Genomic DNA, 57671 nt, shown 5'->3' on the forward strand with positions numbered 1-57671 from the left:
ACCCCCAAGCAGCTTTCTTGCTCCAGACCAACCGGCTCCCGCAACCCGGCTCACACCCCACACGACTCCCCCGGATGCGCCGCCTTTCGCCCGACGCACCCCGCCCCCGCGCTCACAGCCTCGCCCAGACCCAAGAGAGCCAGATCAAAGAACAGCGATCCGCCCGGACGCGCGATGCCGCAGGCCACGACAGCGACCGGGGCGCGAGCGCGGTCACGAGCGACCGGCCGCACCCGGCCGAACGAAGACACGCACAGCCGTGCGTCGACTGCGCCGACCACCCACCACCGGGACGGTGCCGACTCCACGACCCGCACCGTGCGGGCCCGCTCAGGAGACGCACCATGCAGCATCGCCCCCGACAGCTCCCCCCGACCTCACGCGTCCGCGGCGACGGACAGCTCACCGACCACTCCTGGGTGCGGGTCTACCCGCACCGCCTCACCGAGCTCGCACGCACCGGCGTCCTGTCGCCCGCAGCGCTCGAGCTCCTCCTGCACCTCATGACCAGGATCAAGCCGAACTCGGCCACCGTCAGCCCCTGGATCAGCGCCACGACCGCCGCCGAGCTCGGACGGCACCCCGACACCGTCAGCGCCGCCACCACCGAGCTCCGCACCACCCACGTCCTGACGAAGGACTCCCGGCACGGGACCACGAGCCTCCGGCTCGACCCGACCCTGGTCTACCGGGGCGACAGCAGCGAGCACAGGGACACGCTCCGGGCCGCGCACATCGCGCCGCCGCCCAACCGATGGGTCAAGATGTTCACCCCCAGCCTGCGCCAACTCATCGCCGACGACCTCGCCGGGAGCCGCATCCGGGTACTCCTGCGCCTCATCGCGCTCATCGACACCGGCAGCACCACCCCGCCACTCGGGTCCCCGAGCGCCGCCGCCGCGTACATCGACATGAGCCGGGCCGCCTGGTCCGGCGCCCTGCACTCCCTCGAGCAGGCCGGGTACATCCACCGCAAGGCCGACAGCAACACCGGACCAGTCACCGTGAACCCCGCCTTGGCATTCCGCGGCAGGCCAGCCGAACGCAAAGACGCTCGAAACGCGTGGAACCGTTCAGTCCCTGACGGAGGACGAAGGGCCTAAGCCCACCCGCCAAACCTGTCGATCAGGAAGAACGAGGCGACACGACCGCGCTCGCCGCAGCACCACAGCAGGGGCCACCACGCATGAGCCAGACCTCGACCACCGATCGCGACGCTGCGATCGTCTCCGACTACCGCAGCGGCAAGACCTACCGGCAGATCGCCGACGCGCTCGGGATCTCCCACCAACGGGTCGCCCAGATCGTGAAGCAGTCCGGGCAGGTCGCAGCCACGGACTCGAGCCAGGCGCGCAGAGCGGAGCGCGACGCCCGAGCGCGCACCCGTACCGAAGAGTTCGTCGCCCAGTACGGCGACGCCGTCCGGGCACTCGCAGCAGCCGGCGAACCGCGCGCTGAGGTCGAGGCTCGCATCCACGCGCTGCTGCCCCACGAGCCGGCCGCGTTCGTCAAGGCCGCCGTCGCCGCGTGCGGTCACGTCTTCGACGTGCGAGTTCAGGAGTTCGCGTTCTCGCGCTCCGTCATCGCATCGGCCGTCTGGTACGCCATCGCCGTCGACCGTGGTCTTGATGAAGACCCGGTTGCCGCACTCACCGAGCTCGACCTCGACGAGACAGCGGAACTCGCGGCCGCCCTGAGCCTGCTCGGCATCCCCGCGACGAAGGTCGCGAGCATCCTGACCCTCGCGTCCAACGCACGCACGCAGGCCGAGACCCCGACGGACGTCTCCATGACCAAAGCTCGGTACGACGACCTGCGAACCGTCGTCCTGACCGATCTCGGACTGACGTCCGGCCAGGGCGCAACACCGTGGCCGCCGACGAGCCAGACGGTCACGAAGCGGCTCGGCGAGGGCAGGTGGTCGACAGCCATGACCTCCATTGGGGTCCAGCACGGCGACCGCGGCCGCCCGCCCGGCCTAATCCTCTTCGAGGAGAACGACTACACGGACGCATTGGCCGACTTCCTCGCCGAGACGACGACGACCAACGTCCCTGCGACGTACGCCGGCTACGAGGCCTTCGTCGAGCGGGAGGCACGCGCGGGACGCAGACGACCCTCCGGGCCGTCCGTCCGCCTCTTCTACGGGAGCTGGAACAGCGCGAAGCGCGCCACCGGCGCGACCGGCCCGGCGCGCCGACCCCGCGCCGCAGGCCTCGGCACCGCCAGCGCCGCGATCCACCTGCACCGCGCGCAGCTCGAGCTCGACTCGTTCCTCATCGACCTCCAAGCCGTACGCCCCCGCGACGCCGGCGACCTGCTCGAGAGGTACATCCAGTCGAAGTGCATCCGGGAGTTCGAGGTGAGCCGCCGCCAGTGGCTCCGGGCGATGATCGGGCTCGACACCCAGGCTGTCGCACGTCGGGTCGACGAGGGCAAGGGCGACATCCCCAAGGACGTCTTCCACGAACTCCGCCAAACCGGAGACGCCGGCGCCATCACCGACATGTACATCGACCGCATCAGCTCACCGCCCAACGGCGATGTCAGGAGCACCGACGGCTGGCTTGTCGTGGACTCCCAGGCCGAGCTCGACGCGCTCAGCGACGAGCTCGTCCTGCGGTTCGAGCTCCTGCGCGCCGCCCGGAACATCTTCGTCCACGAGTCCGAGGAGTCTCTCGGCAAGCTCGCCGCCGCGATCGACCGACTCGCAGAGGTCGACGATCGATTCACAGTCCGGCGCACGCTGACCCGCACGCTGCTCATCGACTGGCTGGCCGCCGAACGAGGACGACGCATCCGAATCCTCGCTCAGACCGTCCCCGCCGTCTGGCAGAGCAAGCTCAACGCCGAGACGATGCAGCTGACCTCGACCACCCCGGAGCCGACGACGCCCGAGACGACCACGAACCGATAGCCCGGCCCCACCGGGAGCGACGCAGGCGGCCGAAGTGACCCAACCGCGCACACCGGAAACCTACCCCTGCTGCCCGAAGAGCAGGCACCCGCCTGTACCGTCACGTCGTGCACAACCCCGAGCAACAGCCCGCCTGGCAGCGCGACTTCGGCTCCCGCCTCCAGCGGCTACGCACCCAGTCGGGCCTCACGCAGGAACAGCTCGCAGCCGCCTCCGGCCTCGACCGCACGTACATCGCCGGGGTCGAACGAGGAAGACGCAACCCGACACTCGTGACGATCCGGCGCCTCGCACGCACCCTCGACATCAGCCCCGCAGACTTCTTCGACGGCACCTGACCACCCAACACGCGCCAGCCGCGCGCGACGCCCGGCGCCGCGCGCACACGCACGCACGCTCACACCATCGGAAGACCTGATCGCGACACCCCAGCGCCCGCCAGGACCCGCGCGCTCACCACTGCCGCGATCGGCGTCTTCGCCGGCCTGCTGCCGACCCAACAACACAGGTAACGACCACAGCAACAAAGCAAGAACCAGCTCGCACCATACCCGCACAGCCTCCTCACCCCACGCCACCGGTTCCACACCGAGCAGACGATCCCCAATCCCAGCGCACGCGGCATCCCTGAGGCGACATCGCGACCACCTCCGCGCCCCCGACCCCACGCCGACGCGTGCGTTGATGGCCATGTGCTTGAGGTGGTGTTTGATCACGGGGGTGCTCCGTCTGCTCAGTCGGGTCTGCTTGTCGCCGATCTCGATCCTCGACGTGCTGGGTGGAGCAAGCCCTTCGGCACCGATGAAGCGTCGATGAAGCGGACGGCGCTACTGCGGACACAGCAGCGCCACCGGGGCAAGGGGTGTCCCGGTGGCGCTGCGTCTTGGATGCTCACATGTCGGCGAGCATCTCCTTCATCTCGGCGATCTCCTCGGTCTGGTCGCCGATGATCGTCCCGGCCAGGGCCAGCGCGTCCTCGTTGAGGCCGTTCTCCTGCTCCTGCTGGGACATGGTGATCGCGCCCTGGTGGTGCTCGATCATCATCTCCAGGAACATCCGGTCGAAGTCCGCGCCGGCGTCTTCGAGCTGCTGCATCTGCTCGTCGTCCGCCATGCCGGCGTGTCCGCTGGAGTGGTCCATCCCGCCCATGTCGTCCTCGCTGCTGGGCGGCTCTTCTCCCCAGGTCTCCAGCCAGGAGGTCATGAGGTCGATCTCGGGCTGCTGGGCGAACTGGATGTCGCTGGACAGCTTCTGAACCTCATGCCCGAGGACGGCATCCATCCACGCCCGTACGGCGCCGCGGCCCGGTCCGCGAGTCCGCCGGACCCGATGCCGGCGCAGCAGCACGCGAACGCGGTGCGCGATCACCCGGCTCAGCACCCGCCCAGACCCCGTCCCTCCCTCACGAGCTGCTGCCGGGTGCCGCCCTCGTGATCACGCCCGCGCCGCCGGGTCGGTCAGGCCGTCACGGCTCCACGGAAGCGGAGGACATTATCCAGCCAGTCGTACACCGTGGCGAAGGCGAACCGCTGGGCGCCGCTGTGGCAGTGAGCCGCAGCCCCGTCTGCCTCGGTGAACTCGACCAGAGTGCTGGCCGCGTTGAGGTGCTCGTGCAGCAGCTCGGGCTGTCCGGCGAAGAACAGGTCGTCCTGCGCGTCGGCCACCAGGACGGGGCACTGGATCTGCTCGGCGATCCCGCCGCCGAGGGAGTAGTCGAAGTAAGTCGCCATGAACTTCCGAGGCGAGTCCACGTTCATGGTGTACATGCCGTGCAGGCACCCCCACCGCGCGGTCGGGTTGGCCGCCATGATCTTCTCGAGCGCGGCGTCCAGCTCCGGCGCCTCCTCGGCCCGCAGTGCGGCTTCCGCCTGCTCGCGGTCCATCGGCAGGAAGTTCATCGCCGCTCCGCCGAGGTCGAACACGCCGTCGAGTGCGATGACGCCGGCGAGGCGGTGCTCGAAGGCCGCAGCGCGCGGGGCGAGGATTCCGCCCATGCTCACACCGAGCAGCGCCGTTCGTTCCTGATCGACCTCGGGGTGGGTGGCGAACAGCCAGTCCAGGACAGGCGTCACGACCGTTTCCCAGTCGGCACGGAACGTCAGCCCGTCGCGGCGACGCGAGCTGGGCTGCCCGGGGCCGTCGAAGCTCAGCACGTGGTAGCCCCGCTCGACGGCCGCCGCCGCCCCGAAGAAGTGCATCTCCTCCACCGAGCCGTCGAAGCCGTTGTGCATGACCACGGTGGGACGCTCTCCCGGCCCACCGCGGTAGAAGTAGCCGTGCAGGGTGGTTCCCTCGAACGGCACTTCGACCTCCCGCACGGCACCGTCGGTGAGCTCCACGTAGGCACGGAATGCGGCGAGGGAGTCGTCGTAGGACTCCTGGATCCGCGGGTCGTCCGGGTTGCCGTGCAGGAAGAACTCGGCGCAGCGGAAGTAGTTGCTGGCGCGCAGGTAGTGGTCCCGCGCGGAGACCGCGTGCCCACCCTCGCGCGCTGTGTCGGCGTGCTGCAGGACGCGCCGCGCCGTCGAGGTCCACTCCCGGTACCAGCTCTCGTAGTCGCCGGCGGTGATGCGAGCCGCGGTGGTGGCGACCTCGCCGAGGTCCGAGCCGCCGTAGACGGCGTGGCCGAGGGCACGCTGCGTCTCGTACCAGAACTGCGGGTCGTCGTGAAAGAAAAGAGGGTCCATGGCCGTGCTCCTATCGCAGCGATGATGCGTTAAGACGACCCTAGGTCGCACCTGCTCCGAACGCAAGTTAGTTGCGTTAAACTCGTCGGGTGATCGACAAGCAGCAGCGTCCCGGTGGGCGGAGCGCCCGCACCCGCGAGGCCGTGCTCGCCGCGGCAGCCCAGTTGATGCACGAGTCCGGCGAGGAGGCGATCACCATCCCGGCCGTGGCCGAGCGCTCTGGTGTCCATCCCACGACGATCTACCGTCGCTGGGGCTCGGCGGCGGTCGTCCTGCTGGACCTGCAGACAGCTCGCCTGAGCAGGTCGGCGGCGATGCCCGATACCGGAACGCTGCGAGCCGACCTGCTCGCCTACGGCACGACCGCCGCGACCGACATCGCCGCCCCCGGTGGTCTGGCTCTCGTGCGTGCGGCTCTGGAACCGGGCGCCCGCGACACCCCGGCGGTGCGAACGCGGCGCGCCGAGGTCCTGGCGCAGCGCGCCGCGGAGATACAGGAGATGCTCGACCGCGCCGTCGAGCGAGGCGAACCCGCACTCGACTACCGCGACGTCATCGACGGCCTGCTCGCCCCGATCTACCTGCGTCAGATCCTGCAGGTCGACGGCATCGACGACGCGCACCTCGTGCACCTCGTCGACCGGGTGCTGGCGACCGCAGCGGTCCGGCCCGTCGAACCGTGACGCGTTGACTCGCTGATGGCCATCACGGTGGCGCCTCCGACCGTTACAGCGGTCGGCGAGCGAAGGAGTCGGCATCGGCTCCGCCGGCTCTCGCCGACGGCCCGTGCCTCGCGATCGTCGTCGCGGCCACCGATCCGAGGAATGCCAGCTTCTCTCCGGCGTCGGTGCCCGGGCTGGGTTGGTAGACGACCAGCATCATCCCGTCCGCGCCCGTCACGGCGAGCTTGTCCCGGTCCAGGCGCAGCGCACCGACCATCGGGTGGTCGAGAACAACGGCGCCGCTGCCGCGGTCCGCGACGTCGTGCCGCGCCCACAGCCGACGGAACAACGGGCTCGCGACGGAGAGCTCCCCCACCAGCGCGATGACGCGCGGATCGTCGACGTCGGTACCCACGGATCGACGGAACCCGGCGATCAGCGCCCCCGCGGCCCGCTCCGCATGCGTGAACAGCGCCCGCTCCGAAGGGTCGAGGAACACGTCCCGCAACCGGTTGCGCCCCACGTCGAGGCACGCCGAGACCGCGGTGGCGAGCGGGTTCGCCGCGAGCACGTCCAGGTAGCGACCCTCGACGAAGGCGGGCACGGGCAACGTCTGCACCAGTCGCAGCAGGCTCGGCGGCGGCGTCTCCCGTCGGACGCGCGCCCGACCGGAGCCGGGGCGCGCGGGGTCGACCGCGTCGGCGAGAACCACGAGGTGCGCGACATCGAGCTGCAGGACGCGGGCGATCGCCTCGAGCACCTGCCGCGACGGGCGCCTGTCGCGTCCCTGCTCGAGGCGGACGTAGTACTCGGCGCTGATGCCGGCGAGCATCGCCACCTCCTCGCGACGCAGCCCCGCGACCTTCCGCCGGGCGGAGGTCGGGATGCCGGCACGTTCAGGGGTCACGAGCTCGCGCCGGGCGCGCAGGTACTCCCCCAGCAGGTTGCGCGCCTCGACCATGTCGCCACCGTAGCTTCTGGCGCGCTCCGGACCCTGCCTCTGGCAGTACCAGTGTCAGCGGGGGCTCCCGCGTCCACCCGACGACCGTGCACGATCGGCACCATGACTGACATCGACCCCACTGCGCCCGTCCTCGTCACCGGCGGCTCCGGCTTCATCGCGGGCCACTGCATTCTCCAGCTGCTCGCCCAGGGCAGGCCGGTCCGGACGACCCTCCGTTCGCTGGCGCGCGAGGCCGAGGTCCGGACGGTCCTCGCCGAGGCAGGGGTACGAGAGCTGGGCCGGCTCGAGGTCGTCGCCGCGGACCTCGACGCCGACGCGGGCTGGGACGAGGCCGTGCGCGGCACCGCGGGCGTCCTGCACGTGGCCTCCCCCGTCACGCCGGGGCACGTCGAGGAGGAGGACGAGCTGATCGTCCCAGCGCGCGAGGGTGCGCTCCGCGTCCTGCGGGCCGCGCGGGACGCGCGAGTGCCCCGGGTCGTCCTCACCTCGGCCTTCCACGCCGTCGGCTTCGGCCACGGCCGGGTCGACCACGTGTTCACCGAGGACGACTGGTCGCCGCTCGACGGCCCCGGTATGGACGCGTACGGGCGCAGCAAGGTGCTCGCCGAGCGCGCCGCGTGGGATGACGTGCGGGTCCACGGCGGACCGGAGCTCGTCACGATCCTGCCGGTCGCCGTGCTCGGGCCCGTCATGGGGGACGCGGTGTCCGGCACCAACCGGTTGCTCCAGCGCATCCTCACGGGCGCGCTGCCCGGGTTCCCCGATCTCGCGATCCCCTTCGTCGACGTCCGCGACGTCGCTGCCGCCCACATCGCGGCCCTCGACCGCCCCGAGGCTGCGGGCCTGCGCGTCCTGGTCGCCTCGCAGGACGTCGCCACACCGTTGCGAGAGGTCGGGGCGGTCCTGCGCGAGGCGCTCGGCGACGCCGCCCACGCGGTGCCGACCCGGAACATCCCGTCGATCCTCATCCGCGCAGGTGCCGCGGTGCGACCCGAGATGCGCGAGATCGCCCCGGAGCTCGGCTACGTCAAGCGCCTGTCGACCGCACGCGCGCGCGACGTGCTCGGACTCACCCCCCGCCCGTGGACCGAGGCGGTCGTCGCCGGGGCCCGCAGCATGATCGACAAGGGGCTCGTCGAAGCCTGAGCGACCACCAGGACCCAACCGCTCGCCCATCTGGTCCGAACCGGCCGCCACCGTCCGGACCTTCCGCCACACCTGCTCGGCCGCTGCGGACACCTCCGATGCCGCCGCGACCTGCCGGTTGGTCGCGGACGTCTTGGTCCTAGCACCGGGTGAGTCGCGACGCCTGCCTTCAGGAGGATCGGTGGCGGCCGATGAGCCGGACGTGAGCTCACCGCCTTGTCATACCGACCCAAGCCCACGTCAGGCCGGCCGACCCCCCGCGGTCGTACGCCTGGTCGCGCGCACGCCCGCGTGGTTGCTCGTGGGAGGTACCGCGGCCGCCGCTGGTCGGCTCCTCCTGGTGTTCTGCGGCGGCTTCGTCGTGGTGGCGGCGCTGTACGTCGGGATCGACCGGAACGAACAGCTCATGCTCGTCGCCGCCTCGGCGTTCATGTTCCTGCTCCTCGTCGTGAGCCTGCGGGTGCCGTGGCACCGGTTCCCGTGGGGCACGATCGCCTTCCCCGTCTCCGTGCTGCTTGCACTCGCGGTGCTGGCTCACGTCACGGCGGAGGTCACGTTTGCCTTCGTCAGCCTGATCCCGCTGACTTTCGTCTACGTAGGGCTCTTCCACCCGGGGCGGGCCGCGCTCGTCGTCCTCCCCGTCGCGTGGTGGTCGTACATCGCGATGGTCCCGATCTTCGACAGCATGGCTGCGATCCGCCTGACCGGGTACGGCATCGTGTGGTGGGCCACCGCCCAGGTCCTCGCGGTCACGATGGCGCTCCAGCGGGACCTCCGGCGCCGGCTCGCCGACGACGCGCGGACCGACGTCCTCACCTCGCTCGGCAACCGCCGCGACCTCGAGGAGCGCCTGTCGCAGGCCCGTCCGGGCGACTGCCTGGTGATCGCGGACCTCGACCACTTCAAGCGGCTCAACGACACCCGGGGCCACGCCGCCGGCGACGCCGTCCTGGAGAAGTTCGGCGGCTACCTCGCCCAGCACATCCGCCGGCGCGACTACGCCGCGCGGTACGGCGGTGAGGAGTTCGTCCTGATCCTGCCGCGCACGGAACCGGTCCAGGCGGCCACCATGCTCCGTGCCCTGCGCACGGAGTGGGCCGAGCAGGCCACCGGGGTCACCTTCTCCGCCGGGATCGCCGTCGTCACGCAGGGCACCCCTCCTGGGAGCGCGCTCGCCGCCGCCGACATCGCCCTCTACCGCGCGAAGGACGCCGGTCGGGACCAGATCCGTATCGCCGGCACACCGATCGGGGGGACCCACCTGTCGGCAGCGGCCGGCACGCGGTCGGACGACACCTGAGCAGGGCGGGGTTCGCGCCGATCCAGCACTGGCATGACCGAGATCACGCATCGGTCCGACATACCCATGGGGGGTATTAATGTAGCGGTCGAGGGGTACCCGTACGGGGTAGCCGAGAACGACCGGAAGGACCTGCCATGGCCCGCGACGCCGCCCGCGCCGCCTCGAACAGCCTGCGTGCGTCACGATCGCTCACCTGGGCACTCCTGGTCATCGCGACCGCCCAGCTGATGATGGTGCTCGACGACACCGTCGCCAACGTGGCGCTGCCGAGCGTGCAGGCCGACCTGGAGGTCTCCGAGGCCGCGCTCCCGTGGGTGATCAACGCGTACGTGCTCGCCTTCGGTGGCCTGCTGCTCCTGGGAGGGCGTGCGGGCGACGTGTTCGGCCGCCGGCGGGTCCTGCGTACCGGCCTCGTCGTGTTCACCGTGGCGTCGGTCGTGGGTGGCCTCGCACCGGGGATCGAGCTGCTGGTCATCGCCCGGGCGGTCCAGGGCGTGGGAGCCGCCCTCGTGGCGCCGAACGCTCTGGCGCTCATCGCGACGACCTTCCCGGAAGGCAAGCCGCGCAACAAGGCGGTCGCGGTCTACGGTGCGATGTCCGCCCTCGGCATCATCGGGGGCGTCCTGCTCGGCGGCGTCCTGACGAGCGCGCTGTCCTGGCGGTGGGTGCTGCTCGTCAACCTGCCGATCGGCGTGGCCGTCCTGGCCGGCACGCGAGTCCTGCGCGACGCCCCCCGCGGCACCAGCCGTGTCGACGTGCTCAGCGCCGTCGGGGCCACGGGGAGCTTCGCCGCGCTCGCCTACGGCTTCACCCGCGCCGGGGCGAGCGGGTGGACCGACCCCGTCACCCTTGTCGCCTTCGGCGTCGCGGTCCTGCTGCTCGTCGCCTTCATCGCGCGGCAGTCGATCAGCAGCAGCCCGCTCCTGCCGTTGCGTCTGCTCACGGACCGCAACAGGGCCGGTGCGTACGTCGGGGTGCTCATCATCGGCGCCGGCCTCATGGGGACGTTCTACCTCGCGACGTTGTTCATGCAGCAGGTCCTGCAGTTCGGCCCCTTCCAGGCCGGCGTGGCGGCCCTCCCGTTCGGGTTCGGCATCGTGATCGCCTCGGCAGTCGCGGCCAAGCTCGCAGGGAAGCTCCCCCCGCGCGCGGTGTCCGTGCCCGGGTTCGTCCTGGCCGCAGGGGGTGCGTTCTGGCTGTCCTCGCTGGAGTCAGGTTCCTCGTACCTCGACCACCTGATGATTCCGCTGTTCCTGTGCTCTGCCGGGCTCGGCCTGGCCTTCGTGCCCATGACGCTCACCGTGGTGCACGGCGTCGTCGAGCGGGAGACCGGCGTCGCCTCAGCCGTCATGAACACCGCCCAGCAGATCGGGGCGGCTCTCGGCCTCGCCGTCCTCACCGTCGTCGCCACCACCGCATCGGCGGCGGGGTCCGCCGACCGCGCCACGGCGGACGCCCTCAGCGACGGATACGCCGCGGCCTACCTCGCGGCGGCCGTCATGTTCCTCGCCGGCGCCATCATCACGGCCTTGACAGTCACCACCAGGAACCACCAGGGCACGCGCGCTCCCTCGGCGTGACGCCTGGCGAGGTGGAGCCGCCCCGCGCCTCGCAGAACCAACGCGTCCCGGGCCACCGTCCGGTCACCAGACCCGGGCGCACGCCTCCAGCCGGCGCCGCACGAGGTCGACGTGCGGGTTGGCGTCGGCACCGGGCCGCTCGACGAGGAACAGGGTGTTCAGCGGCGGCTCGGGCGGGGTGAGCAGGGGGACCAGCCGCCCTTCGGCCAGATGGTCCGCGCACAGCGACGCGGGCAGCACGCTGCACCCCGCCCCCGCCACGACCGCGGCCTGGACCGCGTGCAGGTTCGGCACGGTGAGCGCGGCGGGTGCGTCCAGCACGCGTCCGAGCACCTGCCGCCAGTACCGGCGCACGATCGGGAGGTCGTCGGCGTAGGTCACCAGCGGCACCGCCCTCAGGTCGTCAGGACCGGGCGGGGCAGGCAGGCGTGCCGCCCAGGCCGGAGCCGCGACGAGCACGTACTCCTCGTCCGTGAGCGGGGACGACCGCAGCGCGCGCCCTCGCGGGCGGCGCGTGGTGATCACGAGGTCGTGGGCTCCCGACCGCAGGCCCTCGACGAGCGGTTCGCTGAGGCCCTGCGAGACCCGGAGCTCCACACCGTCGGCCACCAGGTCGGCGAGGGCGGGCAGCACGCGCGCGCACAGCAGCTCGGAGGGGCCCGCGATCCGCACGGGTCGTCCCGCACCGCTCAGCCCGCCCCCGCCGATCGCCACCAGCGCGTCGAGGGGTGCGGCGAGCCGGGCCGCCAGGTCGTGCGCGGGCGGGGTGGGTTCCACCCCGCGGGGCAGGCGCTCGAACAGCGTCGCGCCTGTCTGCTGCTCCAGCGCCCGCACCTGCGTCGTGACGGTGGGCTGCGCCAGGCCGAGCCGCGCCGCGGCAGCCGTGAAGCTGCCCGCGCGGTACACCGCGAGGAACGTGCGCAGGAGATTCAGGTCGGTGCTCGCCGCGCCCGGCCTCTCGTGCGAGGTCATGCGTGCATGGTAGGAGCCGCCCGCCCGCTGCGGGTCGCGCTCAGGTCGCCGACGACGCCGAGCTGGCGGCGACGAGACCGTCGAGCCATGCCTGGTGCCCGTTGAGCATCGGGTTCGGGCGCTCCGCGGCCAGGGCGGCGGCCGGGGCGCCGATCTGGGTCTCCTGGGTCAGGATGCGCACGCGCCCGCCGGGCAGGTCCTCGACGAGCCAGGCGTGGAGCACGTCCAGGCGGTCCTGCGGCTCCCCGTCCTGCCGAGCGGTCCAGGACAGGCGGCCTGCGGTCCCCGCGGCGGGCGGGACCAGCTCGACGACGCGCGCCTCGAGGGGCGGGAACCCGAACGTGCCGAAGCGGAATTCCAGGCCGTCGGTCAGCACCGGCCCACCACCGGAAGGGAACGAGATGCCGTCCACGTTGTCGTAGTAGGACCGCCACCTCGCCGTGTCCGTCAGGAACGGCCACACGTCGGCCGCGGCGAGCCCTCGGACGACGACCTCGTTCGACACGAAGTTGTCCCCGGTACCCGGCAGGTAGCGGTCGGGCCAGGTGATGGCACTCTGCGTGGTCATGGTGGTCTGCCTCTCGTCGACGCCCGGCGTCCCCGGGCCGCCAGCCAGGCTAGGCGTCCTCGTCATCGGGCCACCAATAGCTGCGGGCATCGAACGCATAGCGTATGTGATGGCTCACCCGACGGTCAGCCGGCCGTCCCCGGCTCCTGCACCGGCGAGGCGGGCGCGTGCCGGTCCAGGAACGCGTACACCTCCCGCGCGTCCACGCCGGGGAACGTCCCCGCGGGCAGGGCCGAGAACACCTGCTGGTGGATGCGGGCGCTGGGCCAGGACGCGTGGCGCCACCGCGCGACCGCGGAGGCCGGGGGGCGCCGGCAGCACGACTCGTCGGGGCAGGTCGAGCGGTGGCGCACCGCGGTGTCCCGCCCGCGGAACCAGGTCGCGGACGAGAACGGCACACCGACCGCGAGCGCGATCTGCCCGGTGGCACCCGACCCTGTCTGCGTGGAGCACCAGAAGGTGCCCGCCGGCGTGTCGGTGTACTGGTAGGACTCCGAGGGCCGGTCGCGACGGGTCAGCGCGCGCCGGACGCCCCACGCCCGGCACACGGGCTGCCCCTCGATCGCGCCCGTCACGTCGACAGGCAGGGGCAGGCCGTCGTTGGCGTACGCCCGGTAGATGGCGCCGTCCCCGCCGATCCGCACGAAGTGCACCGGGATGCCGAGGTGGTGGGTCGCCAGGCTGGTGAACCGCTGCCCTGCCGCCTCGTGCGTCACCCCGAAGGCGTCGCGGAGGTCCTCGATGGCGAGGTCCTTCGCGCGCTTGCGCTCGTGCAGGTGCGCGACGACCGCGGTCTCGGGCAGCAGGCAGCACGACGCGAAATAGGTGATCTCCATCCGCTGGCGCAGGAACTCCTCGTAGGACGCCGGGCGCTCGTGCGCCAGCACCCGGTGCGCGATCGCCTGCAGCACGAGCGAGCGCAGGCCGTGCCCTCCCGGCGTCGAGGCGAGCGGGACGTAGATCCGGCCGTGGGTGAGGTCGGTCACGGTCCGGGTGGAGGCGGGCAGGTCCTCGACGTGGATGATCGTGAACCCGAGGCGTTCCGCCATGCGGGACACGGCGTGGTGCGTGAGCGCCCCCCCGGTGTAGCCGGCCCGACGCACGAGGTCCTCGGCCAGCCGCTCGATGTCGGGGAGGTAGTTGTCGCGCGCCTGCCGCTCCAGGCGGATCTGCGTGTTGGCGCGACGGGCCTCCTCCGGCGTCGCCACCGCCTCGAGGTCCCGCCGTCGCAGCTCCTCGTGCAGGCCGACGAGCTGCTCGAGCACCGGCAGCGGCAGCGACCGGCCCGGCCGGACCACGGGCAGGGCGAGCCGTTCGAACCCGGGGACGCGCTGGGCCCGGTCGAGCGCGATCTCGAGCGCGGCGCGCCGCGAGGGCGGCGTTGGGTCGAGCAGGTCGGCGAGCGGCACGTCGAGCACCTCGGCGATGCCCCGGAGCAGCGCGAGCCTCGGCTCCCGCCGCCCGTTCTCGACGAGCGACAGGAGGCTGCCGGTGACCCCGACGCGACGACCGAGGGCGTCGAGCGTCAGGCCGCGTGCCGTGCGGAGGTGCCGGACCCGACGCCCGAGCGTCAGGGCGTCGGGGCCGGCCGGGCGCGGGTCGGCGGGGCGCCGGCGGACGTCGTCAGCCACGGACCTGACCAACCGTCAAGACGGCGCGTCCTTGACAGGTCGGGAGGGCGGCGGCCGCGCGGCGCTCGACAGCACGATGGGGCGTGCGGGACCCCGACCCCCCGCGCAGAGGAGACCGGACATGAGCACCTTCACCGACGCGGCCGGCCCGCGGGGCGTCCGAACCCGGCGCCCGACGCCCGCCGACGTCGCCGCGGCGGCCGCGCGCGGGGACGTGCGCGCCTGGGTCGAGGCGGTGGCCGCTCTCACCGAGCCGGACGCCGTGGTGTGGTGCGACGGCTCCGCGTCCGAGCGCGCCCGGCTGCTCGACGCGATGGTGGGTGCCGGCACGCTCGTCCCCCTGGACCCCGGGCGCCGTCCCGGGTCTTACCTGGCGCGGTCCGACCCCGACGACGTCGCCCGGGTCGAGTCGCGCACGTTCGTGTGCCCGAGCCGGCGGGCCGACGCCGGTCCGACCAACAACTGGCGCGATCCGGCGGAGATGCGCACGGAGCTGGGCGAGGCGTTCGCCGGCAGCATGCGGGGCCGGACCCTGTACGTCGTGCCGTTCTCCATGGGCCCGGTCGGCAGCCGGCTGTCCCGGGTCGGGGTGCAGGTGACCGACTCCCCGTACGTCGTGGTGAGCATGGCGATGATGACCCGCGTGGGCACGGCCGTGCTCGACCGCGTCGCCGCCGGGGAGCCGTTCGTGCCCGCGGTGCACTCGGTCGGCGCGCCGCTGGTCGCCGGGGAGGACGACGTCCCGTGGCCGTGCAACGCGACCAAGTACATCGTGCACTTCCCCGAGTCCCGCGAGATCTGGTCCTACGGCTCCGGGTACGGCGGCAACGCGCTGCTGGGCAAGAAGTGCTTCGCGCTGCGCATCGCGTCCGTCATCGGCCGCGACGAGGGATGGCTGGCCGAGCACATGCTGCTGCTGCGGCTGACGTCCCCGCAGGGCCGCCGGTACCACGTGGCCGCGGCCTTCCCGTCGGCGTGCGGAAAGACCAACCTCGCCATGCTGCACCCCACGCTGCGCGGCTGGCGGGTGGAGACCCTGGGGGACGACATCGCGTGGCTGCAGCCCGGCCCGGACGGGGCGCTGCGGGCGATCAACCCGGAGGCCGGGCTGTTCGGCGTGGCACCGGGTACGGGTCCCACGACGAACCCCGCCGCGGTGGAGATGCTCGCGCGCGACGTGATCTTCGCGAACGTGGCGCTCACCGACGAGGGCGACGTCTGGTGGGAGGGCCTCACCCCCGAGCCGCCCGCCCACCTCGTGGACTGGACCGGCGCGGACTGGACGCCGGCCGACGGTGCCGCCGGCCGCCCCGCCGCGCACCCCAACTCCCGGTTCACGGTGTCCGCCACCCGGTGCCCCACCCTGGCCGCGGACTGGGACGACCCCGAGGGCGTCGCCGTCGACGCGATCGTCCTCGGCGGACGTCGCGCGACGACCGTCCCGCTGGTGCTGCAGGCCGAGAGCTGGGAGCACGGCGTGCTCATGGGGGCGACCGTCGCGTCGGAGCGCACCGCGGCCGCCGAGGGCCAGGTCGGCGAGCTGCGGCGCGACCCGTTCGCGATGCTGCCGTTCTGCGGCTACGACATGGCGGACCACTGGGCCCACTGGCTGCGGGTCGGCGCCGCGCTGGACCCGGCGCGCCGGCCGCTGGTGTTCCAGGTGAACTGGTTCCGCACCGGTGCCGACGGCCGGTTCCTGTGGCCGGGGTTCGGCGAGAACGCGCGCGTGCTGGCGTGGGTCGCGGACCAGGTCGACAGGGCGCGGCTCGTCCGCACGGATGTCGGCGCCGTCCCGAGCCCGATCGGGCTGCTCCCGGCGCCCGGCGCCCTGGACACCGCGGGGCTCGCGATGGACGAGCGTGCGCTCGCCGAGCTGCTCGCCTTCGACCCCGGGGCGTGGCTCCGGGAGACCGAGCGGACCGAGGAGTTCTTCGGGCAGTTCGGGGACCGGGTGCCGGGGAGCCTGCGCGCGCAGGTCTCCCGGATGCGGGCGGCCCTCGCGGCCTCGGCGGGGTCCGGCGGCCACGGCGGTCAGTAGCCCGCGCGGGGCGGGGCGGCGCTCCCGGCGAACCGGCCGGCGAGCGCCTCCGCCCCGCGCGCCAGCAGGGCGACGTCCGCGCCCACCAGGACGAACGACGCGCCGGCCGCGAGGTACGAGTCCGCCACCGCGGGGTCGAACGCGTTGACGCCGGCGGGTACCCCGGCCGCGTGCACCGACTGCAGGATCCGCAGCACCGCGGCGGTCACGTCGGGGTGCGTCTGCCGTCCGAGCAGGCCCATGGACGCCGCGAGGTCGGACGGACCGACGAAGACGGCGTCCACGCCGTCGACGGCCGCGATGTCGCCCGCCCTCGCCACCGCGTCGGCCGTCTCGACCTGCACCACCAGCGACACGTGCTCGTCCGCGCGCCCGAGGTAGCCGTCGACCGCGTTCCAGCGCGCCGCCCGCGCGAGCGCGGAGCCGACGCCACGACCGCCCCGGGGTGGGTAGCGGACCGCCGCGACAGCCGCCCGGGCCTCCTCGGCGGAGCCCACCATCGGCACCATCACGTTCTGCGCGCCGAGGTCGAGCACCTGCTTGAGCACCACCGGGTCGTTGACCGGGACGCGCACCACCGGCGTGACGGGGTAGGCGGCGACCGCCTGCAGCTGGGCGAGGACCGATGGCAGGTCGTTGGGGCCGTGCTCCATGTCGACGAGCAGCCAGTCCAGCCCCCCGCCGGCGCAGATCTCGGCGACCAGGGGACTGCCGGAGCTGATCCACATGCCGGCCAGCGGGCGCCCGGCTCCGGCCAGCGCCTCGCGGAACGTCGGACTCAGACGAACCGGCACGAGATCACCCCGAGGGGCCCGTAGTCGCACAGCACGCTGTCGCCGCGCGAGACCCAGACGGGGCGGGTGAACGAACCGGCGAGCACGGTCTCTCCCGCCTCGATCCGCGCGCCGTGCTGGTGCAGCTTCTGGGCCAGCCACGCGACGCCCGTCGCCGGATGGTTGAGCACGCCGGCCGCGACCCCCGTCTCCTCGATGGTCTCGTTGCGGTACAGCAGGGCGGAGACCCAGCGCAGGTCCACGTCGCCGGGTGCCGTCGGGGTGCCGCCCAGCACCACGCCGCCGTAGGCGGCGTTGTCCGCGATGGTGTCGACGATCGTGCGGCCCTCCAGCTCGATCCTCGAGTCGAGGATCTCCAGCGCGGGCGTCACGTGGTCGGTGGCGCGCAGCACGTCGAACACGGTGCAGCGCGGACCCTCGAGCGGGGCGCGCAGGACGAAGGCGAGCTCGACCTCGATCCGGACGTTCGAGTAGGCGTCGAACGGGATGAGCGCCCCGCTGTCCCACACCGTGTCGTCGAACATCACCCCGTAGTCCGGCTCGGTGATCCCGGTCGCCGCCTGCATCGCCCGCGACGTCAGCCCGATCTTGCGTCCGACGACGCGCCGGCCGGCGGCGATGTTTTTGTCCCGCCACACGTTCTGGATCGCGTAGGAGTCCTCGACCGTGGCCTCGGGATAGCGCGCGGTGATGCGCGGGATCACACCGCGGGCGCGCTCCGCCGCCGCGAGCTCCTCGGCGATCGCGGTGATCGTGTCGGCGGTCAGCATGCAGGCTCCTCGAGGGGGGACGGGGGGGTCGTCGCCCTCAGAGGGACGACGGGCCGGCGGGCTCGCCGGGGTGTTCGTGCTCGAGGTACGCGGCGAGCGTGCCGGTGCGGTGGCGGCGCACGGCCTGCTCGATGTCCTCCGGCGGCGCACCGTCCTCGATCAGCCGGAGGAGCTGCTCGTGCTCCTGCACCGACTCCTGGGCGCGAGCCGGGACGAACGCGAAGATCGAGTCGCGCATCGGGGCGAGGCGCGCCCACTCGGCGTCCACGATCTCGAGCAGGCGGGGATTCGCGCACCGGGAGTACAGGATGTGGTGGAACTCCTGGTTGAGTGCGGAGAACGCCCGTGGGTCGAACCGGTCCAGCGACCCGGTCATCACCTCGTTGACGGCCCGGGCGCGCCGCAGGTCGTCCGCGGTGAGGTGTCGGGCGGCCAGCGCGGTCGCGGCGCTCTCTACGACCGTGATCGCCTGCATGGCGTGCCGGTACTGCGTGTCGTCGACCATGGAGACCCGCGCGCCGACGTTCCGCTCGAAGGTGACCAGGCCCTCGGCCTCCAGCTGGCGCACGGCCTCCCGCACGGGCACCACGCTCATGTCGAGCCCGTTCGCGATGGTGCCGAGCACGAGGCGGTAGCCGGGCGTGAACTCCTGCTTCGCGATCCGCTCCTTGATCCAGTGGTACGCCCGCTGGGACTTGCTGACGCCGGTGGGGGTCACTGCTGGAGACGCCATTCCTCGTACCTCGCTCTCGTCTTCTCGTCCGGCGGGAACAGCCCCTCCAGGGGATGTCCCGCCGCGACCTGCTCCGCCACCCAGGCGTCCTGCTGCTCCTGCGCCAGGGCGGCGTCCACGACCTCCTCCGCGAGCGCCGGCGGCAGCACCAGCACGCCGTCGGCGTCGCCGACCACCACGTCGCCGGGCTGCACAGTGGTGCCGCCGCAGGCCACGGTGACGTCGGCCTCCCAGGGGACGTGTCGCCGCCCGAGCACGGCGGGGTGGGTGCCGGCTGCGAACACCGGGATACCGACCGCGGCCACGCCGTCCGCGTCGCGGACGCCGCCGTCGGTGACGATCGCCGCGGCGCCCCGGGCGCGCGCTCGGATCGCCAGCACGTCGCCGAGCGTGGCCGCACCGGTCTCGCCGCGGGCGTCGACGACCAGCACCTCCCCCTCGGCGAGCGTGTCGAACACGCGCTTCTGGGCGTTGTACCCGCCGCCGTGCCGCTCGAAGAGGTCCTCCCGGTTCGGCACCAGCCGCAGCGTCCGGGCGGTGCCGGCGAACCGGGCGCCGGGCCGCAGCGGCCGCACGCCGTCGACGGTCACGTCGTCCAGCCCTCGCCGGCGCAGCTGGGCGGACAGCGCCGCGACGGGGGTGCGCAGCAGCTTGGCGCGCAGCGCGGGGGTGAGCCCGGCGGGCGGCAGGCCCGCCGCCTCCCGCGACCCCCACGCCTCGGCGCGCTGGACGTTGTCCGGCGCCGGCAGAGAGCCGAGCGCGGCGTCGAACGGCGTCACGCCCTGGGTGACGGTGGTCACCAGGCGCCCCGACGACGGCGACCCGGGCGCGGTCGGGGCGTCGACCTCCACCTCGACGACGTCTCCCGGGACCACGACGCTGGAACCCGCGGGCGTCCCGGTGAGGACGACGTCGCCAGTCTCCAGCGTGAAGTGCTGGGAGAGGTCGGCCACCACCTGGGCGAGCGGGAACAGCAGCCCCGCCGTGGTGTCCTCCTGCGCCAGCCGGCCGTTGACCCAGGCGCGCAGCCGGATCGCGCCCGGGTCGACCGTGCGCGCGTCGATCAGCGCCGGGCCCAGCGGGGTGAACCCGTCGCCGCCCTTCGAGCGCAGGTTCGACCCGCGGTCGTTCGCCCGCAGGTCGTACAGGCCGAGGTCGTCCGCGGCGGTCACCCACGCGACGTGGCCCCAGGCGTCCTCGGGCCTGACACGCCGCGCCGGTGCACCGATGACGAGGGCCACCTCGCCCTCGAAGGCGAGGAGCTCCGTGCCGTCGGGGCGCTCGACGACCCCCCCGGACGCGGCGATCGAGCTCGACGGCTTCAGGAAGTACGACGGGGCGGCAGGGCGCCGACCGCGCTGGTCCGCGCGCGACGCGTAGCTGAGGTGGACGGCGACGACCTTGCCTGGGCGCCCGGGCAGCGCGGCGAACCGCTCGTCCCCCTCCCGCTGACGGGCGGCGCGCCCGGGGCCGCTCGTCTGCGTCGGCATCTCGTCCTCCTCCATGATGAGGAGGATCGTATACAATCCCGAAGTCCCGCGCAACCGCGGCTCAGTGCACCCCCAGGTAGTCCTCCAGCGTGGCCGGGGACGCGTGCAGGAGCGGCTCCCGCACCGGCTCGCCCGGGAACGGGCTCGCCTCGAAGAACCACCGCCGCGAGGCCGGCAGCCCCCACAGCTGCGCGCGCCGCGCATCGCTGACGTCCCAGCGGATCGGCTCGTCCTCCAGGTCGATGAACTGGTAGTGCGTCGTGAACAGCTCCACGCGGTGCTGGTCGGGGTCCCGCAGGTACAGGAACAGCGCGTTGCTGATCCCGTGCCGCCCGGGGCCGCGGTCGATCTCGTCGCCGACGCCCAGGGCGCCCGCGACGTCCGCGGCGTGCAGCAGGGCGGAGGCGTCGGGCACCGTGTAGGCGAAGTGGTGCAGCCTCGGGCCCCGCCCGTTGGTGAAGACCAGGTCGTGCGTGTTGCCCTTCACCTCCATCCAGGACCCCCACAGCTCGTCCGTGCCGTCCTTCGCCGTGTACTCGGACATCCGCATCCCCAGGCCCGTCCAGAAGTCCGTCGCGGCCTGCACGTCGTGCGTCACCACCTGGAAGTGGTCGAGCCGCTGCGGGGCGCCGGCGACGAACTCGTCGAACCGCTGCATCTTGCGCGGGACCAGGTCCATCGACGCGGTCAGCTCCAGGTGCGTGCCCACCGGGTCCCGGAACTGGAGCGTCGCGCCCTGGTGGGGCCGCTCCACGCGCCGGTGCTCGATGCCGCGCGCGGCGAAGCAGCGCTCCGCCGCCGCGATGTCGTCCTCGGTGCGCACCCGCAGCCCCACGCGCAGCGCCCGCGGCTCGTCCGCGCGCTCCAGCACCAGGCTGTGGTGCGCCGACTCCTCCAGGCCGCGCAGGTAGACGGCGTCCTCGGACTCCTCGGTGACGACGAGCCCGATCACGTCCCGGTAGAAGTCCCGGCTCCGCCCGAGGTCGGTGACCGCGAGCGAGACGTGGCTCGCGCGGGTGAGCGCGAACGGGGGCACGAGCGGGGTGGTGGGAAGCATCGTCGGTTCCTCCGGGTGGGTGCGGGTGCGGTCAGCGTGGCACCGACCGGGCGCCAGGAGAACTACCGGCTGGTTCTGCCTGTCATGCGTCATGGCTATACCCACCGACGCCCGATACCCTCGCGGCTATGGATCTCCGCCTGCTGCGCTACTTCACCGCGGTGGTCGAGGCCGGGTCGATGACGAGCGCGGCCGCGCGCCTGCACGTCTCCCAGCCGTCGTTGAGCGTGGCCGTCTCGCGGCTGGAGTCGGAGGTGGGGGTCGCCCTGCTCGTCCGCACGCCGCGCGGGGTGCGGCCGACGAGCGCCGGCCGGTTCCTGCTCGGGGCATCGGCCCGGGTGCTGCACGACGTCGACGACATCGCGGCGTCGCTCGCGCGGTTCGGCGCGGGGACGGCCGGCACGCTCACCCTCGCCGCGGTCCCGGTGCTGGTGTGGCACCGCGTGCCGCGGTTGCTGCGCGCCCTCGCCCGCGACGCCCCCGACCTCGAGGTCCAGCTCGTCGACCCGCCGCCGTGGACGGCGATCGACATGCTGCTGGAGCGCAGCGCGGACGTCGCGGCCGTCGTCGTGGCCCACCCCGGCCGGTTCGCGCGGCAGCACCGCGGGGTGCTCGACGTCGCGGACTGGGGAGAGGTCCCGCTGGTCGCCGCGCTCCCGCCCGAGGAGCACGAGGCGCCCGACCCGCTGCCGCTGCACGCCCTCGCGGGCCGGACGGTGCTGCTCCCCCGGCGCACCGCCGCGGTCCCGAGCCTGCCCGAACGCGTGGAGGAGGCGCTCGCCCGGCACGACGTCGCGCCCGCCGCGGTGCGGACGGTCGGGACGATCCAGGTGGCCCTGCCCCTGGTGGAGGCCGGCGTGGGCGCGGCGGTCCTGCCCGACCCCGACCACGCGAGCCTGCACCGGTTCGACGTGACCCTCCGCCGGCTGGACCCCGCCCCACCGCCGCTGCGGGCCCTCGTCCTGTCGCGGGCGGGCGCCGCGGCGTCCGACGCCCGGGTCGCCCGGCTCCTCCGGCACGCCCGGCGACCTGCGCCCCGGGGATCAGATACGATCTGATCCGCAGCCGGGCGACGACGCCTGGCGCGAGCCGCGCCGCCGCCCCGCCGGCGCCACTCGAGGAGGCGCCGTGGCCCCGAGCAAGGCCGAGCAGTGCTACCAGATCCTGCGCGAGCGGATCATGGACGGGACCTTCGCCCCCGGCCACCGGCTCGTGATCGACCAGCTCTGGCGCGAGTACCAGATCAGCTCCGTCCCGTGGCGGGAGTCGCTGCGGCGGCTCGAGGCCGAGGGGTGGGTGCACATCGTGCCGAACGTCGGCGCCGTCGTGAACACCTTCGACACCGGCGCGTGGGAGCGCACGCTCCGGCTCCTCGCCCGGCTGGAGGGGTACGCGACCGCGCTGTCCGCCCCCCACCTGACCGGCGGCGAGCTGGCCCGCGCCCGCTCGCTGAACCGCGACATGGCGGACGCCCTGGCCGCGTTCGACCCCGCCCGGTTCGGCGTCCTCAACCGGCAGTTCCACCAGCTCCTGTACTCCCGGTGCGACGACCGGCGCGTGCTCGACCTGGTGGAGGCCGAGTGGACCCGCCTGGAGCTGATCCGCAGGTCCGCCTTCTGGTACGCGCCCGGGCGGGCCCTGGCGTCCCTGGCCGAGCACGACGGGCTGGTCGACCTGGTCGAAGGGGGCGCGACACCGGAGGTCATCGAGACCGCCGCGCGCCGGCACGAGACGAACACGGCGGACGCGGTCGCCCGGCACGAGGCCCAGCTCGAGCTCGAGGAGGAGCCCGCGGCGCGGGAGGCGTGACGTCAGCCGGGCGGCCGGCGCCGGGCCCGGTGCTGGGCGACGTACGCCCGGCCGTAGTCGTTGCCGTTCGGCAGGCGCAGCGTCGTGTGCACGTGGAACCGCGCGGGCAGGCGGTTGCTGAGCCACACGCCGGCGTGGTGGTCCAGCTCCGCGAGGACCACCGGGCTGTGCACCCTCAGGTAGAACGGCTGGCTGCCGTCGGTCGCGCCGTACCAGGCGAACCAGGTCTCGCTCCGGTGCGCGTCGACCTCCTGGAGCGTCATCGCCCGCTGGGGGGCGACCAGCAGGGCGTGGAAGTCCTCGACCACCCGCAGCAGCGTCGCCCACTGCGCGTCGGTCAGGTCGGCCCCGCCGATGCCCTCGTACGGGACGACGCGGTTGTCACGGAACGCCCCGGCGACGTGCCGCTCGTCCGCCGGGTGCAGCCGGCCCGGCGGCATGGCCGGGTCGAGCACGGAGCGGTACACCACGGCCCGGTCGCGCTGCGCCGCGGTCAGGGACGACGCGAGGTCGAGCGCGGTCCGCTCGCGCGCGTCGAACAGCGCGGGCCGAGCGCCGTCGGCCAGCGCCGGCTCAGCGCCCAGGAAGACGGGGGCGACGACGTGCCGGCCGGCGACGGTCACGAAGCACACGGCGACGTGGTGGCCGAACAGCTGCCAGCCCCACGGCTCGTCCGGCGAGGGGCTGCCGAACAGGGAGAACCAGTAGGAGCGCTCGTTCATGAGCGCCGGCAGGTCCACGAGCTCGCCGAGGAACCCGTTCAGCGCCATGGTCTCGGCCACCCGGGCCCAGCCCTCCGGGCTCAGCGAGGCCCGGACCACGTCGAGCACCGCGTCCGCGGACTCAGGCGCCAGGTCCTCGAGCCGCAGCCCGACCCGGTGGATCACGAACTCCGGGTTGCTCCACGCCCGCCACTGCGGTGCGTCGAGCGGGTACTGCACCCGCGCCCGTTCGTCGTCGGTCAGCGTCGCCAGCGCGCGGGCCGCGGCCGCGAGCAGCGCCGCGTCCGGCGGCAGGTCGCCCGCGGTGCCCTCGGGCAGGCGGTGGACGTCGTCGCGCACGGCGCCGTGGTCGGTCACGCCGACGAAAGGCTCGTCGTACAGCGCCTGCCAGTCCGCCAGCAGCTCCTGCACGAATGCCGGCTCGCGCTTGCGGGCGGAGAAATCGTCGTAGCCGAGACCGCGCCACTGCGCGAGCACGGGGTCGTCGTGGTCGTAGAGGTGCTCCCGGTAGCTCTCGCCGGTCAGCACCACGTCCTCGTCACGCCCGGACACGCGGGCCGCGGAGAAGAACGCGTCGATCTGGTGGTCGTCCCGCTCGGGCATGGTTCCTCCTGGGTGTCCCAGCGCTGGGTGCCGCCGATCGTATACGAAACGGCCGCGGGTCGACAGGGGGAACCCCGGGTTCACCTGGCCGTTGCGCGACGTGGCCCAGATCACATACGATCCGTCAGGTCGTATACGATCCGAACGGACGCCGGCTCGACGGAGAGGCGCAGTCCATGCGAGACCCCCAGCACACCGATCCGGCGATCCCCTCGCCGCACGCCGGGCCGCGCACCGCGGCCGGCCGCCCGGACGGGCACCCGGCGCGCGCCTGACCCGCCCGGAGAGACGCGACCGTCCCCCACCGCAGTACCCGGCGCAAGGAGGCGCCCTCCCATGGTGAAGTCGACTCGCCGCACGCGGACCGCCGTCCCCGTGCTGGCCCTGGCACTGGCCCTGACCGCGTGCTCCGCCTCCGGCGACGGAGGCGGCGGCACCGCAGCGCCCGACGGGGGCGGTACCGCCGGCTCGGTCCTGCGCGTGAACTGGGGCGGGTTCCCCGAGAGCTGGGCGCCGGGCGCCGAGATGGAGGCGGGCTACCTGCGCGTCCCCTACGAGAACCTGGTGGCGCTCGGGGAGGGCAGCGAGATCCTCCCCGTCCTCGCCACCGCGTGGGAGCAGACCGGCGACGCGCTCACGCTCACGCTCCGTGAGGGCGTGACGTTCCACGACGGAACCCCGTTCGACGCGGAGGCCGTCAAGGTCAACCTCGAGGCGATCAAGGACACCCCCGGGCCCTACGCCGGGCCGTTCCAGGTGGTGGAGTCGATCGACGTCCTCGACCCGCAGACCGTGCGGGTCAACCTGAGCCGGCCGGCCCCGTCGCTCCTCACCACGCTCGCCACCCGCGCCGCGCCCATGGCGAGCCCCGCCGCGATCGCCGACGGCTCCGTCGCGCAGTCCCCGGTGGGTACCGGCCCGTGGGCGTACGACGCGGAGGCGTCCACGCCGGGCACCCGGATGAAGTTCACGGGGTTCGAGGAGTACTGGGGCGACGAGGTCGGCTTCGAGTCCGTGGAGCTGTACGCGATCGGCGAGGACAACGCCGCGACGGGCGCCCTGACGAACGGCGAGATCGACCTCACGGACACCGAGGTCTCGCAGCTCGCCACGCTCGAGGGGTCCGGCGACGTCGACACGCTCACCTACCCCGCCATCCGCAACAACCCGATCTTCTTCGACCGGGGGCCCGGCGGGGTGTTCGAGGACGTCGACGTGCGCCGCGCGGCCTGCTACGCCCTCGACACCGAGACGCTCGCGGAGCTCGAGCCCGACTGGGAGGTCCGCACCCAGCACTTCGCCGAGGGAGAGGTCGGGTACAACCCGGACATCGAGGGCTACCCGCACGACCTCGAGCAGGCCCAGGAGCTCTACGACGCGGCCGGCAACCCGCCCGTGCAGGCCGAGATGCTGGCGACCGTCTTCAACGAGAACCAGATGCAGGTCTACGCCGAGCAGCTCGGGGAGATCGGCATGGAGATCACCGTGCAGAGCGCGCCGCCGCCCCAGTACTTCACGGAGTGGAACAGCGGCCGCTACCCGCTGGGGCTCGGCGGCAACGACGAGCTCACGCCGTACGACTGGTACTCGGCCTGGTTCGCCGCCGACGCCCCCGGCAACCCGTCGGGCGTCGAGAGCCCCGAGCTGAAGGCCGCCGCCGACGCCGCCGTCGCCGCCGGGAGCGACGAGGAGGCCGCCGACCTGTGGGCCGAGGTCACCCGGATCATCTCGGACGAGGCGCTCACGTGCGCCCACGTCGCGGGCGAGGAGATCCTCGCCTGGAACACCGGCACCGTCACGGGGGTCGCGGCCCCGAGCCAGCCGTGGGAGACCAACCTGGTCGACTACCGCGCGCTGCGGCCCGCCGGCTCCTGACACCGCCCGCCCCGACCCCCGACCCGGACCAGACAGGAGCCGCCCGATGGGCAAGCTCGTCGCGTACCGCGTGCTGTTCGCCGTCCCCCAGCTCGCGATCGTGTCACTCGTGGTGTTCTCGCTGACCTACCTCGTGCCCGGCAGCCCGGCCGCGGCGATCCTCGGGACCGCCGCCACGCCGGACGCCATCGCGCAGGTCGAGGCCCAGCTGGGCCTCGACCGGCCGCCGCTGGAGCGGCTGGCGTCGTGGTTCGGCGGCGTGCTGACGGGCGACCTGGGGACGTCGTTCCGGTCCGGGGTTCCGGTGGCAGAGCTGCTCGGGCAGCGGTTCCCGGCGACGCTCTCCCTGGTCCTCGGGGGCATGGTCGTCGCGCTCGTCGTCGGGGTGGGTGCCGGTGTGCTGACCGGCACCCGTCCCGGCACGACGACCGACCGGGTCATCACCGGCGGTACCGTGCTGGGGCTGGCGATCCCCGAGTTCTGGCTCGGCCTGGTGCTGACGCTCGTGTTCGCCGTGCAGCTCGGCTGGGTCCCGGTGGTGGCGTGGACGCCGATCACCGAGGACCCGGTCGCGTGGCTGCGGGGGCTGCTCCTGCCGTCCGTGGCGCTCGGGCTGACCGGCGCCGCGATCATCGCCCGCCAGACCCGGGCGGCCGTCGTGAGCGCGCTGGCCGCGCCGTACGTCGACACGCTCACGGCGGCGGGGGTGCCCCGCCGCCGGGTCGTGCTGGTCTACGGGGTCAAGAACGCGCTCGTCCCGGTGCTCGCGTCGGCCGGCATCACGTTCGCCATCCTGATCGGGGCGAGCTTCGTCGTGGAGAAGGTCTTCACCTCCCCCGGCCTCGGCAGCCTCATGCTCACCAGCGTCATCGGCAAGGACTTCCCCGTGGTCCAGGGCGTCGTGCTCCTGACCGCCGTCCTGGTGGTCGTGGTGAACTTCGTCCTCGACGTCGGGTACGGCGTGATCAACCCGCAGGCGAGGCCCCAGTGAGCGCCGCCGTCACCGTCGGCCGCCCCGCGTCCGCGTCCCCGCTCCGCCGCCAGGCCGCGAGCCTGGCGCAGGCGTGGCGCCGCCTCCGGCACCAGCCGGCCACCGTCGCCGCGCTCGTCGCCCTGGTCCTGATCGCCGTGGCCGCAGCGGCGGCCCCGCTGCTCGCGCCGTTCGCGCCGGACGAGACCGACTTCACGGCCGCGCTGTCCGGGCCGACGGCGGAGCACCCGCTGGGCACCGACGACCTCGGCCGCGACACGCTGAGCCGCGTGATCTACAGCGCCCGAACGGCCCTGCTGGTCGCCGGGGGGTCGGTCCTCGTCGCGATGCTGATCGGCGTCCCCCTCGGGCTGCTGCTCGGGTACAAGGGGGGCTGGTACGACCGGCTCGGGTCCCGCGGCCTCGACGTCGCCGACGCGCTGCCTGGCCTGCTCGTGGGGTTCGTCGTGATCGCGGTCCTCGGGCGCGGGATGCTCGTGCTGATCGTGGCCATCGGCCTGATCTTCTGCATGAACTTCGCGCGCATGACGCGGGCCGTGACGCTCACGGAGCGCAAGAAGCCGTACGTCGAGGCAGCGCGCGTCTCGGGGTTGCCGCACCGCCAGGTCGTGTTCCGCCAGGTGCTGCCGAACCTCGCCGGACCGCTCGTCGTGCAGGGCGCCGTGTTCCTCGGGTCCGCGATCAAGGTCGAGTCCGCCCTGTCGTTCCTCGGTCTCGGGCTGGACGAGAGCCAGCCGTCCTGGGGCGGGATGCTGGGGCTGGCCGCCGAGCACCAGGCCGACCACCCGTTCATGGCGCTGCCGCCCGGCATCGCCATCGTGGTCACCGTGCTCGCGTTCAACGTGCTCGGCGACGGTCTGAACGACGCCCTGTCCGGACGCCGGCCCACCCGGCGCCGCCGCGCGGCCCGGTCGGCCGCGCGGCCGCAGCGCGCCGGCGGCATCCCGCCCGCCTCCGCCGCGGTCGCCGAGCAGCACCCCCGCGCGGAGCGGCCCGTGGCCGCGGCGCAGACCGTCCGGCCGGAGCCCGCCGCCCTCGAGCTCCGCGACGTGACGGTCGTCGCCGACCGCCCCACGGGCGAGACCGTCCCCCTGGTCGCCGACGTGGCGCTCACCGTCGCCCGCGGCGAGGTCCTGGGCCTGCTCGGCGAGTCGGGCTCCGGCAAGTCCATGCTCGCGAAGGCCGCGCTCGGCCTGCTGCCGGCGGGCGTCCGGCTCGGCTCGGGCTCCGTGCTGCTGCACGGCCGGGACATCGCCGGCTGCTCCGACCGCGAGCTCCGCGAGGTGCGCGGCCGGTCGCTGGGCGTGGTGTTCCAGAACCCGCAGGCCAACCTCTCCCCCGTGCACACCGTGGGCCGGCAGCTCGCGGAGCCGCTGCGCGCCCACCTCGGCATGTCGCGGGTCCAGGCGCGCGAGCGCGCGGCGGAGCTGCTGGACCTGGTGGGCGTCGACGACCCCCGCCGCCGGCTCGGCCAGTACCCGTACCAGTTCTCGGGCGGGATGGCGCAGCGGGTCGCGATCGCGATCGCGCTCGCCGGCGAGCCGGACGTGCTGATCGCCGACGAGGCGACCTCCGCGCTGGACGTCACGACGCAGAGCCAGGTGCTCGACCTGCTGCTCGACCTGCGCGAGCGGCTGGACATGGCGGTCGTGATGATCACGCACGACCTCGGTGTGGTCGCGGAGACCTGCGACCGGGTCGCCGTCATGTACGCGGGGCAGATCGTCGAGACGGGCGCCGTGCGGTCCTTGTTCGACCGCCCGCGGCACCCGTACACCGCGGCGCTGCTCGCGGCGCACCCGTCGGCGGACCGCGACGTCGACCGGCTCCCGACGATCCCGGGACGCGTCCCGCTCGCGGGCGAGTGGCCCCCCGGCTGCCACTTCGCCGGGCGCTGCCCCTTCGTGCGCCCCGAGTGCACCGCCGGGCCCGTCCCCCTGACCGACCACGTGCGGTGCGTGCGCGCCGCGGAGATCGCCCTCGAGGTGTCGGAGGTGGCCCACGCATGAACACGACTCAGGCCCTGCTGGAGGTCCGGGACCTCACGGTGGACTACGACTTGGGGGGTGCGGCCGCCTGGCGGCGCCGGACGACGACGGTCCTGCAGGGCGTCGGCTTCACCATCGCACCCGGCGAGACGTACGGGCTCGTGGGAGAGTCCGGTTCGGGCAAGAGCACGACGGGCCGGGCGGTGCTGCGGCTCGCGGACGTCACGGGTGGCTCGATCCGCTTCGACGGCACGGACCTCGCGACCTTCGGCCGCGAGACCCCGCTCTCGTACCGGCGCGACGTCCAGGCCGTGTTCCAGGACCCGGCTGCGTCGCTCAACCCGCGCCACCGGGTCGGCCGCGCCGTGACGGACGCGCTGCGCCGGCACGGGGTCCGCGGGCAGCGCGTGCGCGAGGAGCGCGCCGCGGAGGCGTTCGAGCAGGTCGGGCTGCAGCGCGCGCACCTCGACCGCTACCCCGCGGAGATGTCCGGTGGACAGCTCCAGCGCGTCGCGATCGCCCGCGCGCTCGTCCTCCGGCCCCGGCTGGTGGTCTGCGACGAGGCGGTGAGCGCGCTCGACCTGTCCACGCAGAGCCAGATCATCAACCTCCTGGCCGACCTGCAGGCGCAGACCGGCGTGAGCTACCTCTTCATCGCGCACGACCTCGGCGTCGTCCGGCACATCTCGGACCGGATCGGCGTGCTGCGCCGGGGTGTCCTGGTCGAGGAGGGCACCACGCACGAGATCTTCACCGCGCCCCGGCACCCGTACACCCGCGCGCTGCTGGCGGCGAGCCCCGCGTCGCAGCCGGCGGGCCGGGAGGAGCGGCGCGCGCGGCGGCTGGCCGTCCGCGCGGCCGCTGCCTGACCGGCGGTGACGGGGCTGGCCCCCGGCACGGCGAGGCCCGCGCACCGGGGGTGCGCGGGCCGTCGTCCGTGCCGGTCAGATCGGCAGGCCGAACAGGCGCTTCGCGTTGCCGGCGAGGACCAGCTCGCGCTGCTCGTCGCTGATCTCCAGCTCCTTCTTGACGAACTCGACCCCCTGGCTCATCCAGCCGTAGAACACCGGGAACGACGAGCCGAACAGGTAGTGGTCCGCCCCGCTGACCTTGATCGCGCACTCCACCTGGTCCTTGCCCCAGGAGTGCGGGTGGGTCAGGTCGAAGAAGATGTTCTGCTCGAGGTACGACGCGATCTTCTCGCCGCCCGTCGGGTCGAGCCGGGTCAGCGACTCGGTCTTGTTCGACGCGTGCGGCGTGAGCAGGGCCGCGTTGGCGAACCAGTTGCCGCCGAGCATCGTGTGGATGAACCGCAGCCCGGGCATCCGGTCGAACATGCCGCTGAACAGCTCCCGCCCGACGGCGGTCGCCTGGTCCACCACCCGGCCGTACTCGCGACGCAGGTTGGTGTAGTCGATCACCGAGCGCCACTCCACGGGCAGCGGCGTGTGGTGCACGACGACGGGGACGTCGAGCTTCTCGATCACCTGGAGATACGGCTCGAAGACCGGGTCGTCGAGATACAGCTGCCCGTAGTGGCAGGCGAGCTGGACGCCGACGGCGCCGAGCTCCTTGACGCACCGCTCGAGCTCGTAGACGTTCTCCTTGCCGCCCCACGGCGGCACGCACGCCGTCGCGAACAGGCGGCCACCCGAGCGGCGCACGATGTCCGCGGCGTTGTCGTTGACCTCGCGGCAGATCTCGAGCGGCAGCCACTCCTGCCACACCGGCACCCGCATGACGCCGTAGTCGACGCCGGCGTCGTCCATCGCGGCGAGCTTGGCCTCGACCGAGTAGTCGCCGTCGACGTAGTTGAGGTTCTGGTAGCCGGCCGGCTTCTCGAGGACGAGCTGCTGCTTGCCGCCCTCGGTGGTCGCGACCCGCGCGATCTCCCCGAACCCGCGCGGTGCGCTGTCGAGGAAGCCGTTGAGGATCTTCTCGTTGGTGAAGAGGTCCTCGGGCAGGTGGTGGATGTTGATGTCGACGACGGTCATGCCGCCTCCTTGTCGGTCGGGGCGCCCGGGACGGGCCACGGTGCCCCGCCCCGGGCGTCTGCGCGTCGTTGCGTCCGAGCCCGGATCGTATGCGAAACCATACGTGTGGTCGCCGCGCCCCACAAGGCGCCCGCGCGCGGCCGGCGCGACCCCACGAGCGTTGACCTGGCTCGACGAGAGCATCGCGGGACGCGCCTCTCGGTTGGATCTTGAAATCGTGTACGATCTCTCATAGGATCGGACATGCTGCACCGCCGCAGCACGGATCGCCGGCTCGCCCCCCCCAGGCGGCGGACCCGCGCCCTCCACGTCCCCGCGACGACGCGAGGAAGGAAGCCGGCCCCATGACCGCACCGCTGACCCGCGACGTCGCCTACGAGGACGGGCCCACCCGCATGGCCGGCCTTCTCGTCGCCCCCGGCGACGGGCAGCCGCACCCCGGCGTCCTGCTGCTGCACGACGCGTTCGGGCTGTCGGACGAGATGGTGGACGTCGCCCGCCGCCTGGCCGCGCTCGGCCTCTCCGTGCTCGCGGCCGACGTGTGGGGCGACCGCGCGCTGCCCTCGACCGAGGCGGAGATCGGGCCGCTGATCGGCGGCATGGTCGCCGACCGCGGGCGCTGGATGGGCCGCGTGGCGGCCGCGCACGCCGCGGCGGTGGCGCAGCCCGAGGTCGACCCGGCGCCCCTGGTCGCGCTGGGCTACTGCTTCGGCGGAGCCGGCGTCCTCGAGTACGTGCGGACGGGCGGCGCGTTGCGCGGCGCGATCAGCGTGCACGGCGGCCTGGACCTCCTCGCGCCCGGCTGGGACGGGGCGACGCCGGGGTCGCGGGTGCTCGTGTGCACCGGCGCGGACGACCCGATGGCGACCCCGGGGATGCTCGCCGACCTCCAGCAGGGCATGGACGGCGCCGGCGTGGACTGGGAGGTCCAGATCTACAGCGGGACCACCCACGCCTTCACCAGCCCCCGCGCCCGGCACTCCCCCCGGCCGGACGTCGTCGCCTACCACGCGCGCAGCTCCGCGCGCGCGTGGGCCGCGACCACCCGGTTCCTGCGCGAGCTGCACCCCACGGCGCAGCGCGCCGCCTGACCCCACGGCACCCGAGAGAACGAGGACACCATGCTCGACATCGCCATCGTCGGGGCCGGCCCGTGCGGGCTCGCCACCGCCCTGCGCCTGCACCAGCGCGGGTTCCGCCCGCGGATCTACGAGTCCGTCGCCGAGCTCCAGCCGCTCGGCGTCGGCATCGACGTCAAGGTCTACGGCACCCGGGAGCTCGACGAGCTCGGCCTGCTCGAGGAGTTCCGGGCGATCTCGGTCGACGCCGAGGAGTCGATCTTCTACAACAACCACGGGCAGGAGATCTACGCGGAGCGCTGCGGCGTCCACATGGGCTACCTGTACGAGCAGCGCTTCGTGCACCGCGGCTACCTGCAGATGCTGCTGCACCGGACCGTGCTCGACCGGCTGGGCCCCGATGCGCTGGTCCCCGGCGCGCGGTGCGTCGGCTACACCAACGGCGACGACGCCGTGACCCTCGACCTGCGGCACGCCGACGGGCGCACCAGCCAGGTGGTCGCCGACGTCGTCGTCGCCGCCGACGGCATCAAGTCGGCCGTCCGGCGGCAGATGCACCCGGACAGCTCCCGGCCCACGTACTCCGGCATCACGATGTGGCGCGGCACCACCCTGATGGAGCCGTTCCGCGGCGGCCACACGATCCTGCACATCGGCGCGCCGAGCGTCTCCAGCATGATCGTCTACCCCATCGCCGACGACTTCGAGGGCAGCGGGCTGACCCTGGTGAACTGGGTCGTCGAGGCGACGCGGGGCGAGTCCGTCGAGGACTGGAACCAGACGGGGACGGTCGACGAGGTCCTCGGCTACTACGACGACTGCGACCTGGGCTTCCTCGACGTCCGGCAGATGCTGCGCGACGCCCGCGAGGTCTACCTGTTCCCGCTGATCCGGCACGAGCCGCTCGACCGGTGGGTCGACGGCCGGGTGGTGCTCGCCGGCGACGCCGCCCACGCGATGTACCCGCGCGGCGGGAACGGCGCCTGCCAGTCGATCGTCGACGGCCGCGTCATCGCCGAGAAGCTGGCCACCACCGACGACCCGGTGGCGGCGCTGCACGCCTACCAGGACGAGCGGCTCGAGGCGGTCAACCGCATCGTCCTGGCGCACCGCGGCGAGGGCTACGAGGTGATCCGCCGGATGGTCGAGGAGCGCACGGGGGGACGCCGGTTCGACGACATCGAGCAGGTGCTGCCGCTGGCCGAGGCCGACGCCATCTTCAGCCGGTACCACGCGCTCGTCGGCCAGCCGCGACCCGGGTACGCGGCGGGCGAGGCAACCGGCTTCCGCACGGCCGGCGCCGAGAGCCGCTGAGGAGGCCGCCGTGGACCTCGGACTCGCCGGCCGCACCGCGTTCGTCGCGGCATCATCCCAGGGGCTCGGGTACGCGTGCGCCCGCTCGCTCGCGCGCGAGAGCGTCGCCGTGACCCTCAACGGGCGCGACGGCGACAAGCTCGCCCGGGCGGTCGACGCCCTCCAGGACGACCTGCCCGGCGCCGCCCTCGCGTGGGTCGCCGCCGACCTCACCACCGCGGAGGGTCGCGCCGCCGTCGTCGCGGCCGTCCCCGACGCGGACATCCTGGTGACGAACAACGCCGGCCCCCCGCCGGGCCAGCTCGCCGACTGGGACGAGGACGCGCTCGTCGGCGCCCTGCGGGCCAACGCCGTGCCGGCCGTCGAGCTGATGCGGCACTACCTGCCCGGGATGCGGGCGCGCGGGTTCGGGCGGGTCGTCAACATCACTTCCGCGATGGTGAAGAGCCCCGCCGCGGACATGGGCCTGTCCACCTCCGCGCGCGCGGCGCTCACCGCGATCAGCAAGTCCGTCAGCGTGGCCGTCGCACCCGACGGCGTGACGGTGAACAACCTGCTGCCCGAGCGCTTCGACACCCCGCGCCAGGAGTTCATGGTCCGGCGACGCATGGCTGCCGAGGGCATCGACCGCGACGAGGCCCGCCGGCGGATCGCCGCGACCATCGCGGCGGGGCGGCTGGGTCGTCCCGAGGAGCTCGGCGACGCCTGCGCGTTCCTGTGCAGCGCGCAGGCCGGGTACATCTCGGGCCAGAACCTCCAGCTGGACGGCGGCTCCTACCGGGGGCTGGTGTGACCGCGGTCAGGCCCGCCGGCGCGGCGGAGCTGGCGGAGCTCCGCGCGGTCGAGGACCGCCGTCGGCGGGCGCTCGTCGCCGTCGACCTCGCCGAGCTCGACGCGCTGTTCGACGACGCGCTCGTGCACATCCACAGCCCCGGCCTCACGCACGACAAGCCGCAGCTCCTGGCGCACGTCGCCGAGCGCCGCGCCTTCGTCGACATCACCCGCGGACCCCTCGACGTCCGCGTCCTCGGCGACGTCGCCCTCGTCGTCGGCACCCTGACCAACCGGATGCGTACGCCCGCCGGCGAGGTCACCCTCACCGGCGTCGCCACCCAGGTCCTGCGCCGCACCGGCGCAGGACGGTGGCGGTTCCTGCACTTCCAGCTCACCCCGACGTCCCCCGGACAGTGAGGACCCCACGATGAAGCTGACCCGGTTCCGCGTCGCCGACGGGCCGACGCTGCTCGGTCGCGTCGACGGCGACCACGTCACCGACCTGTCCGGCCTCGGCCTGGGCGCGTCGCTGCGTGCCCTCCTGCCCCGGCTCGACGAGCTGCGCGACGCCATCACCGGGGCCGACGGCCCCGGCTACCCGCTGACGGGCGTCGTGCTCGAGGCACCCGTCGACGACCCGCAGAAGTTCCTCGGCATCGGGATGAACTACCGCGCGCACGCGGAGGAGGCCCGCGCCGCCGGCATCCCCGTCCCGACCAGCCAGCTCTGGTTCAACAAGCAGGTGTCCTGCCTGGCGGGCCCGTACGACGCCGTGCACAAGCCGCGGGTGTCCGACGAGCTCGACTACGAGGTCGAGCTGGGCGTGGTGATCGGCACCCCCTGCCGGCACGTGCCCGTCGAGGAGGCGCGCTCCGTGATCGCGGGCTACCTGGTCGGGAACGACTTCTCGGTGCGCGACTGGCTGCACAAGCGCTCCCCCACCTTCACCCTCGGCAAGTCCTTCGACACCCACGGGCCCGTCGGCCCCTGGCTCACCACGGCCGACGAGGTGGCCGACCCGCTCGCGCTCCGGATGCGCCTGACCGTCAACGGGGAGGTGCGGCAGGACTGGACGACCGGCGACATGATCTACGGCATCGACGACCAGATCGCCTACCTCAGCCAGGTCATGACGCTGATGCCGGGCGACATCCTGCTCACCGGCACCCCGTCCGGCATCGCCGCGCCCACCGGTCGGTGGCTGAAAGCCGGGGACGTCGTGCGGGCCGAGATCGAGGGGCTCGGCGCGCTCGAGAACCGGGTGGTGGACGAGCCGTGACCCGGACCCTGGTGCCGGCGGCCGACGAGGCCCGGGTCCTGGCGGGGGTCCCCGACGGCCTGCTGATCGGCGGACGGTGGCGGCCCGCCACCGCCGAGCGCCTCCTCGACGTGCACGACCCCGCGACAGGGGCGCGGATCGCCCGCGTCGCCGACGCCTCGGTGGCCGACGGCACGGCCGCGCTCGACGCGGCGTGCCGGGCGTTCCCGGCGTGGGCCGCGACCCCGGCGCGGCACCGGGGCGAGGTGCTGCGCCGCGCCTTCGACCTCCTGCGCGAACGCGCCGAGGAGTTCGCCCTGCTGATGACGCTCGAGATGGGCAAGCCGCTCGCCGAGTCCCGGGGGGAGGTCGCGTACGGCGCGGAGTTCCTGCGCTGGTTCGGCGAGGAGGCCCCGCGCGTCCAGGGGCGCTACGGGCCGAACCCGGAGGGCACCGGGCGCGCGATCGTCACGCAGCACCCGGTCGGTCCCTGCTTCCTCATCACGCCCTGGAACTTCCCGCTGGCGATGGCCACCCGCAAGATCGCGCCCGCGCTCGCGGCCGGGTGCACCGTCGTCGTCAAGCCGGCCGCGCTCACCCCGCTGACGACGCTGCTGCTGGCGCGCCTCCTCGAGGACGCCGGCGTGCCGCCGGGCGTGGTGAACGTCGTCCCGACGTCCGCGTCCGCGCCGCTGTCCGAGGCGATCATCCGCGACCACCGGTTGCGGAAGCTGTCGTTCACCGGTTCCACACCGGTCGGGCAGCGGCTGATGGCGCTGGCCGCGGAGGGCGTGCTCCGCACGTCGATGGAGCTCGGGGGCAACGCCCCGTTCCTCGTCTTCGAGGACGCCGACCTCGACCAGGCGGTCGACGGGGCGATGGCCGCCAAGTTCCGGAACATCGGGCAGGCGTGCACGGCAGCCAACCGGTTCCTGGTGCACCGCTCGCTGTCCGCCGAGTTCACCCGCCGGGTCAGCGCGCGTGTGCGGGAGCTCCGCGTCGGCCGCGGCACGGAGGAGGGGGTCACGATCGGGCCGCTCGTCGACGACCGGGCCGTCACGACGACGCACGCCCTCGTGCGCGACGCGGTCACCCGCGGTGCGGTCCTCGAGGTCGGCGGCGCCCCGCTGGACGGGGTCGGCTCGTACTTCGCCCCCACCGTGCTCGGTGACGTCCCACCCGCCAGCGCGCTGCTGTCCGAGGAGATCTTCGGCCCGGTCCTGGCCGTCACCCCGTTCGGCGACGAGGACGAGGCGGTGCGGCGGGCGAACGCGACGGAGTACGGGCTCGTCTCCTACGTCTACACCCGCGACCTCGCGCGCGGTCAGCGCATGATCGAGCGGCTCGAGACCGGGATGATGGGCCTCAACGTCGGGGTCGTGTCCAACGCCGCGGCACCGTTCGGGGGGTGGAAGCTCTCCGGCCTGGGCCGCGAGGGCGGGCCGGAAGGCATCGGCGAGTACCTCCAGACCAAGTACACGCTCACCCGGGACCCGTTCGCGTAGCGGGCCGCTCCCCGGCGGCGTCTCTGCTGGTTCGACCACTGTGCGGCCGGGCGGCGGACCTGATGAGATGGCCTCCCCGTCCCGAGGAGGACCTGTCGTGCGCGCACTGCTTCTCGACCGCCCCGGACCGCCGGAGTCCCTGCGGGTCGGCCACGCCCCGGATCCGGCTCCCGGTCCCGGGCAGGTGCGCGTCCGCGTCGAGGCGTGCGGGCTCAACCCCGTCGACCACCAGGTCGCCGCTGCCGGCAACCCGGCGTGGTCCTGGCCGCACGTGCCGGGCCTCGACGTCGTGGGGTCGATCGACGCCCTCGGAGACGGCGTCGAGCACCTCCACCTCGGCCAGCGGGTCGCCTACCACGGGGACCTCCGGCGCGCGGGAGGGCTGGCGGAGCTCGCGCTGGCCTCCGCGACGACCGTCGCCGTCGTGCCCCGCGGTGTGGCCCCGGCCGCCGCCGCCGCGCTGCCGTGTGCGGGCATGACGGCCTACCAGTCCGTGCGGCGGCGCCTCCACGTGGCCGCCGGGGACACGCTCCTCGTCACCGGCGGCGCGGGCGGCGTCGGCGGGTTCGCCGTGCAGCTCGGCGCACTCGCCGGTGCGACCGTGATCGCCACCGCGGCGCGTGCCGACGCCGCCCACGTGCGCGCGCTCGGCGCCACGCACGTCGTGGACCACCACACCGAGGACGTCCCGGCGCGCGTGCAGGAGCTCACCGCAGGACGCGGCGTCGACGCGGTCGTCGACACCGTGGGCACCGAGAGCGCGGAGCGCCACCTCCGGCTGCTCGTGCACGGGGGCGGGCTCGCGGCCGTGGCAGGCCGCCCGGAGCTCACCGCCGTCCCCCCGTTCACGACGGCGCCGTCGGTCCACGAGATCGCGCTGGGTGCCGCGCACAGCCACGGCGACCTGCGCGCCCGGGCGGACCTGGCGGCCATGCTGAGCGAGCTCCTCGCCCTGACCGCGTCGGGCGAGCTGGACCCGATGGTGTCCCGGACGGTGGCCCTCGCGGACGTGCCGGACGCGCTGTCCGCGATCAAGCAGGGGCGCGGGCGCGGGAAGGTCGTGTACCTGGCCGAGGGCCCCGCAGCGCCTTGAGGGGAGCGCGCCGTCACCACCCCGGCCCCACCTCGAGCAGGCGCGCCGCGACACGTTCCACGTGCGGTGCCGCCACCCCGGTGCGCTGGACCAGGTGCACGGTGTTGCCGGGCGCGGGGTCGACGTCGTGCAGCAGCACCAGGTCGCCCGCGTCGAGCTCCACCTGGCAGAGGTACCGCGGCAGGACGCTGTAGCCGGCACCCGCCGTCACGGCCGACACGACACCGCGCAGGTCCGGCACCGTGACCGCGGCCCTGGCGGTCGAGCGCTTGCCGAACGCGGTCCGCCAGTACCGGCGGATGATCGGCAGCTCGGGCGCGTACGCGACCAGGGGCACGTCCCGGACCGCGACGCAGGGGTCGTCGGGCAGGAGGTGGGCGATGACGCGGTGCCACGCCGGCGCCGCCACCAGCACGTAGTCCTCGTGCGCGAGCGGCTGGGTGACGAACGCCCGGCCGGGTGGCCGGTGGGTGGCGATCACCAGGTCGTGCCGGCCCGCACGCAGGTCCTCCACCAGGTCGTTCGCGAGTCCGGGAGCGATCACGAGGCGTACGCCCTGGCTCACGAGGGGGGCCAACGCCGGCAGGACCCGGGTGCTGAGCAGCTCGGCAGGGCCGCCCAGCCGCACCGGTGGTTCGTGCCCGGCGAGCGCCGCGTCTCGCGAGCCGAGCGACGCCAGGGCGTCCAGCGGCGCGGCGACGTGACCCGCGAGCTCGTGCGCGCGAGCCGTCGGCTCGACCCCGCGCGGGCGGCGGCCGAACAGCGGCTCCCCGACCTGGCTCTCGAGCGTGCGCACCTGAGCGGTGACCGTGGGCTGCGCGATGCCCAGGGACTGCGCCGCCGCGGTCAGCGACCCCGCGCGGTACACCGCGAGGAAGGTGCGCAGGAGGTTGAGGTCGAGCGCCGCGGTCGCGAGCGCAGCGTCCGCGGCAGATCCCGGGCCGCCCGTCCGAGGGCTCACGTCCGACACGCCCTGAGCATAGGCACGGAGCACCGAGCTGGCCATCAGCACCCTGATGCCAGCGATCGAACAAGTGAGTGGTCCACCGATGGGACCCCGGTCTAGCGTGACTGCCGTCGCCCAGGGCGACGCGCCGTTGGCAGTCCGCGGCGCGGGAACCGATGACGGTCCGGCAGGGCCTCCGTCCTCCGGGCCCCGACACGAGGAGCACCCATGGCTCGCATCCTGTTCGTCATGACCGGCGCCGACGGGTGGACGCTGACCGACGGCACAGTTCACCCGACCGGCTACTGGGCCGACGAGGTCGCCGTCCCCTACGAGTCGTTCACCTCGGCCGGTCACGCCATCACGGTCGCGACGCCCGGCGGCGTCGTGCCGCCGGTCGACCCCGGCAGCCTCTCGGACGAGTCCAACGGCGGCGCCGACCAGGCCGCCCACGTCCGCGCCGTGCTGGAGGGCGCCGACGAGCTGCGCACCCCGGTCGCGCTGGACGCGGTCGACCTCGCGGGCGTCGACGCGATCTACGTGCCCGGCGGGCACGGGCCCATGGAGGACCTCGCGGTGGACGCCACCTCCGGCGCACTGCTGGCCGAGGCGCTGAGCGCCGGCACGCCGCTCGGCATCGTCTGCCACGGTCCGGCCGCTCTCCTCGCAGCGGTGGACGCCGAAGGCCGCAACGTGTTCGAGGGGTACCGCATCACCGCCTTCACCGACGAGGAGGAGCGCCTGGCGGGCACCGCGGCAACGGCGCCGTGGCTTCTCGAGCAGCGGCTCGTGGCCGCCGGGATCCAGGTGGTCGCCGGGGCCCCGTTCGCCCCGCACGTCGAGGTCGACCGCACCCTCGTGACCGGGCAGAACCCCGCGTCCTCCGGCGCCGTGGCCGCCGAGCTGCTGACCCACCTGGGCTGAGGAGAGCACCGATGACCGCATCGAGCACGACGACGAGCCTGCTGTTCAGCCCGCTGAGCCTCCGGGACGTGACCTTCCCGAACCGGCTGTGGATGGCCCCGATGTGCCAGTACTCGGCACCGGACGACGGACCCGACGTCGGCGCACCCACCGACTGGCACGTGCAGCACTACGGGTCGCGGGCCGTCGCCGGGCCCGGCATGGTGATCGTCGAGGCGACCGCCGTCGCGCCCGCGGGCAGGATCACCCCGTGGGACCTCGGCATCTGGTCCGACACCCAGGTGCCCGCGCACCGCCGGGTGACGGCGTTCCTGCGCGAGCAGGGCGTCGTCCCCGGCATCCAGATCGCGCACGCCGGCCGCAAGGCCAGCACCGACAAGGAGTTCCTCGGGGGCCGGCCGCTCGTGGAGGACGAGGGCGGGTGGACCACCGTCGGGCCCAGCGCGGTGCCGTTCGCCGACGGGCACCCCGCGCCCCGGGCGCTGACCGCCGACGAGATCCGCGACGTCGTCGCGCAGTTCGCGGAGGCCGCCCGGCGCGCGATCGCCGCCGGCTACCAGGTCATCGAGGTGCACGCGGCGCACGGCTACCTCCTGCACCAGTTCCTCTCCCCCGAGTCGAACCGCCGCACCGACGGCTACGGCGGCGACTTCGCGGGGCGCACCCGCCTCACCCGCGAGGTCGCCCGCGCCGTCCGGGGCGCCGTGCCGGACGGCGTCCCCGTCCTGGCGCGCGTCTCGGCCACGGACTGGGTCGAGCCGGAGGGATGGACCGCCGACGAGACCGTCCGGCTCGCGGCCGGCCTGCGCGAGGACGGCGTCGACATGATGCACGTCTCGACCGGTGGCAACCGGCCGGCCGCCTCGATCCCGGTCGGGCCGGGGTACCAGGTGCCGTTCGCCGCGCGCGTGCGGGCCGAGTCCGGCATGCCGACCGTCGCCGTCGGGATGCTCGCCGACCCGCACGTCGCCGAGCAGGTCCTCGCCGACGGCTCCGCCGACGCGGTGGCGGTGGGGCGCCAGATCCTGGTCGACCCGGTCCTGCCGCGGCGCACGGCCCGCGCGCTCGGTGTCCCCGCGCCGCAGCCGCCGCAGTACGCACGCGCCGAGCGTCGCTGAGGGCGCCGACGGTCGACGGCGGAGCGCTCTCGACGAAACGGGCGCGTCGCCGTCGGCCAGGCGTCACGGGGCGGCGCCGCGCGGCGCGGCGGTCGCGTGCGCTCGGGTCGTGGGCAGCGGGGTACCTCCGCAGGGACAACGACTGCTGACCCGATGCCCAGACGACGGAGCCCGCCTGGTCGACCAGGAACGCGACCCGGCACCGCAAGGCCGGTGAGGTCGGGAGGGGCGCCGCCACGGAGCGCGGGGTGGAACACGGTCGCCCGATCGGCGCAGGGGCGCTGTGCGCAGCTAGCCGCGGCGAACGACAGCGGATTCCTGTACCAGGTGCCGCCCACCTCGTCCGATGCTGTGACGGAGGCACCGCCAGCCCTGGGCACCAGGGGCTGCTCGCCGCCACAGCCGCTCCGCACCTGGCGACAGGTAGCGTCGACTCAGCACCACACCGCGCTGACCGCACCGACGGAGCCCACCCGCGCCGACGCCGGGCCCCTTCCGGAACGATGCGTGACCCGAGCGCCAGGCGTCGAGCCGGGCCCCTCGCACGTGCGCTGGAGCCGCGGGACCAGGGGCCTGTGCCAGGTCGCCGGTGTGGTGCCGCTCGCGAGCATCGCCGCGACGGGCTAGCTGGTGGAGCGAGAGCTCGGCCCGCCCGGAGCCGGTGGCGATCGGCCCCGCCCGGTCGGCCCCCCCGCCGACCGGCCCTACGCACCACGACCGATCTGCAGACGGACCGGCCTGACCCGCAGGCCCGCCCGGCGCGATCGACGCGCTCCCCATCGACGACGCGAGATCTATCGCGACCCCATCCAAGACTTATCTGATACCTTTTGGCGTCGGGCCGATGGCGGCCCCGGTGCGAGGAGAACAATCGATGACGATGCACACGACGCCTGCACAGGCGCAGGACCGACGCGCGTACTGGTCCACGGAGAGCAACCCCCAGACGGGCAGGAAGTTCGAAGCAGCGCTGGGATCTCTGCGGGTGGCGCACAACGGGGGCGCCGACATCGACGCGCTGCTCGACACCGACTACGGTGCGCGGTTCGCGGAGGACCTCGAGCTGGGTTTTCGGTTCGAGGAGGACCCCACGGGCCGCGATGTCGAGGAGTACTACCGCGGCCTCGGGCTGCGGCGACAGATGTTCGAGAACTCGGACTACTACACGCGGTGGTTGCTCATCACCCCGCTCGAACTCGAGGACGTGGCAGCCGAGGGTGGCCGGTACCCGGTGGTGTTCGTCAACCACGGCGGGTTCTGCTCGATCTCGACCGACGAGTTCATCTCGGGGTTCCCACGGGTCGCCGCACGCGAACGGATCATCGTCGCCATGCTGCAGGACACGAACCCCGCGAACACCCAGCGGGTCCTCGATCGCCTCATCGAGCTGTACCCGGTCGATACCGAGCGCGTCTACTTGGTGGGCGAGTCCCAGGGGGGATACCAGGCGACCTCGACGTACTTCCGCGCCCCTGAGCGATTCGCCGCGGTCGTCACGTGCGGGAACGACATCTGGCGCGACTGGGACAACGTGAATACACCGTTCAGCGACCAGGAGATCGCGCACGTCACCGAGACGTTCGTGCCGTTCATGCAGATCGTCGGGCAGTTCGAGGCCTCCGGCTTCGCCCCCGTGAACGACTGGCATCCCCGTAAGGACTGGGGCGCCGGCGACGGTCCCGAGCCCTACCACGACCCGCGACGCGACGACGAGCGTGACCCCACGCGCAACGTGAACGGCCCGCGCCGGTTCTCGACGCAGCCGTCACCCCCTGAGGGGGTCGACAAGCACGAGTGGATGCTCGCGCGGCTCAACAAGCGGATGGCGACCCTGTCCTGCGCACCGAGGGACCCCGGCATCTGCATCGGCTACCTCGACAACCCGGACACGGAGCTGCACGGCGTGCTCGGCTTCTACGGCGACCGGGAGCGTACCGAGACCATCCTCGGCGTCACGCACTGGATCAGCGACATCGATAACGCCGCCGGCATCAACGCCTTCCGCTACGTCGTCGTGGCGAACGCACCCCACTGCTGGCCGGCGACCGCGGCCGACCTCGCGTGGGAGTTCATGGCGACGTTCCGCCGCGACGCGCGGACCGGCTCGATCGTCGTCGATGAGCGCCAAACGCACCACACCACGACCGCGGCCGGGGCACAGACGCCGCCGGCCTGAACGACACCTCCGGGTGCCGGACCACGAACGATCCGACGGGCAGCGCTGCCCCGAACACGAGTGGAGCGTCATGAAATGAGTATCGCCGCAGTCGACAAGGCTCCGACCGCCAAGGTCTGGAACAGTGCTTTCATCAACATCTTTCTGGCGTACTTTCTGGTGAACGTCGCCCTGGGGATGTCCAACAACCTTTCCACGCCATTCGCCAAGGAACTCGGCGCGACACCAGTTCTGATCGGGGTGGTCGCTACCGGCTTCACCTACGGTGCCATCGTGTTCAAGCTCGCGTCCGCGCCCGCGATCGACACCTACAACCGCAAGTTCGTGTTGCTCGGCGCCGTCGCAGTCATCGCGATCGCGTTCGTGGGGTACGCCATCTCCACGACCGTGCCCGTGCTGATCACCTTCCGGGTGCTCCAGGGCGTCGGGCAGGCGTTCACCGCGACCACGTTCATCGCGCTGGCTGCCGACACCCTGCCCCGGGAGAAGCTCGCCCAGGGGATGGGCACGTTCGCGATCGGCACCGCGGCCGCCACCATGGTCGCCGCGCCCATCGCGCTCAAGGTCCAGGAGGCCACCTCCTACCGAGCCACCTTCGTGATCGCACTGGTGGTTCTGGTGCTGGGCGCCGTGGCGATCCTGCGCATCGAGCTCAGGCCGCTGCCGCGCAAGAAGTTCCGGATCACCCTGAACGGCTTCATCGCCGTGGAGGCGATCCCGCCGGCGCTGATGCAGTTCCTGTTCATGATGGCCTGGTCCTGCGTCTTCTCGTTCCTCATCGTCTTCGGGATGGACCAGGGGCTCGGTAGCAACGTCGGGTTCTTCAACACCGCGTACGGCCTGGCCGTGTTCGTCGCCGCACCGCTCGGGGGCCGGCTCGTCGACCGGTTCGGCTACTACATGCTCATCCCGATGATGGTCTTCATGGGTGTCGCCCTGCTTCTCATCAGTATCTCGACCAACCTGGTGACACTGCTCGTCGCCGCGGTGTGCGGTGCATTCGGCTACGGCGCCGCCGGCCCGGTCGTCCGCTCCATGGCGATGGGCATCGTCCCGAAGCCGCGGCGCGGCGCGGCCAGCAGTACCTTGTTCCTCGCGTCCGACGTCGGCCAGCTTCTCGGCCCGATCGTCGGTGGCATCCTGGCCACGAGCTTCGGGTACGCGGCGATGTTCCGCGTCGTGCCGGGCTACCTCCTGCTCGTCGTGGTGCTGCTGCTGGTCACGCGCAGGTCGCTGACGTCGAGGATCGCGTCGGTGGCCGCCGCCGAGCAGGCGGAGGTCGAGGCCGCGGCCCGCGCGGCCTGAGACGCGCCACGGTGCGAGCCCCGACGGGCTCGCACCGTGGCCGGAGAGAATGCCCGCACCGGCGGCGCCGCGAGGGCATCGCTCAGACCGGGATGGACCTGGAGCTCACGGCGCGACGATGGGACGAACCACGAGCATGACGGCGATGACGCCCTCGTCTCAGCGGGCCACGACGACGACGTCGACGGCCCGGATCTGGAACCGCTCGTTCACGAGCGCGTTCACCGCGTACTTCCTCATCAACCTCGGCCTGAACTTCGGTGAGGTGATGGTCCCGCCGTTCGCGAAGGCCCTGGGCGCCACCCCGGTGGTGATCGGGACCGTGGCCGGCGCGTTCGCCGGAGGCGCGATGGTCTTCAAGCTGGTGTCGGCGCCCGCGATCGACGCCTTCCGACGCAAGTATGTCTTGCTGGTAGCGATCGTGGCGATCGCGACGGCCTTCGCCGGATTCGCGTTCTCGACGGACGTCCCGACGCTGACGACGTTCCGGATCCTGCAGGGTGCCGGCCAGGCGTTCACCGCCACGACATGCATCACCCTCGCCGCCGACGCGCTCCCTCGGGAGAAGCTCGCGGCCGGTATCGGGGTTTTCGCGGTCGCGTCCGGCGCAGCACGCATGCTCGGCGAGCCGGTCGCGCTGAAGATCCACGAGATGACGAGCTTCCGGTTCACGTTCCTGGTCGCGGTGGTGATGATGGTCTCATCGGCAGTCGCTAGCCTGAGCATCACGACCACACCCGTACCCAAGAAGCAGTTCCGGCCCTCGCTGTCCGGCTTCATCGCCGTCGAGGCGATCCCGCCGGCGCTGCTGCAGCTCATGTTCATGCTCGCGTGGTCCTGCGTGAACTCGTTCGTCGTCGTCTTCGGCCAGGAGCGGGGCCTGGGCAGCAACGTCGGGTTGTTCGCGACCGTCTACGGCCTGGGCATCTTCGCCTCGGCACCCCTCGGTGGCCGGCTCGTCGACCGGTTCGGCTTCATCATGATGCTGCCGATGCTCGGCTTCTTCGTGGCGTCGCTGTTCCTGATCAGCATCGCCGACGACCTGTGCACGCTGCTGGTCGCCGCCGCCGTGGGCGCGTTCGGCTACGGCGCCGCAGGCCCGGTGGCACGGACCATGGCGATGAGCGTGGTGCCACCCCGGAGGCGGGGCGCGGCGAGCAGCACCCTGTACCTGGGCTCGGACCTCGGCCAGCTCGCAGGACCCGTCATCGGCGGCCTGCTCGCCGCATCCCTCGGCTACGCCGTGATGTTCCGGGCCGTGTCGGCGTTCGTCGGCGGCGCGCTGGTCGTGCTGCTGCTCACCCGTCGATTCGTGACCAGGGCACGCGCTGCCGCGGCGGTCGCCGACGACCTCACATGACCAGGTCGAGGGACGCGTCGCGCTGATCCCCGTCCGGGGAGATCGTGATGAAAGTGCCCAGTCGGTCGGAGCGCTCGAAGCTCTCCGCGTACTCGATCGGCCCAGACGGCGACTCGGTGACCCGCGTGTGCAGAAGGAGAGGGAACCCGACTGGGATGTCGAGGACTCGCGACTCGATGAAGTCCGCGGTCACCGCACTCACCCGGCTCTGGCTGCGTGCAAACCGGGTCCCGTACCGCTTCGCGAGGAAGTCGTACAAGTAGAAGATCCGCCCGGACTGCTCTGCCAGGTCGGGAAAGGCGGCGGCGTCCAGGTAGCTCGCGATGTGCGCGACCGGCTCGTCGTCCATGAGCTTGATCCGCTGAACGCGGTGCACGAGCGCGCCGGGCTCCAAACCCAGGGCCAGCGCGACGTCTTCGGGCGCGCGCACGGTCTCGATGGTCGCAGCTTGCGCCACCACCGATGACGGCGATCCCGAGACCGCACGGGTCTCGACCGCGGTGCGTCCGACGAGCGAGGTGAACGCATAGGAGTCCGCACGTCGAGGGGACGCGGTCACCTCAGTCCCACGTCCCTGCCGCGAGTCGACGTACCCGTCGGTGCGCAGAAGGGCCACAGCCTTGCGGATGGTCGTCCGGCTGACGTCGTACTGCGCCATCAGCTCGGACTCGATCGGCAGGAAATCTCCCGTGCGGTACGTCCCGGAGGTGATCTCGGCCTTGATCTGCCGGTACACGTCCATGTACTTGACCGCCACACGCACCCCCACCGCCGATTTGTACCTGAAAGGGATCCTACCCGGGGCGAGACACCTAACTTGAGGCTCAGACCGGCTCTGACGACCGCACCTCTCGGAAGTTCCGCCCTGGACCGGTTCAGAGAGCAGGGGACCGACTGGCGCGTCACCAGCACACCCCCTCGCCGGCCGCGCTCTGGAGCGCCATCGCTCCCCGACAGTCGTCGCTCCGGCATGAGCCAGTGGAGCCGACTGGCCGCCAAGGGGACACGTCAGCGAAGCGCGTCCGTGTCACTGCCGGAGAATCGACCCATCGCGCGGGCTGGATCTGGCAACCTCGGCTTCGATGGGCTGATGCATCAGGCTCCGCGTGAGAGCGAGAGAGTCCGCATCGGCGCGAACAGGAACGTCGTCCCCAACTCGTCCGGTGGATGGGATGTAACCGTGAACCCGGGCAACGACCCACGGAACATCCCGGGCTGAGGGCGCAACGGCCTCCAGCTCCAGGCGTGGCACCAGTCGCGGTCCCGTCACCGCGACAGCGGATCGCACCCCACCGGACGCCGGCACGACGGGAGGTCGTACCGGCGACCGGTGAGGGCGCTGAGTCCGGGACCAACCGCAGGCCTACACGCGGAACCGGCCGACGATGTCCTTGAGCTCGGCCGACATCACCGCGAGGGCCGCCACAGCCTGCTGCGACTCGCTGACACCCACCGTCGTGGTCCCGGCGGCCTCGGCGACTCCCGTGATGTTCGCGGCGATCTCGCTCGACCCGGTCGCCGCCTCGGACACGCTCCGGTTCATCTCGGCGGTCGTCGCGGTCTGCTCCTCCACCGCGCTGGAGATCGTCATCTGGAAGTCGCTGATCTGACTGATGATCCCGCTGATCTGCTCGATCGCACCCACCGCACCGGACGCGTCGCCCTGGATGGACTCGACGCGCCGCGCGATGTCCTCGGTCGCCCTGGCGGTCTCCTGCGCCAGCTCCTTCACCTCACCCGCGACCACCGCGAACCCCTTACCCGCCTCCCCCGCTCGAGCAGCCTCGATGGTCGCGTTCAGCGCCAGGAGGTTGGTCTGCTCCGCGATCGAGGTGATGAGCTTGACGACGTTCCCGATCTCCTTGCTGGAGTCACCCAGACGGGCCATCGTCGTGGACGTCGACCCGACCGCGTCGACCGCACGGTTCGCGACGTCCGACGCGCGCGCCGCGTTCTGCGCGATCTCCTGAATCGAGGCGCCCATCTGCTCCGAGCCGGCCGCCACCGTCTGAACGTTGCGCGAGACCTGCTCGGCGGCTGCGGACACCACGCCCGCCTGCGCTGACGTCTCCTCCGCCGCCGCGGCGATCTGACCGGTGGTGGCCGACATCTGCTCAGCGGCCGAGGCCAGCGAACCGGACGACGCGTCGATGGCCGCGATGACCTCGCGCAGCTTCGCCACCGCGGAGTCAAGGGCAGCACCCATCGTGCCGACCTCGTCCCGGGAGCTCAGACCCGCCCGCACCGTCAGATCCCCGCGCTCGATGCCGTCAGCCACGATCCGCACCCGCGCGAGGCCACGGACGATGGACCGGGCGACCAAGACCCCGACCCCCACCGCGACCACCGTCCCCAGGACCAGCAGGACCAGCACCGCGGTCCGGTTGGCGGTGAAGTCGCGAGCGGCGGACTCGGCGGCCGCCGCCGCGCCCGCCTCCTCGCTCTCCACGAGGGACTCGACACTCGCCCCCATCGCGTCGATGAACGACTGCGCCTCCCCGTCGCGGACCGACTCGTAGAGCGCGACGTCGCCGGCACGACTGGCCGGCAGCATCTTCGACTCACGCACCGCGTCGTAGCCGTCCAGGGCCGTCGAGAACGTCTCCAGGGCTGAGCGCTGGTCGGCGTCGAGGTGGAGATCGTCGTACGCCTCGACGGCGTCGCGGACCTCGCTCTCCGCGGCGGCGATCTTCTCCTCGGCGGCGTCCTTCGCCGCGTCGTCGCGCGCGATGACGTGGTTCGCCAGGCCGAAGCGCATCTCGACGGTCGCCCGTCGGATCGTCGCGGCGTACTGCAGTCCCGTGAAGTTGTCCCGGTACATGGAAGAGGTCGCGTCGTTCGTCCGGCTCAGCGCGCTGATCCCCAGCACGCCGACGGCTGCACCGACGACCACCGCCACGAGCACCGCGGCGACGATCTTCGTCGCGATCCCGCGATCGGCGATCCATCTCACCCGAGACCCGCCGGCGTGCACATCATTCGTCGTCACGAGAGTCACTTTCTCGACATCGGGCCTCGTTCTGGACCGTTCGACCGGCAGATCGGCCGACGACGACCACGCGATACGGGATCTTCGTCCCACGTGCGGGTGAAGTGTCCCGCCGCCCCAGGCGCCACCCGGCAGAACCCCAGCGGGACGCAAAGAACGAGCCGACACTCAGCACAGCGCCGTGACCACACCGTCACGTCGAGCGCTCGACAACCCACCCCTCACTCGACCGGCGCGGCGGCACCAATCGAGCGGCCCGCCACCAAGCCCACGAACAGCGCCGCCCCCACCACATCGCACCGCTCAGCGACACCGCCCACGCCAACCTCGACACCCTCGAAAGGCGACCCCCGATCCCCGATCCCGGCGCGCGCAGCACACCCTAGAGCGACGTCACGAACGCCTATCACGACCACGCGGACACCCCCGAACCCGCCCTCACGAGCTCACGCACTCCCCCACCCGGCCGTCAGTCCCACCACAACCCCAGGACACTGCCTTCCGACCTCCCGACAGCCAGCGCCTCACCGGCGTGGCCAGCCCAGTACGGACGCACCGCGACCCACCCAGTCCACAACTCCGCAACGGCAGCCGCCGTCGCCTCCGACCGCCACTCGCGCACCAACCGCTCACGCAACGCCGACCACGCCAGCCTGCCCAGGACCTGAAGAGCGTCGAACCGCAGGTGACCCCACGACAAGACCCGGCAAGGTTCGCCGAACCTGAAGCTGCACGATGCTGCCTGTAGCGCCCTGAGCCGGTGTCAGCCGGTCGGTCGCCGAACTCCTGGCGCGGGACCGACGCGCAAGCGCACGACCCCCGGTCACGGCGATCCAGGAGCCGTGCGCAGCACGCGTGCACGCGCGCATCAGCGCGGGTTGTTGGGCTTCGTCACCGCCTGGCACACGCACACGATCGCCACGGCAGCCGCAAGTACGGCCATGGCGGTGGACAGCGCCTCGCCGCGCAGCGCGAGGATCACCGCCAAGGTCCCGAAAGCTACGGCGCCTACAGCACTGATGAGTCGCTCACGTGTGCTTCTCACGGGCACCACCTTGAACCGTTGGAGGAGTTGATGTAGCACCGGGGTGAGAGTCACCGACGCCAGCGCCGTCCTCGAGGATCTCCTCGCCTCCGTGCCGGACCTGTGGTGGTCTGGTGGTCTCGCCCCCCGTGCTGGACCTGCTCGCCGCTACTGCCGGCAACGCCGACACACTCTTTCCGACCGTCGTGCGTCGTGCAGTGAGGTGGGTTCCTCGGGCGTGAAGCACCCAAACGAGGTGGCCTGTCGCTCTATGAGGCTCCGCCCAGGACACCCTGGGCGGAGCCTCTCGAAGCCGCACGGTGACTAGCGAGGGCCTGACGAGCGCCCCTCGCTTCGAGACGCACGTACCGCTCGAACGCCCAGGACCAGCCACATCACACCAACCGCGTATCCGAGGACCGCGACCCACCACGGCCCGTCGATCGTGGCCCAGACGCCCATCGCGAGGAAGATGCCGGCTGCCACGAAGCGCAGGACGAGCTGAGAACGGGAGATCACGGGCAGTACCTCGATCCGTTGCGCCCGGTTCGAGGCCCGGGTCGACGGTCGACGACCCGGGCCTCGCGTTGCACTCGTCTGTTGCCCGCCACGCGGACGCCGCCGGAGCGATCTCTAGGCCGGTACCGGCGGCGTCTCACGTTGTGCGACCGGGGTCGCACTCACGCACATCTCACGGGCGGCGAGCAGCTCGCCATGCCAGGCCGCCGGTGAAGGCTGCCGCTGCCAGGGCGAAGACTCCGCCCCACGGCGTACCGGAAATAAAGGCGATAATCGCGGCAGCAACGAGCAGAACTGCGGCGACCGTGTACAGCAGTTGGCGGGTCTGCGTAGACACCGAGGCAACCCCTTCCTAGAAGCAAGCGTCGATCGTCCACGCGGCCGACCCGGCCACGAGGAAGGCTGATCCGACCACAAGAGGAGTGCTCACGCCACCCGTGACGGGATCTGCCGCAGAGCTAGCGACGAGAGCGATCGTGCTGCCCACAAGGGACAACGACGCAGCAGCGCAGTTCCAGCTCGTGCCCGTCGGATCGGTGTAGTTGACGGGGTTGTTGGCGGCGTACGCGTACCGGTTGGCATTCCCGGGGTCGAGGGGCGCGTCAAGGGTCTCCATCTGAGTCCAGCGTCCCTCGTGAGCGTCGTAGTACCGGGCGCCGTTGAGGGTCCACGTGGTCGTCCGGTCGTTGAGTCCGCCGGTGTACAGGAACGGGGTAAAGGTGACGCCGACGCCGGCGCCGTCCTCGAGGACTTCCGGCACACCGTAGGGGTCGAACTCCACGACGGTCTCGGTGCTGTTGTCGTCGGCGATGAGTGCCAGCGGTGAGCCGAGGTTGTCGTAGACGTACAGGCCCGTCTCGGCGGCCTCGGTCCGCAGGGACAGCGGCGTTCCGAGGGCGTCGTGCTCGATGTATGCCGTCTCGCCTCCGTGCCGGACCTGCTCGATGAGCGGCTGCCCGAGCTGGTCGGTGCGTCCGAGGGTGTACCCGTACTCACCGTCCGGCGTGGTCTGCGCGACGAGCTCGGTGTTGCCCAGCCCGGCGTACAGGTACTCATACGTCTGCCCGTCCCGGGTGACCGAGTCGAGCTGGTCACCAGCGGTGTACCCCAGGGTGCCGACCTCGGGGTCGGCGGTGAGGTTGCCCGCCCCGTCGTACGTGAAGCCGGCCGTGGTGGTCTGGTTGCCGACGTTGTACGTGCGGGTGCGGGTGCCGTCGGGGCCGACTGACGTGAGCCGGTTTCCGCGGGCGTCGTAGGTGTAGTCGTAGCTCTGCGCGGCGTGCCCGCCGTTGCCCGCGGTCACGTCGGCGCCGACGAGGCGGTTCGCGTCGTCGTACGCGTAGGTCGTGACCTGCGCGGTGAGGTTGTTGCGCTTCCACTGCAGCTTCGAGCGGTCACCGGCCGAAGTCCCGCCGGTGCACCCCGGCTGGGCGGCGTTGGTGCTGTAGCAATAGGTCGTGTCGACGACCTCGGTGACGGACCCGCCCGCCACGGCCTGGTCCGCCCAGATCCCCGACACCCGCCCGGAGGCGTCGTAGTCGGTGTGCGAGTGCGCCGCGAACTGCGTGTTGTCGGCGTTCGTCGCGAGCCACGTGTCGGTGCGGCGTCCCTTGTCGTCCACGGCGAACCGCGTCCACGACTCCTGCCCGCCGATCACCGTGACCTGAGCGACCTGCGCCCCGGCGTCGTCGTACTCGTACGTCGTGGTGCCGCGCCCATCGGTGGTGGTGAGCAGCCGGGAGGACTTGTCGTAGCCGTACGACACGGGGTCGTCGTCCCGGTCGTGCGCCCTCTCCAGGAGCCGGTTCATCCGGTCGTAGGCGTAGGTCGTGGTTCCGGACACGTCCGTGCGCTCGGCCAGGCGGCCGGCGGTGTCGTAGTCGAAGGTCACGTCCGGGTTCGCGCTGGTGCCGGAGTAGTCCACGCCGGTGAGCCGGTCGAGGTCGTCGTACCCGTAGCTGACGGTGACGCCGCCGCCGTTGGTAGCGGTCGCCAGCCGTCCGTACTGGTCGTAGGTCATCGCCCGGGCGCCGAGGCTGGTGCCGGTCGGCGGGGTGATCGACTCCAGCTGCTTGTTCGCGTCGTACCCGTACGTCGTCGGGTTGCCCGTGTTGCCCGGCGCGGTCGCCGTCGCCACGGTGCCGTCGGTGTTGTACGTCAGGACCGCCTGCTCGGCCAGGGCGTCAGTAGTGGTGAGCTGGTTGCCGGCGCCGTTGTACGTGTACAGCGAGGTCTTGCCGTTGTCGTCGGTCGAGGACGTCGGCAGGTACTTGGTCGCAGCGGCGGCGTTCCCGTACGCCCACGTCGTGGCCGCACCGCCCTGCGTGGTACGGCTGGTCAGTGACTCACCGGCATTCGCCGCATACCCGTACGTCGTGGTCTGCGCCCCGGTACCGGAACCCTGGACCTGCGTGGCCGGGTCGATGTTCGGCGTGTACGTCGCCGAGCGGGCGCGGCCTTCGGCGTCGGTCGCGCTGGCGACCCGGCCGAGCTTGTCCGTGGTCAGGGTGTACGTGGTGTGCGGCCCTGAGCTCGGGGAGCCGGACTGCTCCTGTTCGCCGTCGGAGACGAAAGTCTGGGTCTCGGAGGTGTACGCCAGGCGGGTCCAGGCGTCGCCGGCGTTCGGCTCGACCTGACGGATCGCGCTGACACGGCCGTTGGCGTCGTAGGAGAAGTGCGTCTCGACGTCCCCGGGCGCGTAGACCGCGGTGAGCAGGTGGTTGGTGTACTCAAACTCGGTGTCCCGGCCTGCGGCGTCGGTGATCGCGACCAGGTCCTTGTTGCCGTCGTAGTGGAAGTCGATCGTGCGGCGGTCCGAGGCCGGGCCCTGCGCGAGCTCGAGGAGCTGGCTGGTGGAGTAGGTGGCGTCGACGTCCTGGTCCGCTCCGCCGGGCGTTGCGCTCACGGTAGTCGGCAGGCCCTGGATCGCGCCGTAGGAGAACTGGTGGGCGTTGCCGTTGCGGTCCGCGACCGACACTGGGTAGCCGCCGGCGTTGAACGTCCACTTCTGCTGGCTGGCGTGGTCGGTCAGGGTCCACCCACCGCCCGATACCGCGACGAGGTCGGCGGTGATTCCGGCCGGCGGGGTGAACGTCGTCCCGGACTTCTTGAACGTCGCCGCCTGACCCGAACCCGCCCACAGCACGACCGACCCGTCCGGCTCTGTCGTCACGACCATGCCCGAGGACGGCATCCACCCACGCCCGTACGGCGCCGCAGCCTGATCCGCCAGCCCGCCGGACCCGATCGCGACCGAGTTGTACGCGAGGTCCACCGAGAAGTCGCCGTTGACCCCCGGTGCGGTGAACCCGGTCGCGGTGACCACCAGGTTGCCCGTGCCCACGTCGACCGACGCCGCGACGCGGTCGCCGAGCTGGAACGGCAGCGTCGTGGCGTTCTTGCGCGCCCCGGCACCGAGCTCGGGCTGCACCCGGCCCGTCTGCGCCGCCGAGGGCGCCGAGCACGCCGAGGCGTCACACGCCGCGACCTGCCACTGCACCCGCCGCCCAGCCGGCAGCGCCGGCAGAGCGAGCCGGGCGGTACCCCCGGAGGCCACCGTCACCTTCGTGCCGTTCACCAGGTCCCAGGTGCTCGCACCCGCACGCTAGGCGAAGAACTGCCCGGCCACGTTCCCGCCGTCCGGGTCCGACACCACGGCCGCCAGGACCGGGGTGTGCGTGACCGGGAACTCGAACGCCAGACCGGATGGAACACTCGGGCTCGCGGCGGCCGCCGGCAGCGCCGACACGACCAGAGCTCCGATGCTCAACCCCACGACTGCATGCCATCGACCCCGCATCGCGGGCCCCCTTTGGCTCGCGGACTCTCGCGCCCCCTAGCGACGAGTCGCCCAGGTGATGCCTACAGGGCGGGTGAGCGCGACATGCGACGTTTCGTAATCATTCACCCAAACGGATGCAAGCACGGACAAACCGGACCAGCGGGGGCTAGCGTCGCTGTGTCGCGCGGCATCGTTGCCGCTTTCTCGCGGGGGGCGAGGCCATGGCGTACCTCAGGTTGCTGGGCGCCTTGAGCGCGCTTCTCCTGGTGGGGGGCTGTTCGCCTGCGCCGGCGGCATCGCCCGAGTCGTGACAGGACTACGACTCACTCGCCGCGCTACAAGACGACGCAAGCCTCGTCGTCACCGGCGTCGCACAGCGCCACACCGGCACGGGTGGGACCCGCGACGTCCAGTTCTCGATCACCGAGATCCACACCGGGGCCGCACCCGCTCACGACCCGGTCGTCGTTCGTCTCGACCCCCAGGTCCCACTCGACCTCCAAGCCGGATTCCAGTACGTGCTCTACCTGACCGCAGCAGACGACGACACCTACACCGTCGTAGGACCAGGCGCGTACGAACGCCCACCGGGCAGCCCGAACTACGAGCGCCCGACAGGCGCACCCGACACCCTTCCCCGCACCGTCACGTCAGCCGACCTCGACGCGGGATAGACCCAGACCGGCGCACGCACTTCCCAGCGGCGACCCGTCAACACAGCCGCCACGAAGCACTGCCCGAGCGATCCCCGATCCCCGATCCCGGCGCGCGCAGCACACCCAAGGGCGACGTCACGAACTCCTTCACGACCGCGCGCGCACCCCCAGGCCCGCCGTCACGAGCTCGAGAACTCCCCGCCCACCCATCAGTCCCACCACAACCCCAGGACACCGCCGTCCGACCGCGCGGCAGCCAGCGCCTCCCCGGCGTGGCCAGCCCAGTACGGACGAACCGCGTCCCACCCAGACCACAGCTCCGCAACGGCACCCGTCGTCGCCTCCGACGGCCAGTCGCACGCCAACCGCTCAAGCAACGCTGACCACGCGGGCCTCCCCTGGACCTGAACGGCGTCGAACCGCAGGTCACCCCACGACAACGACCCGGCAAGGCGACCATCCAGCTCCCTCGCCACATCGACCAACCAGCGCATCGACGGCTGATCACCGTTCGGCCGGCCGTCCGCGAGCGCGGGGTCCACCGCATCCAGCACGCGCGCCGCGACGTCCGGCGGGACGTCAACGAAGCGCGACCCCGACGGGACCGCGGCGTCAGCGAACGGCGCAAGCAGCGCCTCCACCTCAGATCTGGAACCCACAGCACCCACTCAACCGCGCTCAAACAGTCATACGCCAGCATCGATCGCCCCGCCGAGGCCTCCGCACCAGCAGCCTCGTCGCCGGGCACGTGAGCGCAACCGCCCGCTCGAGCGCCTCCGCGGCGCCGGGTCCGGCCCAGCTGCCGCGCCTCGCGGTCGACGCCGACGCCGTTGCGCGGACGAAGAGCCGTCCGACTCCCGGTACGCACACCACGAAGGGCCGCGCCGGCCCGGCATTAGCAACCGCCAGGCCACACACGACCCCTCGTCGAGGCGATCAGCCTCGCGCTGCCGAGACGAGCACCGCGTACCGCCAGCCCGCCTCGTTGTCGGCCAGATGCTCAGCGACCCGGCCCATGCACCGCGCGAGATCACACAACATCTCCGCGTCGGACTCCTCGTCCACCCAGAACGCCGAACCCCCACGGAAGACCTCCCCCGCCGCGAACATCTTCCAAGCCCGCGGGTCCTCCCCCACCATCAACCGGTCCAAGTGCTCGGGCTCGCTCAGCACGTCAGCACCAGTGGAGAAAAGCACAACCTCCAACTGACGCAGCACCATCGCGAACTCGTCCTCGAACGGGAACACCGCGTCGTCCAACCCCCTGAACGGGTGGAACTCCGCCTCGTCGGGCTTGCACTCGCTCCCGAGCGTCGTCGCCTCAGCGGTCGTCATCGTCACTTCCTCTCGTTGCGCAGCGGTCACTCCGCCGCACCAACGAGCCTCCCGAGGATCCGGTCGCAGCACATCGCCCCGACAACGGAACTTCAACACCGTCAACTGACGTAGACGGCACCGTCAAACCACGGCGCCGTGACAGCCCAGCGCGACGCCCGAACGAGCGTGCGCACGGAGACCACGTCGGACCCAGACGAGCCCGGATCCCGCCCAGAGCCCACTCAACGATGTGGCCCTCGACCCCCAGCGGGCACATGCCGGCACCACGAACGCACGTCCGCGGCAGAACGACCAGTTCAGATGAGCGTCGTCTGCGTGTTGCTGTGACCAGCGACGATGCTAGGCGTGGGCGTACGCAGGCCGACTGGCGTGGACCACGCCGGCAAGCCCGCGGGTGCGCGCCGGCGCCGACGTCGGCATCGCCATTCGCGCGTCCGACACCACCGCCCCCCGGAGTCCGCCACCACCGAGGACGACGCCGCGACCACGAACCCGCAGGCAGTAGCGTGAGACGAGACGCGAAACTCGAGACGAGGAGTGAAAAGTGACGAGCCCCGGCTGGTCAGCAGCGGTCGCATGCGCCGTGCTCCTGATCCTCGTTGACGCGGCCGTGTGGATGTTCGTCTCTCAGCCCGTGCACGGAGCAGGAAGGACCCGCTCGGCAGGCATCCGCTTGCCGTCTCTGATGGCCAGCGACCAGGCATGGCGCGCCGGCCACGTCGCTGCACGAAGTGCCATGGCTCCATTCCTCGGCGCCGCCGCCGTGATCGCGGCGCTCTCCGTTCCCCTGCAGCTGGCTCCTGTCCTGTACGTGATCTCTGTGGGCTTGTCTCTGGCCAGCACCGTCCTGGCGCTCGGTGTCGGTTCCGCCCGTGCCGCTCGCGCCGCTCGGCGCGTCGCTCGCCACCCTGCGATCGAGATGCTCGAGTAGGGTCGGCGGTCCGACGGCTCAGGCCCCCGACCCTCGGCCAGCGCGCTGGTTAGCCTTCCGCGGCGAGGCCACGCGACCGGGAGTACGACTGATCCCGATACGCAGGATTGCCCGCCACCGCGCTGCAGCTCGACGACGTCGAGGCCGCGGTGCAGACGTCACCTACCTCGCCCACGACCGGGAGCTGACGCCGAACCAGGCCGCTCCCGTCAGCGCCACCTCAACGACCCCGCACCGCTCAGCGACACCGCCCTCACCAACCTCCACGCGATCCCCGATCCCGGCGC

The 57671-nt window shown here is 72.5% G+C and carries 48 protein-coding genes; 27 read left to right on the top strand and 21 right to left on the bottom strand.

The window, feature by feature from the left end; genetic code table 11:
* Positions 1-419: 419 nt before the first annotated feature.
* The 3 genes from G6556_RS00005 to G6556_RS00015 all read left to right on the top strand — a co-directional run bounded on the left by G6556_RS00005 (position 420) and on the right by G6556_RS00015 (position 3255).
* The gene (locus G6556_RS00005) at positions 420-1103 is read left to right on the top strand and encodes a hypothetical protein (RefSeq protein ID WP_166937526.1); all 684 of its coding nucleotides are present in this window, start codon (positions 420-422) and stop codon (positions 1101-1103) included.
* 83 nt (positions 1104-1186) lie between these two features.
* Entirely contained in the window at positions 1187-2917 is a 1731-nt protein-coding gene (locus G6556_RS00010) for a hypothetical protein (protein WP_166937527.1), read from the top strand.
* Positions 2918-3024: 107 nt separating this feature from the next.
* Positions 3025-3255, top strand: coding sequence for a helix-turn-helix transcriptional regulator (locus G6556_RS00015; protein ID WP_166937528.1), 231 nt, complete (start codon positions 3025-3027; stop codon positions 3253-3255).
* Between the two features lie 553 nt (positions 3256-3808).
* On the opposite strand, the gene G6556_RS00020 is transcribed toward G6556_RS00015, so the two are convergent.
* Together G6556_RS00020 and G6556_RS00025 are read right to left on the bottom strand one after the other, a co-directional pair.
* The gene (locus G6556_RS00020) at positions 3809-4198 is read right to left on the bottom strand and encodes a DUF305 domain-containing protein (RefSeq protein WP_166937529.1); all 390 of its coding nucleotides are present in this window, start codon (positions 4196-4198) and stop codon (positions 3809-3811) included.
* Between the two features lie 176 nt (positions 4199-4374).
* Positions 4375-5604 carry an alpha/beta fold hydrolase gene (locus G6556_RS00025; RefSeq protein ID WP_166937530.1) on the bottom strand — a complete coding sequence of 410 codons (1230 nt, stop codon included), beginning with the start codon at positions 5602-5604 and terminating at the stop codon, positions 4375-4377.
* Positions 5605-5693: 89 nt separating this feature from the next.
* On the opposite strand from G6556_RS00025, the gene G6556_RS20065 reads away from it, so the two are divergent.
* Positions 5694-6287 carry a TetR/AcrR family transcriptional regulator gene (locus tag G6556_RS20065; RefSeq protein WP_166937531.1) on the top strand — a complete coding sequence of 198 codons (594 nt, stop codon included), beginning with the start codon at positions 5694-5696 and terminating at the stop codon, positions 6285-6287.
* A gap of 43 nt (positions 6288-6330) precedes the next feature.
* On the opposite strand, the gene G6556_RS00035 is transcribed toward G6556_RS20065, so the two are convergent.
* On the bottom strand, positions 6331-7227 hold the full coding sequence (locus tag G6556_RS00035) for a helix-turn-helix transcriptional regulator (RefSeq protein WP_166937532.1): 897 nt from the start codon (positions 7225-7227) through the stop codon (positions 6331-6333).
* A 102-nt stretch (positions 7228-7329) separates the two neighbouring features.
* On the opposite strand from G6556_RS00035, the gene G6556_RS00040 reads away from it, so the two are divergent.
* The 3 genes from G6556_RS00040 (at position 7330) to G6556_RS00050 (ending at position 11259) form a co-directional block, all read left to right on the top strand.
* Positions 7330-8376: an NAD-dependent epimerase/dehydratase family protein gene (locus G6556_RS00040; RefSeq protein ID WP_166937533.1), complete on the top strand. Its 1047-nt coding sequence runs from the start codon at positions 7330-7332 to the stop codon at positions 8374-8376.
* A gap of 301 nt (positions 8377-8677) precedes the next feature.
* Complete coding sequence (locus G6556_RS20070; RefSeq protein ID WP_166937534.1) at positions 8678-9676, top strand: GGDEF domain-containing protein; 999 nt, start codon at positions 8678-8680, stop codon at positions 9674-9676.
* A gap of 137 nt (positions 9677-9813) precedes the next feature.
* The gene (locus G6556_RS00050; RefSeq protein WP_166937535.1) at positions 9814-11259 is read left to right on the top strand and encodes an MFS transporter; all 1446 of its coding nucleotides are present in this window, start codon (positions 9814-9816) and stop codon (positions 11257-11259) included.
* 63 nt (positions 11260-11322) lie between these two features.
* Here the strand turns inward: G6556_RS00050 and G6556_RS00055 are convergent, their stop codons facing one another.
* The 3 genes from G6556_RS00055 to G6556_RS00065 all read right to left on the bottom strand — a co-directional run bounded on the left by G6556_RS00055 (position 11323) and on the right by G6556_RS00065 (position 14430).
* Complete coding sequence (locus G6556_RS00055; RefSeq protein ID WP_166937536.1) at positions 11323-12231, bottom strand: LysR family transcriptional regulator; 909 nt, start codon at positions 12229-12231, stop codon at positions 11323-11325.
* Positions 12232-12271: 40 nt separating this feature from the next.
* Positions 12272-12799: an SRPBCC domain-containing protein gene (locus G6556_RS00060; RefSeq protein ID WP_166937537.1), complete on the bottom strand. Its 528-nt coding sequence runs from the start codon at positions 12797-12799 to the stop codon at positions 12272-12274.
* Between the two features lie 125 nt (positions 12800-12924).
* Complete coding sequence (locus G6556_RS00065) at positions 12925-14430, bottom strand: helix-turn-helix domain-containing protein (RefSeq protein WP_346774625.1); 1506 nt, start codon at positions 14428-14430, stop codon at positions 12925-12927.
* Between the two features lie 121 nt (positions 14431-14551).
* On the opposite strand from G6556_RS00065, the gene G6556_RS00070 reads away from it, so the two are divergent.
* Positions 14552-16468 (top strand): phosphoenolpyruvate carboxykinase (GTP), encoded by a 1917-nt coding sequence (locus G6556_RS00070; protein ID WP_166937538.1) that lies wholly within the window; start codon positions 14552-14554, stop codon positions 16466-16468.
* Here G6556_RS00070 and G6556_RS00075 read toward each other — a convergent pair.
* From G6556_RS00075 to hpaD, 5 genes are all read right to left on the bottom strand, one after another.
* Positions 16462-17262: an aldolase/citrate lyase family protein gene (locus tag G6556_RS00075; RefSeq protein ID WP_166937539.1), complete on the bottom strand. Its 801-nt coding sequence runs from the start codon at positions 17260-17262 to the stop codon at positions 16462-16464. The two genes, G6556_RS00070 and G6556_RS00075, sit on opposite strands and share 7 nt — an antisense overlap.
* Positions 17247-18032, bottom strand: a complete 786-nt coding sequence (gene hpaH, locus G6556_RS00080; RefSeq protein ID WP_166937540.1) for a 2-oxo-hept-4-ene-1,7-dioate hydratase — start codon at positions 18030-18032, stop codon at positions 17247-17249. The genes G6556_RS00075 and hpaH overlap by 16 nt, the downstream gene beginning before the upstream one ends.
* A gap of 37 nt (positions 18033-18069) precedes the next feature.
* The gene (locus tag G6556_RS00085; protein WP_166937541.1) at positions 18070-18765 is read right to left on the bottom strand and encodes a GntR family transcriptional regulator; all 696 of its coding nucleotides are present in this window, start codon (positions 18763-18765) and stop codon (positions 18070-18072) included.
* Positions 18747-20255 carry a fumarylacetoacetate hydrolase family protein gene (locus tag G6556_RS00090; RefSeq protein WP_166937582.1) on the bottom strand — a complete coding sequence of 503 codons (1509 nt, stop codon included), beginning with the start codon at positions 20253-20255 and terminating at the stop codon, positions 18747-18749. The genes G6556_RS00085 and G6556_RS00090 overlap by 19 nt, the downstream gene beginning before the upstream one ends.
* Positions 20256-20316: 61 nt before the next feature.
* Entirely contained in the window at positions 20317-21312 is a 996-nt protein-coding gene (hpaD, locus tag G6556_RS00095) for a 3,4-dihydroxyphenylacetate 2,3-dioxygenase (RefSeq protein WP_166937542.1), read from the bottom strand.
* A 128-nt stretch (positions 21313-21440) separates the two neighbouring features.
* Between hpaD and G6556_RS00100 the strand changes: the two genes are divergently transcribed.
* Positions 21441-22370: a LysR family transcriptional regulator gene (locus tag G6556_RS00100; RefSeq protein ID WP_166937543.1), complete on the top strand. Its 930-nt coding sequence runs from the start codon at positions 21441-21443 to the stop codon at positions 22368-22370.
* Positions 22371-22440: 70 nt separating this feature from the next.
* Complete coding sequence (locus G6556_RS00105; RefSeq protein WP_346774626.1) at positions 22441-23121, top strand: GntR family transcriptional regulator; 681 nt, start codon at positions 22441-22443, stop codon at positions 23119-23121.
* A gap of 2 nt (positions 23122-23123) precedes the next feature.
* Here the strand turns inward: G6556_RS00105 and G6556_RS00110 are convergent, their stop codons facing one another.
* Positions 23124-24446, bottom strand: coding sequence for a DUF3500 domain-containing protein (locus G6556_RS00110; protein WP_166937544.1), 1323 nt, complete (start codon positions 24444-24446; stop codon positions 23124-23126).
* A 336-nt stretch (positions 24447-24782) separates the two neighbouring features.
* Between G6556_RS00110 and G6556_RS00115 the strand changes: the two genes are divergently transcribed.
* From G6556_RS00115 to G6556_RS00130, 4 genes are read left to right on the top strand one after another with little or no spacing between them, the layout of a single operon-like run.
* Positions 24783-26321 (top strand): ABC transporter substrate-binding protein, encoded by a 1539-nt coding sequence (locus G6556_RS00115; protein ID WP_166937545.1) that lies wholly within the window; start codon positions 24783-24785, stop codon positions 26319-26321.
* A gap of 46 nt (positions 26322-26367) precedes the next feature.
* Entirely contained in the window at positions 26368-27312 is a 945-nt protein-coding gene (locus G6556_RS00120; RefSeq protein ID WP_166937546.1) for an ABC transporter permease, read from the top strand.
* Positions 27309-29321, top strand: coding sequence for a dipeptide/oligopeptide/nickel ABC transporter permease/ATP-binding protein (locus tag G6556_RS00125; RefSeq protein WP_166937547.1), 2013 nt, complete (start codon positions 27309-27311; stop codon positions 29319-29321). The genes G6556_RS00120 and G6556_RS00125 overlap by 4 nt, the downstream gene beginning before the upstream one ends.
* Positions 29318-30169 carry an ATP-binding cassette domain-containing protein gene (locus tag G6556_RS00130; protein ID WP_166937548.1) on the top strand — a complete coding sequence of 284 codons (852 nt, stop codon included), beginning with the start codon at positions 29318-29320 and terminating at the stop codon, positions 30167-30169. The genes G6556_RS00125 and G6556_RS00130 overlap by 4 nt, the downstream gene beginning before the upstream one ends.
* 75 nt (positions 30170-30244) lie before the next feature.
* Here G6556_RS00130 and G6556_RS00135 read toward each other — a convergent pair whose 3' ends face one another.
* The gene (locus tag G6556_RS00135; protein WP_166937549.1) at positions 30245-31294 is read right to left on the bottom strand and encodes an amidohydrolase family protein; all 1050 of its coding nucleotides are present in this window, start codon (positions 31292-31294) and stop codon (positions 30245-30247) included.
* Positions 31295-31638: 344 nt separating this feature from the next.
* On the opposite strand from G6556_RS00135, the gene G6556_RS00140 reads away from it, so the two are divergent.
* The 7 genes from G6556_RS00140 (at position 31639) to G6556_RS00170 (ending at position 38317) form a co-directional block, all read left to right on the top strand.
* Positions 31639-32385, top strand: coding sequence for a dienelactone hydrolase family protein (locus G6556_RS00140; protein ID WP_166937550.1), 747 nt, complete (start codon positions 31639-31641; stop codon positions 32383-32385).
* Between the two features lie 30 nt (positions 32386-32415).
* Complete coding sequence (locus G6556_RS00145) at positions 32416-33687, top strand: FAD-dependent monooxygenase (protein WP_166937551.1); 1272 nt, start codon at positions 32416-32418, stop codon at positions 33685-33687.
* Positions 33688-33697: 10 nt separating this feature from the next.
* The gene (locus G6556_RS00150) at positions 33698-34480 is read left to right on the top strand and encodes an SDR family oxidoreductase (RefSeq protein ID WP_166937552.1); all 783 of its coding nucleotides are present in this window, start codon (positions 33698-33700) and stop codon (positions 34478-34480) included.
* A complete protein-coding gene (locus G6556_RS00155; protein ID WP_166937553.1) occupies positions 34477-34878 on the top strand; it encodes a nuclear transport factor 2 family protein in 402 nt (133 codons plus the stop codon). The genes G6556_RS00150 and G6556_RS00155 overlap by 4 nt, the downstream gene beginning before the upstream one ends.
* A 10-nt stretch (positions 34879-34888) precedes the next feature.
* Entirely contained in the window at positions 34889-35740 is an 852-nt protein-coding gene (locus G6556_RS00160) for a fumarylacetoacetate hydrolase family protein (protein WP_166937554.1), read from the top strand.
* Positions 35741-35751: 11 nt separating this feature from the next.
* Complete coding sequence (locus tag G6556_RS00165; RefSeq protein WP_166937584.1) at positions 35752-37224, top strand: NAD-dependent succinate-semialdehyde dehydrogenase; 1473 nt, start codon at positions 35752-35754, stop codon at positions 37222-37224.
* A gap of 97 nt (positions 37225-37321) precedes the next feature.
* Positions 37322-38317, top strand: a complete 996-nt coding sequence (locus G6556_RS00170; RefSeq protein WP_166937555.1) for a zinc-binding dehydrogenase — start codon at positions 37322-37324, stop codon at positions 38315-38317.
* Positions 38318-38330: 13 nt separating this feature from the next.
* On the opposite strand, the gene G6556_RS00175 is transcribed toward G6556_RS00170, so the two are convergent.
* The gene (locus tag G6556_RS00175; RefSeq protein WP_205692787.1) at positions 38331-39287 is read right to left on the bottom strand and encodes a LysR family transcriptional regulator; all 957 of its coding nucleotides are present in this window, start codon (positions 39285-39287) and stop codon (positions 38331-38333) included.
* 204 nt (positions 39288-39491) lie between these two features.
* Here G6556_RS00175 and G6556_RS00180 point away from each other — a divergent pair, with 204 nt between their 5' ends.
* From G6556_RS00180 to G6556_RS00200, 5 genes are all read left to right on the top strand, one after another.
* Positions 39492-40187 (top strand): type 1 glutamine amidotransferase domain-containing protein, encoded by a 696-nt coding sequence (locus G6556_RS00180; RefSeq protein WP_166937557.1) that lies wholly within the window; start codon positions 39492-39494, stop codon positions 40185-40187.
* An 11-nt stretch (positions 40188-40198) separates the two neighbouring features.
* Positions 40199-41305, top strand: a complete 1107-nt coding sequence (locus G6556_RS00185) for an NADH:flavin oxidoreductase/NADH oxidase (protein ID WP_166937558.1) — start codon at positions 40199-40201, stop codon at positions 41303-41305.
* 874 nt (positions 41306-42179) lie between these two features.
* Positions 42180-43481, top strand: a complete 1302-nt coding sequence (locus tag G6556_RS00190; protein WP_166937559.1) for a hypothetical protein — start codon at positions 42180-42182, stop codon at positions 43479-43481.
* Positions 43482-43556: 75 nt separating this feature from the next.
* Entirely contained in the window at positions 43557-44786 is a 1230-nt protein-coding gene (locus G6556_RS00195) for an MFS transporter (RefSeq protein ID WP_166937560.1), read from the top strand.
* 145 nt (positions 44787-44931) lie between these two features.
* Positions 44932-46146: an MFS transporter gene (locus G6556_RS00200; protein ID WP_166937561.1), complete on the top strand. Its 1215-nt coding sequence runs from the start codon at positions 44932-44934 to the stop codon at positions 46144-46146.
* Here G6556_RS00200 and G6556_RS00205 read toward each other — a convergent pair.
* The 7 genes from G6556_RS00205 to G6556_RS00235 form a co-directional block, all read right to left on the bottom strand.
* Complete coding sequence (locus G6556_RS00205; RefSeq protein ID WP_166937562.1) at positions 46139-46915, bottom strand: GntR family transcriptional regulator; 777 nt, start codon at positions 46913-46915, stop codon at positions 46139-46141. The two genes, G6556_RS00200 and G6556_RS00205, sit on opposite strands and share 8 nt — an antisense overlap.
* 594 nt (positions 46916-47509) lie before the next feature.
* Positions 47510-49303 carry a methyl-accepting chemotaxis protein gene (locus G6556_RS00210; protein ID WP_346774627.1) on the bottom strand — a complete coding sequence of 598 codons (1794 nt, stop codon included), beginning with the start codon at positions 49301-49303 and terminating at the stop codon, positions 47510-47512.
* A 1547-nt stretch (positions 49304-50850) separates the two neighbouring features.
* Complete coding sequence (locus G6556_RS00215) at positions 50851-51015, bottom strand: hypothetical protein (RefSeq protein ID WP_166937563.1); 165 nt, start codon at positions 51013-51015, stop codon at positions 50851-50853.
* A gap of 15 nt (positions 51016-51030) precedes the next feature.
* Positions 51031-54108: an RHS repeat-associated core domain-containing protein gene (locus tag G6556_RS00220; protein ID WP_166937564.1), complete on the bottom strand. Its 3078-nt coding sequence runs from the start codon at positions 54106-54108 to the stop codon at positions 51031-51033.
* 174 nt (positions 54109-54282) lie between these two features.
* Positions 54283-54447 carry a hypothetical protein gene (locus G6556_RS00225; protein WP_166937565.1) on the bottom strand — a complete coding sequence of 55 codons (165 nt, stop codon included), beginning with the start codon at positions 54445-54447 and terminating at the stop codon, positions 54283-54285.
* 877 nt (positions 54448-55324) lie between these two features.
* On the bottom strand, positions 55325-55756 hold the full coding sequence (locus tag G6556_RS00230) for a hypothetical protein (protein ID WP_166937566.1): 432 nt from the start codon (positions 55754-55756) through the stop codon (positions 55325-55327).
* Between the two features lie 295 nt (positions 55757-56051).
* Positions 56052-56450, bottom strand: a complete 399-nt coding sequence (locus G6556_RS00235; RefSeq protein ID WP_166937567.1) for a hypothetical protein — start codon at positions 56448-56450, stop codon at positions 56052-56054.
* A 586-nt stretch (positions 56451-57036) separates the two neighbouring features.
* Here G6556_RS00235 and G6556_RS00240 point away from each other — a divergent pair.
* A complete protein-coding gene (locus tag G6556_RS00240) occupies positions 57037-57384 on the top strand; it encodes a hypothetical protein (RefSeq protein ID WP_166937568.1) in 348 nt (115 codons plus the stop codon).
* The last annotated feature ends 287 nt before the right edge of the window (positions 57385-57671 follow it).

Source organism: Cellulomonas sp. IC4_254, assembly GCF_011603975.1.
In the GTDB taxonomy this organism is placed as follows: Bacteria; Actinomycetota; Actinomycetes; order Actinomycetales; family Cellulomonadaceae; genus Cellulomonas.

Excerpts from the sequence above, each read along its gene's own strand:
- G6556_RS00010 (WP_166937527.1), top strand. The coding sequence starts at position 1,187 with ATGAGCCAGACCTCGACCACCGATCGCGACGCTGCGATCGTCTCCGAC.
- G6556_RS00020 (WP_166937529.1), bottom strand. The coding sequence starts at position 4,198 with ATGGATGCCGTCCTCGGGCATGAGGTTCAGAAGCTGTCCAGCGACATC.
- G6556_RS00025 (WP_166937530.1), bottom strand. The coding sequence starts at position 5,604 with ATGGACCCTCTTTTCTTTCACGACGACCCGCAGTTCTGGTACGAGACG.
- G6556_RS00035 (WP_166937532.1), bottom strand. The coding sequence starts at position 7,227 with ATGGTCGAGGCGCGCAACCTGCTGGGGGAGTACCTGCGCGCCCGGCGC.
- G6556_RS00040 (WP_166937533.1), top strand. The coding sequence starts at position 7,330 with ATGACTGACATCGACCCCACTGCGCCCGTCCTCGTCACCGGCGGCTCC.
- G6556_RS00050 (WP_166937535.1), top strand. The coding sequence starts at position 9,814 with ATGGCCCGCGACGCCGCCCGCGCCGCCTCGAACAGCCTGCGTGCGTCA.
- G6556_RS00055 (WP_166937536.1), bottom strand. The coding sequence starts at position 12,231 with ATGACCTCGCACGAGAGGCCGGGCGCGGCGAGCACCGACCTGAATCTC.
- G6556_RS00060 (WP_166937537.1), bottom strand. The coding sequence starts at position 12,799 with ATGACCACGCAGAGTGCCATCACCTGGCCCGACCGCTACCTGCCGGGT.
- G6556_RS00070 (WP_166937538.1), top strand. The coding sequence starts at position 14,552 with ATGAGCACCTTCACCGACGCGGCCGGCCCGCGGGGCGTCCGAACCCGG.
- hpaH (WP_166937540.1), bottom strand. The coding sequence starts at position 18,032 with ATGCTGACCGCCGACACGATCACCGCGATCGCCGAGGAGCTCGCGGCG.
- G6556_RS00085 (WP_166937541.1), bottom strand. The coding sequence starts at position 18,765 with ATGGCGTCTCCAGCAGTGACCCCCACCGGCGTCAGCAAGTCCCAGCGG.
- G6556_RS00090 (WP_166937582.1), bottom strand. The coding sequence starts at position 20,255 with ATGCCGACGCAGACGAGCGGCCCCGGGCGCGCCGCCCGTCAGCGGGAG.
- hpaD (WP_166937542.1), bottom strand. The coding sequence starts at position 21,312 with ATGCTTCCCACCACCCCGCTCGTGCCCCCGTTCGCGCTCACCCGCGCG.
- G6556_RS00100 (WP_166937543.1), top strand. The coding sequence starts at position 21,441 with ATGGATCTCCGCCTGCTGCGCTACTTCACCGCGGTGGTCGAGGCCGGG.
- G6556_RS00110 (WP_166937544.1), bottom strand. The coding sequence starts at position 24,446 with ATGCCCGAGCGGGACGACCACCAGATCGACGCGTTCTTCTCCGCGGCC.
- G6556_RS00115 (WP_166937545.1), top strand. The coding sequence starts at position 24,783 with ATGGTGAAGTCGACTCGCCGCACGCGGACCGCCGTCCCCGTGCTGGCC.
- G6556_RS00120 (WP_166937546.1), top strand. The coding sequence starts at position 26,368 with ATGGGCAAGCTCGTCGCGTACCGCGTGCTGTTCGCCGTCCCCCAGCTC.
- G6556_RS00130 (WP_166937548.1), top strand. The coding sequence starts at position 29,318 with ATGAACACGACTCAGGCCCTGCTGGAGGTCCGGGACCTCACGGTGGAC.
- G6556_RS00135 (WP_166937549.1), bottom strand. The coding sequence starts at position 31,294 with ATGACCGTCGTCGACATCAACATCCACCACCTGCCCGAGGACCTCTTC.
- G6556_RS00140 (WP_166937550.1), top strand. The coding sequence starts at position 31,639 with ATGACCGCACCGCTGACCCGCGACGTCGCCTACGAGGACGGGCCCACC.
- G6556_RS00145 (WP_166937551.1), top strand. The coding sequence starts at position 32,416 with ATGCTCGACATCGCCATCGTCGGGGCCGGCCCGTGCGGGCTCGCCACC.
- G6556_RS00160 (WP_166937554.1), top strand. The coding sequence starts at position 34,889 with ATGAAGCTGACCCGGTTCCGCGTCGCCGACGGGCCGACGCTGCTCGGT.
- G6556_RS00180 (WP_166937557.1), top strand. The coding sequence starts at position 39,492 with ATGGCTCGCATCCTGTTCGTCATGACCGGCGCCGACGGGTGGACGCTG.
- G6556_RS00185 (WP_166937558.1), top strand. The coding sequence starts at position 40,199 with ATGACCGCATCGAGCACGACGACGAGCCTGCTGTTCAGCCCGCTGAGC.
- G6556_RS00190 (WP_166937559.1), top strand. The coding sequence starts at position 42,180 with ATGACGATGCACACGACGCCTGCACAGGCGCAGGACCGACGCGCGTAC.
- G6556_RS00195 (WP_166937560.1), top strand. The coding sequence starts at position 43,557 with ATGAGTATCGCCGCAGTCGACAAGGCTCCGACCGCCAAGGTCTGGAAC.
- G6556_RS00200 (WP_166937561.1), top strand. The coding sequence starts at position 44,932 with ATGACGCCCTCGTCTCAGCGGGCCACGACGACGACGTCGACGGCCCGG.
- G6556_RS00235 (WP_166937567.1), bottom strand. The coding sequence starts at position 56,450 with ATGACGACCGCTGAGGCGACGACGCTCGGGAGCGAGTGCAAGCCCGAC.